Source organism: Butyrivibrio sp. WCD3002 (assembly GCF_000424265.1).
In the GTDB taxonomy this organism is placed as follows: Bacteria; Bacillota; Clostridia; order Lachnospirales; family Lachnospiraceae; genus Butyrivibrio.
In genome coordinates this window covers 173,014-230,684 of the sequence record NZ_AUJO01000001.1, presented here as the reverse complement: position 1 = coordinate 230,684, position 57,671 = coordinate 173,014, and the positions used below count along the sequence as shown (strand labels likewise).

The 57,671-nt window shown below is 37.2% G+C and carries 50 protein-coding genes (2 of these 50 only partly in view); 3 read left to right on the top strand and 47 right to left on the bottom strand.

The genetic code is table 11. The annotated features are described in order from the left end of the window. The 6 genes from G608_RS22070 to rpsU all read right to left on the bottom strand — a co-directional run. Positions 1–240: the beginning of an OadG family protein gene (locus G608_RS22070; RefSeq protein ID WP_051208672.1), read on the bottom strand. 603 nt of this gene lie to the left of the window's left edge; 240 of the gene's 843 nt are visible here — the first part of the coding sequence; the start codon lies at positions 238–240; its stop codon lies off the left edge, out of view. Between the two features lie 14 nt (positions 241–254). Beyond that, a complete protein-coding gene (locus tag G608_RS0100935) occupies positions 255–1,685 on the bottom strand; it encodes an acyl-CoA carboxylase subunit beta (RefSeq protein ID WP_026494418.1) in 1,431 nt (476 codons plus the stop codon). A gap of 141 nt (positions 1,686–1,826) precedes the next feature. Beyond that, positions 1,827–2,396 carry an SMC-Scp complex subunit ScpB gene (scpB, locus tag G608_RS0100925; RefSeq protein WP_026494417.1) on the bottom strand — a complete coding sequence of 190 codons (570 nt, stop codon included), beginning with the start codon at positions 2,394–2,396 and terminating at the stop codon, positions 1,827–1,829. Between the two features lie 28 nt (positions 2,397–2,424). Further along, on the bottom strand, positions 2,425–3,174 hold the full coding sequence (locus G608_RS0100920) for a segregation and condensation protein A (protein ID WP_026494416.1): 750 nt from the start codon (positions 3,172–3,174) through the stop codon (positions 2,425–2,427). 55 nt (positions 3,175–3,229) lie between these two features. Next, on the bottom strand, positions 3,230–4,105 hold the full coding sequence (locus tag G608_RS0100915) for a metallophosphoesterase (protein ID WP_051208670.1): 876 nt from the start codon (positions 4,103–4,105) through the stop codon (positions 3,230–3,232). Positions 4,106–4,158: 53 nt separating this feature from the next. Then, positions 4,159–4,335: a 30S ribosomal protein S21 gene (gene rpsU / locus G608_RS0100910; RefSeq protein WP_022755619.1), complete on the bottom strand. Its 177-nt coding sequence runs from the start codon at positions 4,333–4,335 to the stop codon at positions 4,159–4,161. Between the two features lie 249 nt (positions 4,336–4,584). Here rpsU and G608_RS0100905 point away from each other — a divergent pair, with 249 nt between their 5' ends. Genes G608_RS0100905 through G608_RS0100895 form a run of 3 tightly spaced genes read left to right on the top strand, consistent with a single transcriptional unit; the run spans position 4,585 to position 7,417 of the window. Continuing rightward, a complete protein-coding gene (locus G608_RS0100905; RefSeq protein WP_026494414.1) occupies positions 4,585–5,973 on the top strand; it encodes a CotH kinase family protein in 1,389 nt (462 codons plus the stop codon). A gap of 55 nt (positions 5,974–6,028) precedes the next feature. Beyond that, positions 6,029–6,724: a polyphosphate polymerase domain-containing protein gene (locus G608_RS0100900; protein WP_026494413.1), complete on the top strand. Its 696-nt coding sequence runs from the start codon at positions 6,029–6,031 to the stop codon at positions 6,722–6,724. A gap of 15 nt (positions 6,725–6,739) precedes the next feature. After that, entirely contained in the window at positions 6,740–7,417 is a 678-nt protein-coding gene (locus G608_RS0100895; RefSeq protein ID WP_026494412.1) for a DUF4956 domain-containing protein, read from the top strand. 13 nt (positions 7,418–7,430) lie between these two features. On the opposite strand, the gene G608_RS0100890 is transcribed toward G608_RS0100895, so the two are convergent. The 41 genes from G608_RS0100890 to G608_RS0100690 form a co-directional block, all read right to left on the bottom strand. Further along, complete coding sequence (locus G608_RS0100890; protein WP_026494411.1) at positions 7,431–8,900, bottom strand: glycosyltransferase family 39 protein; 1,470 nt, start codon at positions 8,898–8,900, stop codon at positions 7,431–7,433. Between the two features lie 54 nt (positions 8,901–8,954). Further along, positions 8,955–10,052: an MBOAT family O-acyltransferase gene (locus tag G608_RS0100885; protein WP_155833193.1), complete on the bottom strand. Its 1,098-nt coding sequence runs from the start codon at positions 10,050–10,052 to the stop codon at positions 8,955–8,957. 296 nt (positions 10,053–10,348) lie between these two features. Then, the gene (locus G608_RS0100880) at positions 10,349–11,356 is read right to left on the bottom strand and encodes a hypothetical protein (protein ID WP_155833192.1); all 1,008 of its coding nucleotides are present in this window, start codon (positions 11,354–11,356) and stop codon (positions 10,349–10,351) included. A 29-nt stretch (positions 11,357–11,385) separates the two neighbouring features. Then, a complete protein-coding gene (locus G608_RS0100875) occupies positions 11,386–12,942 on the bottom strand; it encodes a glucosyltransferase domain-containing protein (protein ID WP_026494408.1) in 1,557 nt (518 codons plus the stop codon). A gap of 34 nt (positions 12,943–12,976) precedes the next feature. Next, positions 12,977–14,080 carry a glycosyltransferase family 2 protein gene (locus G608_RS0100870; RefSeq protein ID WP_026494407.1) on the bottom strand — a complete coding sequence of 368 codons (1,104 nt, stop codon included), beginning with the start codon at positions 14,078–14,080 and terminating at the stop codon, positions 12,977–12,979. A gap of 62 nt (positions 14,081–14,142) precedes the next feature. After that, complete coding sequence (locus tag G608_RS22065; RefSeq protein ID WP_051208668.1) at positions 14,143–15,117, bottom strand: glycosyltransferase family 2 protein; 975 nt, start codon at positions 15,115–15,117, stop codon at positions 14,143–14,145. A gap of 27 nt (positions 15,118–15,144) precedes the next feature. After that, the gene (locus G608_RS0100860; protein ID WP_026494406.1) at positions 15,145–16,659 is read right to left on the bottom strand and encodes a hypothetical protein; all 1,515 of its coding nucleotides are present in this window, start codon (positions 16,657–16,659) and stop codon (positions 15,145–15,147) included. 32 nt (positions 16,660–16,691) lie between these two features. Then, entirely contained in the window at positions 16,692–17,459 is a 768-nt protein-coding gene (locus tag G608_RS0100855; RefSeq protein WP_026494405.1) for a WbqC family protein, read from the bottom strand. Between the two features lie 30 nt (positions 17,460–17,489). Then, a complete protein-coding gene (locus G608_RS0100850; protein WP_026494404.1) occupies positions 17,490–18,701 on the bottom strand; it encodes an ATP-grasp domain-containing protein in 1,212 nt (403 codons plus the stop codon). Further along, the gene (locus tag G608_RS22060) at positions 18,673–19,638 is read right to left on the bottom strand and encodes a glycosyltransferase family 2 protein (protein WP_051208666.1); all 966 of its coding nucleotides are present in this window, start codon (positions 19,636–19,638) and stop codon (positions 18,673–18,675) included. The genes G608_RS0100850 and G608_RS22060 overlap by 29 nt, the downstream gene beginning before the upstream one ends. A gap of 4 nt (positions 19,639–19,642) precedes the next feature. After that, positions 19,643–20,758, bottom strand: a complete 1,116-nt coding sequence (locus G608_RS0100840; RefSeq protein WP_026494403.1) for a DegT/DnrJ/EryC1/StrS family aminotransferase — start codon at positions 20,756–20,758, stop codon at positions 19,643–19,645. 44 nt (positions 20,759–20,802) lie between these two features. Beyond that, the gene (locus G608_RS0100835; protein WP_026494402.1) at positions 20,803–22,563 is read right to left on the bottom strand and encodes an ABC transporter ATP-binding protein; all 1,761 of its coding nucleotides are present in this window, start codon (positions 22,561–22,563) and stop codon (positions 20,803–20,805) included. A 3-nt stretch (positions 22,564–22,566) separates the two neighbouring features. Then, positions 22,567–23,505 carry a beta-1,6-N-acetylglucosaminyltransferase gene (locus G608_RS19435; protein ID WP_155833191.1) on the bottom strand — a complete coding sequence of 313 codons (939 nt, stop codon included), beginning with the start codon at positions 23,503–23,505 and terminating at the stop codon, positions 22,567–22,569. A gap of 4 nt (positions 23,506–23,509) precedes the next feature. Then, positions 23,510–24,598 carry a glycosyltransferase family 2 protein gene (locus tag G608_RS0100825; protein ID WP_026494401.1) on the bottom strand — a complete coding sequence of 363 codons (1,089 nt, stop codon included), beginning with the start codon at positions 24,596–24,598 and terminating at the stop codon, positions 23,510–23,512. Positions 24,599–24,649: 51 nt separating this feature from the next. Continuing rightward, complete coding sequence (locus G608_RS0100820) at positions 24,650–25,612, bottom strand: hypothetical protein (RefSeq protein WP_155833190.1); 963 nt, start codon at positions 25,610–25,612, stop codon at positions 24,650–24,652. Positions 25,613–25,614: 2 nt separating this feature from the next. Continuing rightward, complete coding sequence (locus G608_RS0100815; protein WP_026494399.1) at positions 25,615–26,334, bottom strand: CpsD/CapB family tyrosine-protein kinase; 720 nt, start codon at positions 26,332–26,334, stop codon at positions 25,615–25,617. Positions 26,335–26,348: 14 nt separating this feature from the next. After that, on the bottom strand, positions 26,349–27,059 hold the full coding sequence (locus G608_RS0100810; RefSeq protein WP_026494398.1) for a YveK family protein: 711 nt from the start codon (positions 27,057–27,059) through the stop codon (positions 26,349–26,351). Between the two features lie 15 nt (positions 27,060–27,074). Next, entirely contained in the window at positions 27,075–28,112 is a 1,038-nt protein-coding gene (locus G608_RS19430; protein WP_051208662.1) for a glycosyltransferase family 2 protein, read from the bottom strand. A 35-nt stretch (positions 28,113–28,147) separates the two neighbouring features. Beyond that, the gene (locus G608_RS24220) at positions 28,148–28,687 is read right to left on the bottom strand and encodes an acyltransferase (RefSeq protein WP_304412471.1); all 540 of its coding nucleotides are present in this window, start codon (positions 28,685–28,687) and stop codon (positions 28,148–28,150) included. Positions 28,688–28,725: 38 nt separating this feature from the next. Beyond that, positions 28,726–29,850 carry a glycosyltransferase family 2 protein gene (locus G608_RS0100795; RefSeq protein WP_026494397.1) on the bottom strand — a complete coding sequence of 375 codons (1,125 nt, stop codon included), beginning with the start codon at positions 29,848–29,850 and terminating at the stop codon, positions 28,726–28,728. Between the two features lie 33 nt (positions 29,851–29,883). Beyond that, on the bottom strand, positions 29,884–31,011 hold the full coding sequence (locus G608_RS0100790; protein ID WP_026494396.1) for a glycosyltransferase: 1,128 nt from the start codon (positions 31,009–31,011) through the stop codon (positions 29,884–29,886). A gap of 11 nt (positions 31,012–31,022) precedes the next feature. Then, entirely contained in the window at positions 31,023–32,567 is a 1,545-nt protein-coding gene (locus G608_RS19420) for a lipopolysaccharide biosynthesis protein (RefSeq protein WP_051208661.1), read from the bottom strand. A gap of 77 nt (positions 32,568–32,644) precedes the next feature. Beyond that, positions 32,645–34,498 (bottom strand): right-handed parallel beta-helix repeat-containing protein, encoded by a 1,854-nt coding sequence (locus G608_RS0100780; RefSeq protein WP_026494395.1) that lies wholly within the window; start codon positions 34,496–34,498, stop codon positions 32,645–32,647. Positions 34,499–34,502: 4 nt separating this feature from the next. Further along, on the bottom strand, positions 34,503–35,708 hold the full coding sequence (locus tag G608_RS0100775; protein ID WP_026494394.1) for an O-antigen ligase family protein: 1,206 nt from the start codon (positions 35,706–35,708) through the stop codon (positions 34,503–34,505). A 5-nt stretch (positions 35,709–35,713) separates the two neighbouring features. Then, positions 35,714–36,799: a glycosyltransferase family 4 protein gene (locus tag G608_RS0100770; protein WP_026494393.1), complete on the bottom strand. Its 1,086-nt coding sequence runs from the start codon at positions 36,797–36,799 to the stop codon at positions 35,714–35,716. Positions 36,800–36,847: 48 nt separating this feature from the next. Further along, positions 36,848–38,011, bottom strand: a complete 1,164-nt coding sequence (locus tag G608_RS0100765; RefSeq protein WP_026494392.1) for a glycosyltransferase — start codon at positions 38,009–38,011, stop codon at positions 36,848–36,850. 55 nt (positions 38,012–38,066) lie between these two features. Then, positions 38,067–39,242: a radical SAM protein gene (locus G608_RS0100760; protein ID WP_026494391.1), complete on the bottom strand. Its 1,176-nt coding sequence runs from the start codon at positions 39,240–39,242 to the stop codon at positions 38,067–38,069. Positions 39,243–39,256: 14 nt separating this feature from the next. Continuing rightward, the gene (locus G608_RS0100755; RefSeq protein ID WP_026494390.1) at positions 39,257–40,459 is read right to left on the bottom strand and encodes a glycosyltransferase; all 1,203 of its coding nucleotides are present in this window, start codon (positions 40,457–40,459) and stop codon (positions 39,257–39,259) included. Beyond that, positions 40,459–40,998, bottom strand: a complete 540-nt coding sequence (locus G608_RS0100750) for a VanZ family protein (protein ID WP_026494389.1) — start codon at positions 40,996–40,998, stop codon at positions 40,459–40,461. The genes G608_RS0100755 and G608_RS0100750 overlap by 1 nt, the downstream gene beginning before the upstream one ends. 53 nt (positions 40,999–41,051) lie before the next feature. Next, on the bottom strand, positions 41,052–42,203 hold the full coding sequence (locus G608_RS19415; protein WP_051208659.1) for a glycosyltransferase family 4 protein: 1,152 nt from the start codon (positions 42,201–42,203) through the stop codon (positions 41,052–41,054). Between the two features lie 21 nt (positions 42,204–42,224). Further along, positions 42,225–43,622 (bottom strand): sugar transferase, encoded by a 1,398-nt coding sequence (locus G608_RS0100740; RefSeq protein WP_026494388.1) that lies wholly within the window; start codon positions 43,620–43,622, stop codon positions 42,225–42,227. Between the two features lie 261 nt (positions 43,623–43,883). After that, entirely contained in the window at positions 43,884–46,538 is a 2,655-nt protein-coding gene (alaS, locus tag G608_RS0100735) for an alanine--tRNA ligase (protein WP_026494387.1), read from the bottom strand. A gap of 86 nt (positions 46,539–46,624) precedes the next feature. Beyond that, positions 46,625–48,034, bottom strand: a complete 1,410-nt coding sequence (locus G608_RS0100730; RefSeq protein ID WP_026494386.1) for a glycine--tRNA ligase — start codon at positions 48,032–48,034, stop codon at positions 46,625–46,627. Between the two features lie 62 nt (positions 48,035–48,096). Continuing rightward, complete coding sequence (locus G608_RS0100725; protein ID WP_026494385.1) at positions 48,097–48,711, bottom strand: hypothetical protein; 615 nt, start codon at positions 48,709–48,711, stop codon at positions 48,097–48,099. A 93-nt stretch (positions 48,712–48,804) separates the two neighbouring features. Next, positions 48,805–50,319: a carboxypeptidase M32 gene (locus G608_RS19410; protein ID WP_051208658.1), complete on the bottom strand. Its 1,515-nt coding sequence runs from the start codon at positions 50,317–50,319 to the stop codon at positions 48,805–48,807. Between the two features lie 24 nt (positions 50,320–50,343). Then, entirely contained in the window at positions 50,344–51,006 is a 663-nt protein-coding gene (recO, locus tag G608_RS0100715) for a DNA repair protein RecO (RefSeq protein WP_026494384.1), read from the bottom strand. A gap of 33 nt (positions 51,007–51,039) precedes the next feature. Beyond that, positions 51,040–52,137 (bottom strand): GTPase Era, encoded by a 1,098-nt coding sequence (era, locus tag G608_RS23775; protein WP_026494383.1) that lies wholly within the window; start codon positions 52,135–52,137, stop codon positions 51,040–51,042. Beyond that, a complete protein-coding gene (locus G608_RS0100705; protein WP_026494382.1) occupies positions 52,118–55,063 on the bottom strand; it encodes an insulinase family protein in 2,946 nt (981 codons plus the stop codon). Before G608_RS0100705 ends, era begins: the two co-directional genes overlap by 20 nt. 36 nt (positions 55,064–55,099) lie before the next feature. Continuing rightward, positions 55,100–56,737, bottom strand: coding sequence for a hypothetical protein (locus G608_RS0100700; RefSeq protein ID WP_026494381.1), 1,638 nt, complete (start codon positions 56,735–56,737; stop codon positions 55,100–55,102). 34 nt (positions 56,738–56,771) lie between these two features. Then, the gene (locus tag G608_RS0100695) at positions 56,772–57,512 is read right to left on the bottom strand and encodes a YebC/PmpR family DNA-binding transcriptional regulator (RefSeq protein WP_026494380.1); all 741 of its coding nucleotides are present in this window, start codon (positions 57,510–57,512) and stop codon (positions 56,772–56,774) included. A 19-nt stretch (positions 57,513–57,531) separates the two neighbouring features. Continuing rightward, positions 57,532–57,671, bottom strand: partial view of a hemolysin family protein gene (locus G608_RS0100690; RefSeq protein WP_026494379.1) — the final stretch only. The gene runs 1,270 nt beyond the window's last position; only the last 140 of its 1,410 coding nucleotides appear in the window; the start codon falls outside the window, past its right edge; its stop codon occupies positions 57,532–57,534.

Genomic DNA, 57,671 nt, shown 5'->3' with positions numbered 1-57,671 from the left:
GCTGGTTATATCATCAAACATTCTGTCTTCAAAATTATCAGGTGTTACACCATCCAGATACCATGACTCAAACCATCCATCCTCTATGGTGCTGGCGATACTTGACAGAGTATCCATTGAAAATGTCTCTGCGTCATATCTACTGCCGGCTACCGTATTTTTCTGAACAGTCTCGCCACATGCTGTAAGGCCAAGTATGCAGATCAGCGTTACACCTAAAGCAAATATCTTATGCTTCAAGATTCGCTACCTCCTTATACTGTCGTATGCTTCTTAGCAGGACGCTCATCGCGCTTACTGTAAAGCATGTCAAATGCTCCGATAACATACTTTCTTGTATCAGCAGCATTGATGATTGTATCAACATATCCTCTTGCTGCTGCACTCTCAGCATTGTTCTGAAGCTTCTCATAAGCTGCTGCTGTATCAGCAACAGTAGCTGCATCCTTACCATCAGCGATAATCTTAGCAGCAAGTGAAGCATCCATAGTACCGATCTCTGCATCTTCCCAGCAGAAAGTCATGTCTGCACCAACAGCCTTGGAGTTCATGATCACATAAGCACTGCCAAAAGCCTTACCTGTGATAACATTAACCTTCGGTACTGTAGCATTTGCAAGAGCTGCAACCAGCTTACCTGCATTCTTTGCAACATGTCTCTCATCACACTTTGTAGCGCCAAAGCCTGCTACGTTTGTGAATGAAAGTACAGGGATATCAAAAGCATCACAGAAATTAACAAGATCTGCAGCCTTGCCACATGCATGAGCTGTAAGAGATCCGTCAAACTTCTGAGCAGCTTCGCCCTTTTCATCATAAACAACACTTCTGTTAGCAAATACACCTACAGTAGCGCCGCCAAGCTTGATGAAGCCTGTAACCATATCCTTGGCATACTCTCGCTTTGTCTCGAAGAATACACCATTGTCAGCGATCTGGCTAAAGATAAGAGCAGGATCTTCTACTGAACCATCAAGGTTCTCGCATGCGCGGTTAAGATCATCTGCACACTCATCAATTGAATCATTATCTTCATTATTGGAAGGAAGGAGTGAAACGAGTTCGCGGATCTGAGCGAAAATTGTCTCCTCATCACCTGTTACATCAACACTACCAACCTCTTCGCTCTGCCACTTAGCAGAAGAAGTATCGCATTTTTCCTTGCTGTTGCCGGGAATGCTATTTGGTGAATTCACAAACAGCTTTGCTTTTTTCTCTTCCATGAATGTAAAGTCTGTTACTTCAGGGAAAAGAGCAAGGCCGCCGCCACATGAACCAAGAACGGCTGTGATCTGCGGAACCACACCTGATGCATCGATCTGTTTACGGTAGATCTCACCGAATGCGTTCAGCGCATCTGTTGCCTCCTGAAGACGAAGTCCGGCTGAATCGATAAGACCGATTACAGGTGCTCCCATCTTAAGAGCTAAATCGTAGAGACCAGCAATTTTCTTTGCATGCATCTCACCAACAGATCCACCGAGAACTGATGCGTCCTGTGCGTAAACATAGACGAGCTTACCGTCTACAAGACCATAGCCGGTAACTACACCATCTGAGGGTGTCTCTGACTGCTTCAGATTGAAATCAGTGTTTCTTGCTTTTACAAGAGCACCAATCTCAACGAAACTGTTTTCATCAAGCAGAGATACTATTCTCTGGCTTGCCTGAGAAGAACTACTCATTTCTTCACCTCCGTAATATATTTAAATAACTTAACGTAAATCAAAAACACGTCAGAATATAGTATAGCATAAAAAAAGGACTTGGAGAATACTCCAAATCCCGATTTTATGCTAATTTCACAGATTTTTGTTACTTTTTTGTCAGATATCAAGCTTTACACTTATCTCCTGCTCAGCTTCCTGTTTAAACTCCTCCACGCGAACCGCATCAAGGGTAGGAAGTTCATCAAGAGATTTAACACCAAAGCTCCTCAAAAACTGCTCTGTTGTGCCAAAAAGCAGCGGTCTTCCCGGTGCATCAAGACGTCCAAGTTCCTGAACAAGATTAAACTCCACAAGACGATTCACAGCATGATCGCTGTTAACGCCTCTTATCCTCTCAACATCAAGACGGGTGATGGGCTGCTTGTAAGCTATTATTGAAAGAGTCTCCATAAGAGCATCAGTGAGCACAACCTTCTTAGGTGTCTTTGCAACCTTTATAAGATATTCGTACATCTCGCTTTTTGTGCAAAGCTGAAAAGAATCCTCAAGCTCTATAAGCCCAATTCCGCTTTCTTCCCTGTCGTATTTTTCTTTAAGATATTTTATCTGCTCTCTGACATCGGACAGATCCTGGTCAGTGGCATTACACAACGCTGAAACGCTGACGGAATCACCCATTGTAAAAAGGATTGCCTCAATCGCAGCAGCTCCCTGTTCTTTTGTCATAACTTACTCCCTCAGATAAATTTGGCGGTTAGCCATATACATTTGACGATATCATTATCTCGCCAAAGGTCTCTTCCTGTTCTATTGTAAGTTCCCCTGTTTTCATGGCTTCAAGTATAACCATGAAGGTAACTATTATCTCAACCTTACTGTGCTGCTTTTCAAGAAGTGCTCTAAAGCTGAATCTGTTGTGCTCTCTGATGAAATTCTTAACATATTCAGTCTTCTGGTCAATATCCACAGCTTCCTTCTCAATCTTACCGAATTTACTTCTGATGGGATCGACCTTATCCTCCTGTCTCTTAAGGAGAGCCTGGAAGATACTGTTGAGCTTGGCAAGGTTTGCATCACCAATAAGCTGCTCATAATCAAGGGGTTCCTCATAGGACATAACTTCATCAGGAATGTTTCTTTTCCTGTAAAGATGGGTGTCAGCATCCATCTGTCTCTCCCTGAGCTCATCCGCCATGAACTTGTACATCTTGTATTCAAGGAGCTTCTCAACAAGTTCAGCTCTGGGATCCTCTTCTTCGCCCTCTTCATTGACCTCTTTGGGCAATAGCATCTTACATTTAATGTCCACAAGAGTTGCTGCCATAACAAGGAACTCACTGGTAACCTCCATGTCGTCCTTCTGCATGGCTCTGATGTATTCCATGTACTGCTCTGTGATAACCGCTATCGGTATATCATAGATGTCTATTTTGTTTTTATCTATTAGATGAAGCAGCAGGTCCAGTGGTCCTTCAAAGGCCTGCAGCTTTACTTCCAGTGCCATATTTTCCTCACAAAAATCGTATTCAAACGTAATGCATAAGCACAACTACGCGTTTTTACTTCTTTTTATCAGAATAAACCCTTATTACGCAAAGTTCTCCGGGATTATTGAATCTTATGGGAACTGTATGCATACCCAGGCCCCTGCTTAAAACCATGTACTTATCGCCATTTTTGAACAAACCGCCATCATACTTGGGAAAAAGCATCAGCGCCGGTGATAAAACGCCGCCAAGCAAAGGAACTCTTGCTATTCCTCCATGCACATGTCCGGAAACCGTAAGATCCGCACCCCATTCGCAATATTCTTCAAAATAAACGGGATTGTGGGCAATCAAAAGTTGGAATCTCTCACTACATGGCACACCAAAGAAATCTATTATATATGAAGGATCCATTTTAGCCTTAAAGAATTTTCTGTAGTATTCATAGCTGGTCTCAAGGCCGTGGATTTCCATATTGAATTCTTCAAGATAAGTCCCGATATTATGGAGCATATTAACTCCAAGATCCGTCAGTGCCTTATCATATTCCCGATAGAGCTCGCTGCCTCGTCCCTCAAGGATACTGGTCTTATATTCATGATTACCATTAGCTGCGTAAACAGGATATTTATCTATAATCTTACTGATAAGTTTCAGAGCCGGTCCGGCATTAAGGCTGTGGTGCTTATTATGACCGGTTATCATATCTCCTGACATAAGCACGATATCTGGATTAATTTCATTTATCGCTTCTACAAGTTTACTGTTTCCGTCGCCGTAGTCCTTTTCATGAAGATCGGAAAGCAGGCAGAAAACAGCATCCTTTGCAATCTTATCAGAATGAATCTCGTATTCTCTTACCACGAAATGCGTCATATCGTGGTAGATCACTGCTATACAGGCGATAATTATCACCGCAAGCAAAATCAGTATTATTTTTATTGTCATAAGAATCCGATAAAAAAGTCCTTGATTATAATAACCAAGGACTTTTATTTTGATTAATTATATTTACGTTTTCTTGCTGCTTCAGACTTCTTCTTACGCTTTACGCTTGGCTTCTCGTAATGTTCTCTTTTACGAATCTCCTGCTGGATACCAGCCTTTGCACAGCTTCTCTTAAAGCGACGAAGTGCGCTGTCTAAAGTCTCGTTTTCTTTAACTATTACTGTTGACATCTCTACTCTTACCCTCCCTTCAGACCCTTCCTTAACGGGGTTCAGGGTTATTTGCTATGTCTTTTTAGGCTTTTGCCCACATAACATTACAAATTATATCACATATTTCATTGGAGTCAATACAAATTTTAAAATAATAACTAATAGCACATTTGTTTATAGAAATTTTATAATTTCCCGACATCACGCAATAAAAATGGTACAATAAGGATACCATATATATTAGTTTCTGTGGAGGTCACTGAGACATTGTATAAAAAGAGGAAAGCAATCGTCATTATTTTTCTTACATCTGTCTTATTATCAATTGCGCTTTTTGTTTCGACCTTCGAAAGCACAGAAACGCAGGATCAAACTACCAATCTCATTCTTTCTGATAATATCACAATATCTCCATGGCATAATGAAGCAGACGATAACTATTACTACTTTTTACCTTCATATGCTGATGTTGAAGATTTGCATTTTTCTGCCGGTAATACATCAGGGCAAAAAACAAAGCTGCTAAAATCCGAGAATGTTTCAACAATATTTATAAATACTGCTACCGGCTCAATGAAATCAATACTAAAATCCAAAAAATATAGAGAAGCTGCAGAGATTACGGTTATAGATGAGAATGGTAACACTGTATTTTCAGAAAATAATTCTCGCATCAGCGGACGAGGCAATTATACCTGGGATAATGCCGAAAAAAAGCCCTTCGCACTGCTCTTCTCCGAACCCACATCCATTCTTGGAATGGCTCCAAGTTCTAAATGGGCATTGTTGTCAAACCCTTATGATAGAAGCGGAATCAGAAATGCCATAGCATTAGACACAGCAAAAAATGTCGGAATGGACCTGACTCCAGAATATAAATATGTAGATTTGTATTTAAACGGAAACTACAACGGTCTTTATATGCTATGCCAGTCACCGGAAACCTTTTACGAAAGATCAGATATTTCGCGTGATAATCTGTTTCTTTTCACCGCCGAACTCCCAATCAGAAAAAAAGATGCAGATTTTCCCATTATTTCGCCACTAAGTCAGTCGTTAATCGATGTAAGATTGCCTGAGGTTATTCGCAATGAAGAAAAGGAAACAGCAGAAAAAATAATCAGCAGGATAGATTATTCTGTAACAACAGAAAGAAATGATATTGGCGATATATTAGATCTTGATTCCTGGACTAAAAAATATTTAATAGATGAAGTTTTTGAAAACTATGATTCCGGACTTGCAAGTTCATATTTTTACGTTTCTGATCCGGATTCCGGCAGTAAAGTATATGCCGGTCCGATTTGGGACTATGACAATATAATAGGCAAAACCCTCGAAACCAATAATCCGGAAATAATGTATGCAATGAATGAATACCGGTCCAAGTCCGAGAAAATTCTATGGTACCATGATTTATATACTAATCCCATTTTCTACAATGAGATGGTAAACACCTTTGAAAATAGCTTTGTTCCTCAGCTTGAAGCTCTGATAGAGACTGATATAGAAACGCTTTTATCAAGCACACAGGAGGCAAGAAGAAACAATGATTTAAGATGGAATATAGATTCTTCTGACAGTTACGACTATTTAACAAACTACCTTTCCAAAAGGCTTGATTTTCTCAAAAGAACATGGCTTGAAAACGAGTAGTTTTGTGAAATAACTTTTATGGCCCTAATAGCGATTGCAGATACAAAAGGATATTATGGATAGATTAGAACCCAAATACAGACACGAATACAAATACCCTATCTCCGATCTCGAAGCCGCAGTATTAAAAGAGCGGATAAAGGTGGTAATGCCTTTAGATGCTCATGTAGGCTCCATAGGTAACTACCTTGTTTCGAGTTTATATTTTGATGACTACTACGATTCATGTCTATATGAAAACGAAAATGGCATAAATCCAAAGGAAAAATTCAGAATCAGGCTATATAATAATGACTGTAGCAGAATTTCGTTGGAATGTAAGAGAAAAGAAAACGGAAAAACGCTAAAGACATCATGCCCGATAACAGAAGATCAGGTTCGCTTGATAATAAATGGCGGAAAACCACCCGCAAATAACAGCATGCCAAAATTATTAAAAAGGTTTATCAGTCTCCAATATAGTCGTGAGCTGATTCCCAAAGTAATTGTTAACTATATAAGGGCGCCATATTCCTTCAGTTTAGGTAATGTCAGAATTACATTCGACAGTGATTTATCTTCTTCATCAGATGTGAAACACTTTTTGGATGGCAACTATCCTACTCGTCCGATTATGCCAATAGGGAAATTACTATTGGAAGTAAAATTCGATGAATTTTTACCGGATCATATTTACGAAATAATGCAATTAAACAACTTTACACAAACAGCTTTTTCCAAGTACTATCTGTGTAGAAAACAAAACTTATAATCAAAGAGGTGTTCAATGTATAGTATAAAAGACGTTATCAAAAAATCATTTTTGGAAGGCTTTACAGCTAATGACATTTCTGCCAAAAATGTTGTATTAGTTTTACTTGTTACAGCCATGATTGCTTCATATATTTTCATAGTATACAAAATCATGTGCCGAAAAACATTTTACTCTAAGAATTTCAACATAAGTCTGGTAGGCGTATCTCTGATCACAGCAGCAATAATCATAACTATCCAAACCAGCGTTGTTGTTTCACTTGGTATGGTAGGTGCCCTTTCAATTGTCAGATTCAGAACCGCCATCAAAGATCCTCTTGATCTGATGTTCCTGTTTTGGTCAATAAGTACCGGCATAATATGTGGTGCCGGTTATGCAGAATATGCTATTATTCTTGCAATAATCCTCACCATAGTAGTGCTTGTTCTCAATCATCTCCCGATTGCAAAAGCACCTATGATTCTGATAGTGAATGCCAATAGTATCGATTCAGAAGACACCATTTTGAATATTATAAAAGGACATTCAAAGAACTATACAGTCAAATCCCGGAGTGTAGTAAATTCCGCCCTTACATTGACAGTTGAAATTGCAACAAAGGATGTTTCTTCACTGGTAAAAGAATTGTCAAAAGGAAATGACGTGTCCGGTGTATCAGCACTTGCACATGATGGTGAAGTAACGTTTTAATTCTCAGACTATACTATAGTTTGGGAATCACATAGGTATCAACATTACGTCTGTTAATCCAATATTGCCCAATAAAATCCAGTTTATAGCCAGCTTCCTCTAAACTGGATTTTATTGTTCCATTTCTGTCCAAAACCAATATATTCTTACCACTGTACTGTTTAAGCTCGTCAGCACTATTTATCTTATTCAGCTTGCAATAGCTATATACCCTCAAAGTTGTTTCACTTAGTCTACCGTCAGGATCGTCCAAATCAATCTGCGGGCAAAAAAGTATGCTTTCGTTATTAGTGAAATAATGACCGGATGCACAAACTGTATTCTTATTATCTGTTAAAAAAACAGTATTATCATCGACCAGGTCATCAAAATCATTAAGAGTTCTGACTATTTCATTCCTCTCTTCTATCTCGTTCTTCACATATTGCATCGATATGGCAAGGCATATTATCGAAGCAGCTACAATAGCGCATGAGCATATTTTACTTTTCTTATTTCTTTTATACTCGGCAAGCCCTATTGAAACAGACAACCACATACAGGCAGCTGCGCCTAAGACATACCTGGGAATAAATATTGGCCTTATGACTATTGATAGTATTACGCCTAATAAAATGGTTCCGATCCAAACACCCAATCCGCAAAATGCAATTATTCTATTCTGTTTTTCGCATAAAAGAATTCCTATTGCGCCAATAGTAAAAAGAACAATAATCAGGACTTCCAAAACTTTGTTTGTGGAGAATAAAAAGAGAATACACCCAATAATACCTTTTATAGACAACGGTTCTATCCAATATCTCTCTCTTACTGCTGAGACCTGCCTGAAAAATACAAATAACCACGGAATATATGATGTGGCAACCACTAATCCAGACAGAATTACGCCTACCAGTTTCCTATGTTCTTTTTTTATAAAGCAAATTACTGAAAGTTCAAGGTAAATAACGATAGCTGACGCACATGCAAAATAATGTGTATATGCCGCTAATGCAGAAAACACTGAAAGCAACAGATAATTTAAAACCGGTGCTTTATCATTATTCAAAATATAAGGGATTTGAAAAAAGGCACACGTAACAAATAACATTCCCCAACCATACATACGAATTTCTGTTGAGTATGTTAACATTTGTGGCATTCCAATTATAAATAGATTAAAGAACAAAGCAGTCTCGCTTCCATACTTTTTCCTAATGTAAAATACCCCCATGAGTATAAGAATAAGATATGGAATAATTGAAAACAACTTCCCCAGATATGTGGGATCTATAGTCCTTCCGAATATCAGTAAGAAAAATCTCAAAATAATATAGTATAGCGGTGGATGAACATCCATTGCATCTGTCTGGATTAAATCAATCAATGAATGTTTCGCTAATTCCAAGCTATATATTTCATCACTCCATATAGCTTTACTAAAACAAGTCATTATGGCAACGAGCAAGAATCCCCATGGTAATAATTTGCCACATTTTTTCATACTAAATCTCCCAAGTAACATTTGCTAGCGTGTATTGATCCGGTGATAGCTTTATTAAAACTGAGCATATATAAAAGCTGAATTTCCACAATACATAAACAATACAATAGCCCAAACCCAAAATGCGATTATGAGCTTACTCTTAAACTTATCCAGATCAAGATTAATTGAAAGTACTCTCCCATTATTTTTCTTAATTTCATAAAAATGAATCGCTATAAAAAAGATAATATAAATTGCAACATAAATATTTATATACATCGCGCCTGTGGTATTAAAAAGACTCCTATAAATATCTGCTGCATCACGCAAACTATCAGCTCTAAACAGAACCCATGCCGCCGAAACAAATACAAATGTACATAAAATACTGATTATTTTGGATATAGTTGTTGGCTCACCTGATTTAACTTTTTTATCAAATATCGCATCCTTATATGCTTTATGAAAAGCCGATCCCAAGCCATGCACTGCTCCCCATACAATAAAGGTAATATTGGCGCCATGCCATAAACCACTAAGGACCATTGTAATAAATAAGTTAAAATATGTTCTAAGCTTACCTTTTCTATTTCCACCTAATGGAATGTATACATAATCTCTAAACCATGTTGATAAAGAAATATGCCACCTTCTCCAAAAATCCGAGGGATTCTTCGCGATGTATGGAGCATTGAAATTATCCCCAAGATCAAAATCCCATATTTTAGCAATACCTATTGCCATGTTAGAATAGCCGGAAAAATCACAATATATCTGTAATGAATATCCAATTACTGCAAATAGGACACTTATTCCATTATAAGCCGCAGGGGCAGCATATACTGCATCTACAGCAGACCCTATTCTGTCAGCAAAAACAATTTTCTTGGTCAGTCCAATAAGGAACAATTGCAGTCCTTCATAAACGTTTTCTTTCTTTATCTTATGTAAGGTGTTTAACTGTGGTAAAAAGTCTTTTGCTTTAACTATTGGTCCCGATGTGATCTGTGGAAAAAAAGAAATATAAGCAGCAACTTTTACAAAGTCTCTTTCCATCTCAATTCTGCCATATAGCACATCAAACAGGTAACTCATCATTTGAAATAGATAAAAAGAAATCCCCAATGGCAAAATAATATTCAAAGAAACATAGTCTTTTACGCCAAACATCCTTGTAAATGAACTTGTAAAAAAATTAAAATACTTAAATACTCCCAGCGTTATTAAACATATGAACACTGCGAAATATATTAGTACTTTGTTCCCATTCCTTGAATATAAATACGTGCTCACGTAGCAAATTAAGATTACTGCAAAAAGCAAAAACAGGAATCTGTAATCCCAATAAGCATAAAATGCTATATTAGCAGCCAGATACACATATCGCTGTTGCTCCACTGACTTTGTAACGCTTAAAATAATCGAAAAAACAATGAAGAATAAAATGAACTGTATGGAATAGAAGGTCAATTGTTTATTCCCTCCAGATATTCAATAATTTCATCAGCAATTATCTGATGACCTACCGCATTAAGATGTCCACTGCATAATGTAGTATTAGAAAAACCATAGGGTACTTCTTTCGTCTCATTAAAATGCAGGACAAAATCCTCCCCGGAATCAATAACATCAATATTGTTATTCACACATGCCTTCCTAAAAGACTCCCATGTTTTACTGTATTTAACAGTCATTGAACCATCCTTCTCCAGTTCAGTACGCGGATGATAAACCATAATTATCGGTTTATCAAATTCAGATCTGATAAGCTCCATGGATTCATTAATAACTTGTTCATACTCATCAATATCTACCTGATATTCTGTTTTCGATGACGATGCATTCTTTATTGCTTCTATATTTTTCTTAATTCTTGAAAGAATTGGCACACTGTTCTTAACCAAGCACTTAATCTTCCCCTTGAGAGACAAATCCTCAAATTTAGCTGCTGTATCATTAGAATCATATTTAATCTGCTCCATAGCTGACTTTATTTCATCTATTGAATAATCTGTATCATGTACTTCTAAAAATATGACCTCAGAATTCGGGAATGCTTCAACTGCAGATTTAAAATACTTAATCTGCCCAGGCAAAAAGCTACCATCACAGGCAATATTATATACATGAAGTAAATCATCCTTATAAAGATAATCATTTACTAAAACCGAATACTTTTTTTCCGGCGCTATCTCTTTTCCCTGAACATGAGACGCTCCCAACATTAAGATATACTTATCAGCCAGTTCTTTATCCGGATTAGTATATCCATTCTTATCAATTCTGGAAATGGAATATCCTTCAGAACCATGTACTAGTATTGAATAAGGTTCTCTCACAGATGGAGTTGCACCATTTGGAGTATCCATCCACGCCGGTTCTCTTTCATATGCAAAACATATCAAGTTAATTATCAAAAATCCAATGGCCAGACATATCAGCCATTCGAAGCCTTGTCTTATAACTTTACTCATATTATTTATTTCCAATCTTATGGTATACTTTAATGCTCCAACTCGCTCATTTTTACAATTACCTTCCCACTGAAATATTTACAATAACCTTCTGAAGGATAAGACGGCATATTATCAATTTGTGCAAAATCATCTATTTGGGAATCAAAATGCTCTATAACCATATTTCTACCCAGGATTCCTTTATAAAATAAAATTATGCAATCTTCATAAGTTATTGATGAACTGTCGGATCCTAATAATGCCTTTTTATATTTAGTCATTAGTGAGTTTTTATATGCTGCTTTCGATTCTTTAAACTCCCCCAAAAAAATTACGGGAGTCTCGCCTTCTACATATTCCTCTAAAGAATTAACATCCTCCCATACTTTCTGAGCATGAAGAAGAGTATTGTCATAAACAAGTTTCTTATTAGTATATACTTCATTAGCAAATACTGTATTATTAAAGCCAATAATAGAAAGACAAACAACAGTAACTACAAATAGTATTTTTGATAATTCTAAATTTTTATTTTTTCCAAAAACAATATGATATTTTTTTAATAGTTCGTCAAACACAAGTGGGGTCAAAAGGAATATACAATATGAAAATATCATGAGCTCATGTACCACTCCAAAAGAAATAACGTAAATCACATTTAACGCCACTGGCATAATAAAAAGACATGCAATAACTATACCCAGCGCCCCTGTTTTCCCTTTGACAATCCTTGCATACAATAGCAAATATAAAGCAATTAGCAATAATAATATAACAGTTGCAAAAACAGAAGAAAACGAGCCATGATTTTCTGTTAGTAATAGCCTTTTCAAAAAAGAGCCATACGCTCTCGGAAAAAGAGAAACCATATCTTTAATTCCTAAAGTAGCAAGTTTCCCCGGTCCATTGTAATCATTTGAAAAGTTAACACTATACATACCTGCAGCAATAATTGTTCCTACACCATAAATCAACGAGGAAACCATCAATATCAGGATCTCTTTTCCACCGGTCATAACTACTCTGTAAATCCTCTGATTGTCATTAGCTTCGTTTGATTCATATATGATAACAAAAAGAAAAAGGCCAATTGTCACACAAATATAAGCCTGATATAACGCCAAAGTACATACAATAAATAAGATAGACAAAATTATTTTTTTCTTTCCTTCATATCTGTCAAATGAATAAGCAGCTAAACATGATAATAATAACGCCAGACAATCTGCATCAGCATCGAAAGAATAAGTGCAAAAAAGAGCTATTAGCGTAATATTAGAAGCAAATAAAACAGAGACACAGATTCCCTTTAATTTGTCAAATCTTAGAAGTCTAACCACAAAAACTACAGCCAGTGATACATAAACTACGCTAAATACTCCCATCATCCAAGGCGTTGCTACTTCTCTGATATTTTGAACAAGTGGGTATAACCACCTCCCAAGATCTACTTTTGCTGCATAATACGTATAGAATGTGTTTAATGAATCATGCGAATACATTAGATTTGTAAAAGCAAAACCATGTATAGCTACCATCATTAAGGCTGTGACTATAAATATTCTTTTATCATCACTACTAAACTTTCTATCGATGTGTTCCATAGAACCTCCAGATTCGGCACCTCTATCAAAATTCTCATTCAAACATATGCATTTTATTCCACAATTTATATAAAGAAAAGTTGTGTTGTTTTATAGCCAATTCCAAATCACTATATAATGAGTTATTAGTCTTATAATCCTTGAAATCATTCATTTCAGCACAAAAACGATCAAATAGATCCATCTGATATTCATCCTTCAAGTGAATATTTCTTCTAAATGTGAGCTGAATAACCCTTAACATATATTCATAATATTGTTGATCGTTAACCAATCCCAGTTGTTTTCTATCTTTATTTATTTGATGAGTTATCCAAAACGAGTCTATGCTTTTATCGTTTCCCTGCATAACATAGGATAAACTCTTTCTATTTCTTCGATACGCATAGACAATATCAGATATTCCAACTATTTTATTTGCAATAGGCTTTAATATAGTTTCTGTTATAGAATCTTCAAAGCCATATAGAGGATACTCTATTCTATGGAAAAGCTCTCTTGAATAAACTTTCCCCCATGCGTATCCATAAAGCTCTTCCAAAATCCCGTTTTTATGATTATATGTATGTATTATTTTATCGTCCCAGGAAATATTATTGTATCCGCCCTCAACAATATCAGCATTCTCACTAACCGCTACACTCATCATGCGCTCGATGGAATTCTCATATAAGTAGTCATCCGAATCAACAAATGTAAAATATTTCCCCTTTGATCTTGCTATAGCATAATCTCTGGCCGCAGGTAATCCGCCATTCTTTGTATGAAAAATTTCAATTTTGTCATACTTTTCATATTCATCTAAAAACCTTATAGTATCGGGGTCAGTAGAACCATCATCTACAACAAGTATTCTGTATTGATACGATGTGGACTGTTCAAGAATAGAATCAAGACATTTTTTTAATAATATTCCCGTGTTATATACAGGAACAATAACATCTAAATCATATTCATATTTCAACCAATCATCAGGCCTATCTACTATACAACTGCTACCGGCATCACTCCTAAGTGTAGATACATCCATTGATTGTATATTATTACTTCCTTTGTTTACAGCATAATTTCTAGCACAAAAATATATAAGTTTATTAACCCTTGCTTTATGTAACACCTTATAAAATTGCTCATTCACAGACCTGGTTTCACCTCCCTTAATGGATATTCAAAATCATATTATCCAAACCAGTAATTCAATCAGCCATTTATCAAATGTGTTATATGCCATTCAATACGATTGGCTGTATAATACAGATATGGATGTATAACAGCAAGCCTTGCGAACCTTTTATCTGCAGCACTATACGCATCACAACGATAAAATATCTTTCTGAACTCGCAGAACTCCTTTTTTATATTTATCAGCATTTCTTTTGAATTCATTTTGAACTTATAATATATAACCATATATTTCAAACAGAGCTTACACAAAGAACTGTATGATATCTCCTCTACTCTTGGGTATTTATCATGAGCGATTTCGGCAATCTTTTTATATGTGAGTAACCCGCTGATTTTTCTTGGAGTAAGCGGTGTATCTCCCGATGTGACTCCTCCTGTATCAACACAATAATGGTATAGCGGTGTAGTATCATACGCAATCTTCTTGCAGTATTGAAAATACCTGACACAAAAATGCAGATCCTGAGCCATGCCAAGTTCTTCATTAAAACGAAGATTATTGTTTCTAATTACATCAAGATCAAAAAGCTTATTCCATGCAAAACCGCAATAGTATTCCGGCTTCATTAGCTTTTCAAGTGCAGCCTCCGTATCCATTACAAATACGCCTTTATATTCATCCAATGCTTTATTAATATGAAAGCGCTCGCAAATACTTAAATCAGCATCGTACTCCTTTCGTACTGCCAATAGTTTTTCCAGGTAATTCGGCTCCACAAAATCATCCGGATCAGGGAAAATAATAAACCTCCCTTTTGCATTCTCAATTCCACAATTCCTCGCAGATGACAGTCCTCCGTTTTGCTTATGAATTACTTTTATTCTCTTATCTTTTTTTACCCATTCATCACAAATCCCCGGGCAATTATCCGGTGATCCGTCATCTATCAGAATAAGCTCATAGTCATGATATGTCTGCTGAAGCAAACTGTTAATGCTTCTATCTATGAATTCTTCTACGTTATATATTGGTACTATTACAGAAATCATTACCTGTCCTCATAATAGAATACATAATCACCTATTAAACAAAAAAGGAAATTGTGTAAATGCTTCCATAAGACGTTCATTATCACCATAACCATTAATACCAAAATATTCATTCTTTTCTTCAGATGCAATATAATTGTTAACCGAAATAAATGATTTTGTAATTCCATGGTTATATAAGGTATTTGCTATTCTTTCACCTGCAAAATCAGAAAGAGGCCAATTACCTTCATCCTCATAGCTGGGAACTATAAGTGTCATTTCCGTCAAACCATTTTCTTCGGCAGATTTAAATTGATTGATAATATCATCTGCCAGATTTTCGCACTGTTCATAAGAAATATTCGAATAATTATTCGAAAGAAATACTTTCCCGGGATCAATAAACAATAGTAATACTGATCCTGCTAAAATCAAAACAAGTCGAAAATTTTGTTTATTTATCAATACCAGTTCTTTAAAGGCTAATATCAGTCCCAAAAGCAAATAAAAAGCTACGCTTATATTCACTTCCGGTCTTATAATATAGGTCGGCTCTGAGCTTGCCGATAAAAGAATAAGATAAGAAACAGTTAATGCGATATATAGCAATAGTTTTATTACTGCACTACTATTTTGTTGATGCTTTCTTAACCAAACTATACCTACAACAACAGCAAATATGGTAATGAATATATTTATAATAAAAACACTGCTTAATTCAAGTAAAATTGTCTTAATAAGGTTTGCTAATACACCTTTACCTATATCCCCGGCTCTTCCACCTGTAGTTTCCAATAAATTCGACGCAATCCAGCAGACTAAATAAATCAAGCTAAAGATATTTTTTCCGGCATATTCTTTTATATGAAAATTCCCATTACGAATCACCAAAAACAGTTCAATAATCAACTCTGTTCCAACATACGCTGCCAGTATTACAGATGAAAAAAGATTAGAATTAATGGCAAAATAAATGCAGATGACAGCCAATATTTTCTCAATAATTCCGGTATTATGGAAGAATGCGTTAACTCCACCATAAATCATAAAAACCATAACAAGAATTGCATTAATAACGGCTGATAAGATATAAAAATAAAAACAGGTAAGATTAATAGACCATAGCAAAAGAAGATTATTATTCCCTTTATGAATATACATAATAAAATGTAATACCACAAAAAGGATACCATATAAGATACTTAATGGTGCCGAAACCCTTTTTTTCTTATAAAGAAGCAATGAAAATACTACAAAATATAAAGCTATCAGTGCACTACTAAATAAGGCATGTGCAATAGTTAACGAGAAACAATAATTATGAATCAGAGGCATTATTATATAAACACCAAAATACGATACTAATGGCATGAATACTTCCGGGAAAACTCTGGTTGGATTCCATCCGCCTATTATAGGAATAGGTTTTCTAATTATACCAATGTAAGTCCAATCGTCAGCGTCATATACAACCAGGGGATTCAAAACCGTGAAAAAGAAAAACAGTCCACCAAAAATCAATCCACCATATATGATATATAAAAGTACGGTCTTTTTCATATCTGATACCATCCAAGCATATCTGCCATTTTTTATCCATTATTCTCTATGCATTTCTCGTAATCTTCAAATGATTCATAGCCATCAATCAAAGTAAATTGACCTAACAGATCCTTAATCTGCTCTGGTGAATTGAACATCATTACATCTAAAATAGATAGACTCGGAACAAAGTCATCCGTAAATTGCTTATATCTTAACTCTTCATTTGTTTTTACGAATTTAAGAGAAATGTCATTTTCCCTAAAGTAATTCTGAAAATATAACTTAGTTCCGCCTATTGCATTATAGTACTCGTCAGCATTTCTTTTCTTACAATACGCAACAACGAGTTTTTCTTTACGATATTCACCATCTAGTTTTACTTCAGTAGACGAACGCAAAATAGGAGTTTTAATGCCAAGCTTATCTGCCGTTACCCTTATTGAATATATAAGAAAATCAGCCAGATTCCTACCTTCCGGCGTTAATCCAAACTCTAAAATTCCTCTTACATGATTGTATGTTTCTTCAAAATATGGCGCTTTAGCATACGCAGTTCGCAATGTCTCCAGTAACTTATTAACTTCACTTTCAGTCATCCCATGAATATGCTCATTTATAAATTTGTTTTGCGACGCTTTTTTTACAGAAATACCAAATCTAAAAGGCTCCCCATTCATTATGATAAAGTTTCTATTAACAAATCCGTTTTTTATATAATTTAAATTATCAACCAAAACATATTCATCCACTGCATTTATCAATTGCCAATATCCTATATATGGCAAAAAATAGGGTTGCATTACTCCCAGTTTCATACACCGTACCCACCTTTTTTCAAAAACAAATCATTTATACTGATATTTATAGACCATGTCATTTCCATTTTCATCATATATATTCAGCGTTTTATTTATCATATCTACGCAGTCTGCAAATTCATCCTTATTTGCTTTAAATGATATATATGAAAAAATCCTTCTCATTCCGGAGCCGGCATCTATTTCATCTCCCACCTTTTTAAAAGGTTGAAACGAAACTATATCTAATTTTGTTCGAACTTCTTCAGCACCTTCTATTGTGCTAATTTTCCCGGGCTTCAACCATAATGCATAAGTGCAGATTGTATTATTTACTTTAGGCTCAAATTCCTGTTCATTACATGTTTTAATTCCCAACGCCCCATCAATCATATGTTTATGCAATATATGTTCATTTGCATTATGACCTCCCGGAAGTCTATAGTTCATTTCCATAACTACAGTTTCTTTTCCATCGCTAATTAATTGAACAATACCACATCCTACTTTACATTCAATAAAAGAAAAGAGTTTCTCCATTGGCTCTTTCCATGTAGATTCATAATCATCCAAAAAGTTGGACGGTTCTTGCGCGAAAACTATTGGATTTCCGTCTTCCTTAATTCCAATCGTATCAGTTGCGCGGAATAAATAGGGCTTTCCATCTGAAAATACATAGAAAACAGCCGTCTCTCTTCCTGTAAAATACTTTTCAACAACAACCTTCTTTATTGTTGAATGTTCATAAGCATCCTCATACCCCTGCCTCAATTCATTTTCATTATGACAAATATGCATACCAATGCTGGAACATCCATCTGAAGGTTTTACCACGACAGGATACTCAATTTTGTTTAAGTCATCTTCCAAAAATTCTATTGTCAGATCATATTCGGTTGCAACCGGCAATCCGCATTCTTTACATGCCGTTTTAAACTTTACTTTATCATTTGTATACTCCCATGCCTTGTCACTAATCCAAAATGGCAGGGATAATCTCTTGCACAATTCTCTGACAGCTCCCATGCATATCTCGCTGGCACCACATAAAACACCTGTAATACCACATTCTCTGCATTTGGTCTCAAGAGCGTCAATGTCTAAAACACTAATATCCCAATATTCGTCCGCAAGCAATTTTGTTTTCGATTCCTCTACAGACTTATTATCAGACAAAATTGTAAATATTCCTCTCGCTTTAGCAGCTAAAACCATCTTGTCACAATGTGTATTATCTCCTAAAAATAACAGTTTTTCCATGAACTACTTTCCCTCCTATTAAACTAATAATTATACTTAGTTTATTATTACTTTCAGAAATAATCAGTTTTCGAATATTTGCATATTCCTCTTTTGAAAACTTTATTCTGTTCGCAACCAATTTTCTTATTTCTATTTTTCTTCTATTGTCAAAGTTGAGTGGTAAACCTAGTTTTTTAGCTATTATTTCCAGGTTCTTCAAAAGTTTAAGATAATTCATTATTGAGTCAAAGCTATAAATATCATTCTTAGACGACCAAGAACCTGATCCGGCTGTTCGAACATATCTATATGCTGAAACTTCTTCGCCGAGCACATACATTTTGCCTATGGAGAGCATAAACAATACTAAATGCCTATCAATCAATCCTTTTACATCTATATTTAATTCTTTTATCTTTTTGGGAATCTCCCTATATCCACTGGTACGATACATAGATGTAGCAGTCTGCCCGGGGAGCAAATAAGTCTCAAAGTCCTCTATCGTGTACTCCCCACCGGTCTTTTTAAAGCCACTATATACTTCCAACTCTTTCAGACGAATCTCATTCTCATCAACCATCTGACACAATCCAAAACAGGCTGCATAGTCTTTATGTGCATCAAGAAAATCTACCTGCTTTTGGAGTTTATTCTCATCTATCCAATAATCATCGCCTTCTATCATAGCGATATATTCACCCTTTGCATGTCTTAACAGATCTGATGTGTTGCCTGACATTCCCATGTTTTTTTCTCTAATCAAAGGGACAATTATATCAGGGTATTTCTCAGCGTATTCCAGAACAATTTTGGCAGTATTATCAGATGAGCAATCCTCCCCTACAATGACCTCAAAAGCAAAATCTGTTTTTTGCAATACAACACTTTCAAGCGTATGCGCTATATATTTTTCATGATTATATGTAGCAATTATGACACTTACTTTTATATCCATCTTTCTATATACTCCGCCTAATTTGTTTTATTTCATTACAAATTCTATCAACATCACTTTCTGCTAAATCTGAATACAGAGGTAAAGTCAAGACCTGACCGGATAGCTTTTGTGCTATGGGAGTATTTCCTTTACTTAATCTGTTCTTGTAACAATTAAAATCACTTACTAACGGATAAAAATACTTTCTGGTATAAATATTCTTTTCTTTAAGCAGCTCCTGAACCTGATCTCTACCTATTCCAAACTTCTTTTCATCTATAAAAACAGGCAGATAACTATAGTTATAATCAACTGTTTCCTCTTTATAATTCAATATTGAAATACCATCAATTTCTGATAAATAATCCATATAAAGATCAAACAGCTTTTTTCTTTTGTTCTTATTATCTTCAAAATATCTAAGATTACATAATCCCATAGCTGCCTGAAGCTCGTTCATTTTGGCATTAGCCCCGACAAATTCCACGTTTTCTTCATCCATTATTCCGAAATTATGTAACTGATAAACTCGTAGCAGTAACTCATTATTAAGCGCTACACATCCACCCTCAATGCTATTGAAACATTTTGTTGCATGAAAACTGAACATTGAAGCATCGCCGAATGAAGCAATGCCCTTCCCCTTTATCTTCTCCCCAAATGCATGAGCGGCATCATAAATAACTTTTAGTCCATGCTTTTTGGCAATTCTGTCGATTTCTTCAACATCACAAGGCATTCCATATACATGAACCGGAACAATCGCCGCTGTTTTATCCGTAATAAGCTCCTCTATTCTTGCAGGATCGATAGTACAATCATCTTCTTTTACATCGCAAAATACAGGAGTAAGCCCATTTCTAACAATTGCATGTGTTGTAGATGCAAAAGTAAAGGGTGTGGTGATCACCTCTCCATCTAATTCAAATGCCTGTAATAAAAGTTCCAGTGACATATGACCATTACAGAGCGGAAGGCACTTTTCAACTCCCAAAAAATCAGAAAGTTCTGATCCAAACTCTCTCAGAAAGGTTCCCATATTTGTGAGATTTCTACTGTCCCAAATTTGCTTAAGATACTCAACATACTCATCTAAAGGCGGAAGACTTGGCCTTGTTACATAAATATTCTCGTTCATTAATGCTCCATTCGAAATGAAAATACTCAATCAGGTTGCAAAAATCAGAACTCATTCATTAGCTTTTGTATTTCAGTTTCTCCAATCACATCAACACTACCATCGCTTATTCTATACACCCTGTCACAGGTCGAAAGAACGCTGGGTCTGTGAGTTGTAAGAATACAGGTTCTTTTACTATCCTTTTTCATAATGTTATTTATAACTTTGCGCTCAGTTGCAACATCCAATGCAGATGTCGCTTCATCCATCAGAAGTATAGGTGTTTTTCTCAGAATAGCTCTGGCTATTGCCAGTCTTTGATTCTGTCCTTCAGAGAATCCAATACCGCTCTCACCAATATTATGATGTATTCCGTCCGGAAGCTTTTGAACAAAATCATAAGCGCAGGACTGTTTTAGAGCATCAATTATCTCTTCTTCAGTAGCATCGGGAGCTATAAGTCTCATGTTTTCTTCAATTGTTCCGGATAGCATCGTATTCCCCTGCGGAACATAAGCGATAAGCGGTCTCGTTTCTGTTGAAAGCGCAAGCCTGTTATCCATTTTTCCTTCAACGCAGGCAAATGCTTCACCATTTTGTATCTGTAAAATAGAAAGAAGTATCCGGAGCATTGTTGTCTTACCTTCACCTGAAGGTCCTACAAGAGCAATTATCTCTCCGGGATGTGCTTCCAGAGATACATTATTGAATATCTGTCTTCCTTTCTTATATGCAAATGACATATTTCTTACATAAACTGCTATTCCGCTATTTTTTCCATCCGCCGCAAGCTTGTCAAATGACGGACTTTTAATATCTTCTTCATCGCGAATATCCAGTATCTCCTGAATACGCTCCGTGGAAACAGCTATCTGAAGAGCTGTGGGAATCTGATTTAAAATAAGCTTTGCAGACATGGCTATCCTATACGACATAGCTACAACTACCGTAAGTGCACCGGCGGTCATAACTCCGGAATTTACCCTGTAATATGCCCATGATACCAGTATAATTGCCGAAATAATTCCGCTTAAGTAAGTCACCGCCCATGACAAAAGTGAAAACAGATTTGATTTCATGTCTGCACGATAACGATCTTTTTCAAATTTTTCAATTCTTGAATAGAAATCATCCGCAAGTCCAAAGGCTTTTACGGCCTGTATGTTATGAAAAGTCTCCTTATTGTAGGACATTTCACTACTCTCGATTCTTTTAATCGCAGCCTGACAATCATAAATTTTATTCATAAAGATTCTTGATGCAACCATAATAATTGGGCCAATAATAATGACTACCACAATCATACTTGCATCATTTATTAAAATAACTATAGTTGAAACAATCATTAAAAGAGCATTTGTGAGAATCGTTGTAAGAAAAGTCGTTGCATTATTTGACAGGATCTTGGCATCATTACTCATCCTGGTAATAATATCCCCGGAATGAAATTTCGTCAGATCTTCCCAATCTGCATGAACAACTTTATTATAGATTTTTTTTACCAGAAAAGCCTGCATAGAATTGTAATTCCATGCAGCGCATCTATTTGATGAAATACTAATAAGTGCATTAACCACAAAAAGGCCGACATACATCAATGCAAGCTTCAAAACCATGGCAAAATCGTCAGCCAACGCATAATCAACAACCGTTCCTATCTGGAATGTTATTGTAAAATCCACGGTCATATGAATAATTTCAATACCGGCATATAATAATATTCGTAAAAGATATCCCCTAAAGAAGCTATATATCCATTTAAGATCATGATAGAGTCTCAGGATAATCCCCTCTTTAAAATTCTTCACCTTGTTGACAAACATAATCTAGTATCTCTCCTCAGTAATAGCACTTACATAATCTATTGGTTTTATGTCAATGCTTTCCATAAGTGCCTTCACTAAACCTGGTGTTTTTTCATAGATAATTTTTCTTCCAAAAAAATCTCCTGAAGCTAACAATTCATCCAAGTCTGTATCTCTAAATTCATAAGGTCTGCCTCTGTTCCAGTCAATTTTTCTAAGGCTATAACCACTCAATCTCTCTCTAAATATGGAGTTATATGCAGCTGTCGCCAGAACAATCTCATCCGGACAATCTGTCATAAAAGCCATTTTCATAATCTGCTTCTTCCGGGTTATAAAATATCTGGCCAGGTCATCTGTGATGGAAAACCACTGATCCCCTTTTACTATTGTCATTCCTTCTGATTTCTTTAATCTGTTTACTCCAAGCTTTTCCTGCTTTTCGACACATGCTCTGTTAATATATCTAATTTTGCGAATCATTCTGTCCGATAAGCCGGTGCCCTTGGGATTGGCTTTTCCTTCAAACCTCATAAAAGGATAATAATACTTTATTCTTTTAATAAATGTTCGCCCCTGATCCCCATCTAAAAAAAAAGAAATATATTCATCACTACTGTTTCTCAAAGCATCATGTATCTCATTCTGGGATTTCAAAGGAAAATCCACACCTGAAATGAGATGATAGTAATGATAATTTTCTTTCTGAGTTGCCTGCTCCAGAAGCATCAGCTCACATTTTACAATGCTTGAATGTCCCCAACTGAGTGATAGTCTTGGCACAATAAATATGGCAGCCTCTTTTACCCATGTCTTGATCTCTTCAATTTGTACATTTGTTGCTTTCTTATCGATATGCAGATATATATCATTTCTCGCATCATCTATTGCACTTAGAAGACACCTCAATGAATCAAAATAACTATGAGCCATAATCAGATAAGCATGTTTATCAGACAAAGCTTTATCCTTCCCTCCATTGATCAATAGCACATTTTCCCGCCAGTTTTCTTAAAAAATTGTATCCAAAAAAATAGATTTTGCCTCTAATACTGTGATTTAACTGAGTCCAAATATAGTAACCAATATTCCAAAAGAACATCGCTGTACTTTTGGTGTAAAAATCATAAAAGTCTTTTTTGTGTGCAATAGCTTCTGACAGCATAGCATTGTAATATTTGTATTCTGTCGCTTTGCCCGCCATAACAGATATTTCCTTCGGAGTAAACTTTATTAGGGCAAGTACCATTAGTTTATAAAATATCTGATAATACTTTCTTTGATATTCTACAGGAAAGCTCTCACAAAACAGTAGCTGAAAATCCTTAACAATATGGAGTCTTTGCTCAAACAATGCTTTCAATGATGTAACCGAGTTCATGGCTGATTCGTTTCTAAACCTGTAGAAGTATAAACAATCTTCTATACAGGAAATATTGTTCGCTAACAAACTATATGACATACAGAACTTAAGATCTTCACCCATGAAACAGGACTGATCGAATCTTATACCATGCTTCATAATTAATTCAGTTTTAAAAAGCTTAAGACATACTTCATACCCTATTCTGTGTTCTGTTATACAATCGCGCAGAAAAACGAACTTATTATGACTATCTGAGATATTCTTAACGCCAGTCAAAAAATGGGAATTGCCTACTACATTTCCGCTACCATCCACTTTATGATATTGACAATTAACCCAATCCGTCCCATCAGTTTCAATTGCATTTACCATTTTTTCAACGGCTGTGTCTGCAATAAAGTCATCAGAATCAACGAACACACAATACTTGCCCTTAATTAATTCCAATGCGTAATTTCTGGCAGACGATACACCTTCATTTTTCTTTCTGTACACATTTATGCGCCTGTCATTTGAAGCATATTCACTGGCTACCTCGAAGGTTTTGTCCGTGGATCCGTCATCTACCACAATTACTTCAATATCTTTGTATGACTGATTAATAAGTGATGCAAGACATTCTCCTATGTACTTTTCACCATTATATGAAGGCACTATTATTGAAACCAACTTATCATCATTCTTCATATTACAGTAACTTCCCTGAATATATCACGAATTAGTGGACGTCCAAATTATTTAGTCGTGCTTTACTATATATATGCATAAAAGAATGCCGGCAACAGCAACAAAAAGAGCCGCCACCATTTTACCTACACTCTTGATTACAGGGTCAAATACATAATCATTTTCTGAAACTCCTGTATCCTGCTTAACTGAAACTACATAACTACCAATATTCTGTTCTGTAGTAATACCATTATAAGAATATACAAGCTTAACATCTATAGTCTGCTCACCGGATTCCGTAAAGGAAATCTGACCATCTTCAGAATGGCTCATAAGCGCACTCAATGTATCCAATTTTATATTTTTACTGTCTTCTGAAACATTTCCGGTTATAACAAGTCTTGCATCGCTAACATCTTTCTGCCCGTTATTATACATCGTTATGCTAAGCAATGATTTTTTGCCAATAATAGCGCTTTGGTTAACTTCAAGAGATCTGACACGTATTGTCGCCTCACCCCGCGCAGGAATTACGATTGAAAATGAATTATCATACTGCGAATCATTACTTACAAAGCTGACCGAAACTTTAAGACTTACCTTATCTTCTGAAAGCTCTGCACTAACCATAAGCGGGATCTGAACCGTCTGTTCAGCTTCAGGTTCGATTCTTCCAACATAAACCTGATTATCTGTACCATAGGCAGGATAAACCGCACCTGTATCATTGGAGATACTTATTGATACTCCTCTTGCAGCTGAAAGCTTGCTCAAATTCTTTATTTTTAAAGATAATACATTTTCCTCACCGGGACTTAAAAGACCATTTTCAATGGAGTACTCGCTAAGATCAATCCATGCCTGTTTAGGTGAAAAACCTTCCTCTGCCGCATCCCCCTGTTCAAGGCCTTCAGCTGTTGCCTCAGTCACAGTAGCAGTCGCTGTTAAACCATTACTACAAATCAAAAGTAATAAAACAGCAAATGATACCAGATTTTTAATAATTGATTTATATTTCCTTTTCATCATCATATTCAATCACTATTCTTTCTTTTGCTAATACGTTTCTTGTCTACATACTTTTCGTTACGGAAATAATCATAATTCTCATTATATGATGCATACTGCTTCATATCTAATTTATTTATAATTGTGCCTACCAGATTTGCCTTTATTTCTACTAATGCATTGGCAGCATCTACGACTCCTTTTTTTGAAGTCTTTCCCATGGATGATACCAGAACAACCGCATCCACACTGACAGCAACTACTTTGGCATCTGTCGCAGCATTTACAGCAGGCATATCATAAATTATAAAATCATAATCCATGGAAAGCTTATTTCGCACTTCATCCATCTTTGAAGAGCAAAGAAGTCTGGTTGGATTATCAATCAACTCTCCACATGGAATGTAATACAGGTTTTCTGTAGTGGTTTCATAAATAATATTGTCAATTGACGTTCTGTTTAAAAGATAATCCGAAAGACCAAAGGTAACAGACTCATTTAATCTCTTATAGCTGTTTTTCTTTCTCATATCGCCGTCAATCAAAACAGTCTTACAGCCTGAGCTTGCAAGAGCAGCTGCTAAATTAATAGCGACAGTAGTTGTTCCGTCACCGGCTTCACATCCACACATAAGAAAGGATTTGTAGCCATTTTGTCTTTTTAGAATATAAATATTCATTACTGCCTGATCAAATGCATCATTTAATACATAATTATCATTTTTATAAATCTCTAACCGGTTCAAAATCATCCCTCCAATCAATGCTTGTTTTCTGGAATAATTCCAAGCACAGGCAACTCATGTCTGATTGTAGCATCTCTGATACTACGAACTCTATTATCAAATATCTCAGTAATTACAATGACAAAGCATGCAAGAACAAAACCGGCAAACATCGCGAGGAGACGCTTTTTCCAGGCACTGCGAGACGCATTTCTGGTCATATCTGCTGAATCAGCATTATCAAGCAGCTTAACCGACTTATTTGAAAGTATTTCAGTCATTTCTATGGTGTATGATTTTGCCATTGCATCCGCAACCTGTATAGAAAGCTCCGGATCATTCGTCGTTGCCGCAAAGGTAATTATAGTCGCTGATGTAGCCATAAAGCTTATGATGGTATTTGATGTGCTTTTTGATGATGAAGTAACTCCAATTGCTTCCTGAATATCATTTGCATCAAAATCACTACGTCCAATAATAAGTGCTGCTCTCTGACATACCTTATAAGAACTTGCAACATCCAGATATGCATTCATGGCTGTAACAGCATTGGCTGCATCATTATATGTAGTTTCCGGGGCAGCATATACTGTTGCCCTCGCAGTATACTGATCTTCTCCTATGTCCAGCGTAAAGGCAAATCCTGCTACAAAAAACAAAACTGCTATCAGTAATATAAATTTCGCTTTTTTGTAAAGCACTTTACAGCATCGAATTATATCTATTTCGAATAAATTTTTATACATTCAACTAATTCCTTTCTAACTTGCTTTTTTGATCTTGCTTATCTTAGCACTGAGATTTTTATCTTTTCCTGCCAAAAGTCTCCGCCTTTCATATATAAGCGGGAAAAACTGGCAAATAAAAAACAAGCACTTTCTACTTTTTGGTATACTCCTATTTTCATCTCTATTGTATGCTTTTTTATACCTCTTTTTTAGCATTTTCAAGATTTCCGTATTATCATCAATCATATAATATACTTTATAATACGTTATCAACAGTTCTGATAAATAGTACTTATACTCCTTTAAAACTAACTCTTCTTCCCCTTTCTCTTCATAAAATGCAATTCTTTTTTCAAATCCCACTAATCTGTCAAGATTCTTTATACCATATCGTTTACCTGTAATACTATCTTTGCGTTTCCTATAAAAATACAATATATTATCTGAATAAGCAATTCTTTCAGCGCTATAGATATATTTAAAAGTCGTAGCCTCGTCCTCATATATAATACCTTCCTCAAATCTTACATCTTTGGCTACATCATAGCGTATCAGTTTATTCCACGGTACAACGATTGAAACATGAGACGTACCAAAATACTCACCCAGTAACGTTTTTCCACTATATATCTTCGCTAAAGAATCATTTTTTAATTCAGAATCTGCTTTGTTATCATATACCTCCAAATAATTACAGATTGCAATACTGCAATTATTCTTTTCACATAACGAATGAAGATATTCTACATACCTTGGATGAATATAATCATCAGAATCTATGAAGCATATATACTCTCCGGAAAAAATCTCTATTCCAGCATTTCTTGCACCCGATATTCCTTTATTTGTCTGGTGCCTTACAGTAATCCTTCTATCTTTTTCCGCGTATAAATCACATATTTCCGACGACCGGTCAGTTGATCCATCATCTATCAAAATAATTTCAAGATTAGAATATGTCTGAGCCAATATACTATCCAAACAATATTCTAAATAATCTTCAACGTTATAAATAGGAACAATAACTGAAATCAAACCTTTTTTGATGTCATCTCTCTTATTCTCACACATATCAATACCGTAAAAGAATTATTCACAGCAATAAATTAACGTAAATCCAATGCTGTATGTTTATAGCTCCAATCGAAATTTTCAAGGCATTTTCGCTTTTCTTCACTACTCATCTTTGACGTATGCAGAAATCTTTGTTTGTTCTTTTCAACATATTCATCTATAGTCTCGATAACGCGAGCCGGAATCCCGGCTGCAATGGTATTACTGGGAACACTTTTTGTAACTATAGCTCCAACCCCAATAATGCAATTATCTCCTATCTCCACGCCCGGCATAATAATAGCTCTTGTACCAATATGCACATTATTACCGATTTTAATCTTGCCAAACATATCAACATCATTGTAATCCTTATACATATGACGAAGTACCCAGGCCCCACCATCATGTGTATAAAGGATAACATTCTCATTAATTCTCACATCATTTCCTATGCTGATTAAATATGCTTCAGAGCCGAGATTAGCTGTAGGGTGGATAGAACATCTTTCCCCGATCATCACCCCTTTGTTTCTCCAATACAGAATGGGATTTTTATGAATTTTGGCTCGCTCAATATAATGTTTAAGCAATTCTATATCCTCCATGCAAGCAGATTTAAGCTTTTAACTTAGATAAAATATTTTTTCATTTTACAATATGATTTATATCCCCCATAATCACCCGAAACAATCAATTGTAAAGCCTTACAGTTACTTCTTAATACTTTATCATCCGTGTAATACTTCTTTAATAACGCCCCTGTAAGAACAAATATAGATTTTTGTATATTATCATCTAAGCAATCTATTCTGGTCTGATTTATTATTATCTGTCTTTCCAACATCAATAACAATTCATCATTAAAAGGTAAGCAAAGTTTACTTCTATCCTCCATAAGCATTTCCAGAATCCAGTAGGTATCTATATTCTTTATACTTTTAGATTTACCATGGGATAGGCTGTTATCCAAGACTCTATACATATACACAACATCATTTATAAGCAGAATCTTTTTGGCTTTCTCAAACATAATAAATCTGCATACAGTATCTTCATACCACAGCTTCTCAGGAAAACAGATATTATCAAGGATCTTGCTTTTAAATACTTTCGCCCAGGGCATACCTAATAATTCGGTAGGTCCTTTAGCCAATCTAACATAGTCAGTGGCAGCGATTTTAATATCTTTATCTGCAAGCTTTCTTATCTGCGCACCTTCTACAATATCAGCATCATTACTATATGCATTTTCAAGCAGAACCTGTATAGCGTTGTCAGGGAGATAATCGTCCGAATCCAAAAACATCACATAATCTGCATCTACTATCTTCAGGCCTTCATTTCTGGCACTGGCAACGCCGCCATTATCTTTATGAATAACTAATACATTAGAATAATCTTTATATTTTGATAATAAAGACAATGTATTATCAGTAGAACCATCATCGACTATATATATTTGATACTTATACTCTGTTTTTTGTTTCAAAACAGAATCAATACATTCTTCAATATAGTTTTCAACATTATAGGCAGGCACAACTATCCTCAAATTGTATTTACGAGTGTCTTCAATTTGATTATTAGTGATACAACTGCCATGAGTCCTGGGGTCACTTTGCTCAAGTATCTGATAGGCTTTACTTTCGTCCATTTCAACAACATCATGAACAAAATGTTTTTCAACATTATAAACAGCCTTAACCAAAACCCTTTTTAATGTATTTTTTATCCCCCTTAACTTATCTTTCAAAATTATTGTTTCCCCTCCACTAAATTCAGTTCTTTAAGCCTCCCACAAATTGCAAATACTCTCCATCCTGCCTTCATAAAGCTCACTTACTTCAAAGTTATTTACAATTGCCTTATGAAAATCCTGCAATACCTGCTGATTACTCATTATTTCTTTTAACGTACTCGCTAACTCTTCTTCCGAATTATCAATTAGCTTTCCAAATCGCATATCAAATACTTCTTCTATTCCCGAACATTTTACTGCGACTACGGGAACCCCAAGAATAAATGCTTCCTGTACTGCCAGTCCATAACTCTCACTGATAGAAGTACTCACAAAAAGGTCTGCCTGAGCCAAATATTTAAATGGATTTTGTTGATATCCAAGAAAATGTATATTATCCAGCTCATTATCAATGGCAAATTGTTTTAAAGACTGTTCTTCCGACCCACCACCAATCATCCAAACGTCAAATGGTACATCTCCCTTAAGCTTGCGACACGCTTCCAGTAAAATATTATAATTCTTTACCTTTCCCAAACTGCCAATTGTTACTATTAATGGTCTGGAGCTATCCTTTTCAACCGGGCAGGACTCTTTTGCTTTTTCTCTAATTTCACGCCAATCAATAGGATTGTAGCAAACACAAAGATTACCGGTATCTCCGACAGTTTCAATTACTCCTTCTTTGGCAGATTCTGAAACGCATACTATTTTATTGTAGCTTTTCATAACTCTGAATTCTTCATCTATTCCAGAATAATATTCCTGATAGAAAGGTTCATTATGATAGTATTTGCGCCAGTCACAGTGAACCCATGCAAATTTTCTATCTGCCTTAATTGCTACGCCTTCCTTCGTTATAGCGCCTTCCATGAACGCTATACCAACATCATATTTGTGTAATTTCAAATATGATACAGGGTACAGCCTATACACCTTTCGACAAAAGGTATCTATAAGCTTAAGAAGTGGATTTTCGCCCATATACCTTTTTGGTAATCTTGAACGAATGCATTTAACCTTGGGATCAAAGGCCATCTTAAATTCTTCTCTTTTACCGGGCGTTGCCATTATTGTGACATCGTAGCCTTTTTTCACCAGATAATCCGTCAGGGACCGTAAAATTGTCTCAGCCCCGCCCAGAAATACGTAAGAATGATATATTAGTACTTTCAAATCATTAACACCTATTTAGCAAAATGTAGTTTCTCTTCTACTTTGCTCTTTGTCTCTTTAAATACATGAATCAGATATTCCAATTCATCTTTATTATGATATACGACCCACACTACAACAGTCATAAGTGCTGTACAGCATATAAGTCTGAATCCAAGTTCTATGATCAAATTTGAAAACGAAATATGCATAAACAGAAACGACAGGATGATAAAGCAAACACTCATCTGCAGAATTCTTTTTAGCATTTCCATAAAATACATACTACTGGATCGCCTGAAAATGTGCCTATATATGATAATTGGCCGAATAATTAGCGGAAATAAACTACTAACCAAAGTTCCTATATATACACCTATAAGCCCCAAATACTTCGCGCCAACAATTGAAACAAGCAAATTAGTAAATGCCTGCAACAGCGGCACCCATTTGTCCTGTTCAAAAAGACCTGCAGCTCCTTTTACTATGCTTAATGGCACCCTTATACCTACAAAATAAAAGTTGATACAAATGAGAAAACAGGTCACTGAATCAATAGTTTTATCCTGTCCTATCCACAATGTGATAAACGGGGTAAGTAAAAAATACAAGCATAAAGTTGACCAACCGTATAATACATGGCCTAAAAAATCATATCTTTTAGAAACCTCATAGCTTCTGTTCTCCTCTGTTGAAATGATATTACCTATTGCAGCAGAAGCACTGTAAAAAAATGAAATAATAAACGAATTAATGAAGCTCATCAGCATAGAATAATTAGCTACAAGTCCTACTGATGTGATATTAATAAATGATGAAATTATTATATTATCAGTCTGATTTACAGCCTTATCGCCCACCTTATGAAGCATCAAAGCGCGAATCTTCGTAAATATTGAATTCTTTTCGCTATCAGAAAGATGTTCATTATTCTCCCCTTTAAGATATGGGTACCGTTTGTCACAAAAATAATTTATATATATATTCCCCACAAACTGTACAACCATACCAATTACAAGGTAAGCCAAAAAGTTTTTAAAGATTAAAAGCACGATTATTTGTGCAATTGTTGTTGCAGCCTTAATAACTGTATTAATATTATTTATCAGATATTTTTTCTGATCTGCTTCAACCAGAGTTGATTTATATACTAAAAGATACGAAGATACCGTATTAAAAAGAAAAACAAGATAATATAGTTCAAGATGATCAACGCCTTCAGCACCCTTTATCAGATATTTAAGAAAAGGGACCAAAACCATTCCCAATACAAATACAACCCCGGCAATTATTCTATATGCAACTCTATAGAAATTCATAATTGCGCAAATTCTTTTTGTATCATTTTCCGCAATGGGCTTATAAAGGTTAAAGCTAATAGCCTGGCCTACTCCAAGCTCTGCAAGGGCCAGCATTCCAAGAACATTTGTATATAAACCATTTACACCGTTATATAAAGTTCCCAGTGAATAAATAAATACCGTTCTTGAAACAAAGGTCAATATTGAATTAATTACGCTACCAAATGTTGCGGTAAGAAAATTTATCGCAGCATTTCTCTTTCTGTTTTCAGTCAAATCCTACTCCCGTTTAAAACTTTTTCTCCCTCTCTCTTACATCAAAAGGAATATAGCTATTTAAATTACTTAATCTATCATCTAATCACATATGATGTATCCCCGGATATCTTTGCAGCATTCGTCCATACCTTAACAGCTGAATTCTTATTAATATGATATTCCAGTGAATCATTATTTCCATCGCCGCCACTGACATAGACTGCCTTACTCATAACCGTACTCATATTTATAATATTTTGACTAACTTTATACTCACGTTTTGTACTGGCTGCTGATGAATTTAGCATCGTTATATTAATACCAAAACTGCCACTATTAATTGTATTCGCTGAAACATCTATAGCTGCTTTGCTATTGGAAGAAGCATATTTTCCTGACGCATGAACAAAAATACCAACTGAATTTTTGCCGCCTATATTGATAGTATTCTTCCTGATTGTAACATTTTTAACAGTACAAGGGGCATCAATGGCATACTGCCATAAACCATTAGGATTGTCGCTAATAATTGTATTATTCTCTATATAGGCATCACAACCACTTGGATATACATCTATAGCTGTCTTTATCGCATACGTACCGGCGATACTTCCGTTCAGATAATAATAGCCCGGATTACATTTTATAGTATTACCAGAAACTGTCAGTGTATTACTGTAATTTGAATTTTCCTCCTGAAAACAGGAAATTGCTGCCGGACAGTTATCTATCTGAATAGTATTATCAGATACTTCTCCCGGTCCATATAAGAATATACCTGAACCAAAATCTCCATAGAGTTTATTTCCGCTGATTATAGCATAGTCATCATGTTTTCCCTGTCCCTTACAGGTTATATATCCCTCTCCATATCCTCCATTTCGAATAGTATTATTGGTAATTGTAAGTTTGTTAACTTTGGTATACAAAGCTTCCCTATCATCGCCGAATCCATGCGTACCCGAAATTTTGTTATCATCTATAACCGCTTTAGCTGCACGAACAGCTATGAAGTTAGCATTAATTGCATGCTTGGTAAAATCGGGATCATCTGCTGTTATTAAGTCATTAAATTTATTACCGCTAATAGTCAAATCTGCCGACTGTGTATTAGTATTATTTGTTACATCACCTATCCATAAAGCCGAAACAGCTTCATTTTTTACAGCCGAATCCCCAATATTATAAAAAGTATTATTTTTATAAGTTGAATTTTCTGAATTTATACTATGTAAAATGGCAACTCTGCTTATATTATAGAAAGTACATCCTTCAGCGCTGTCTGAAACTATACTGCCAGTGCCATAAATAGATGATACATAGTCAGCATTACAAAATATTGCATTCTTATATGATATCTTGATTCCATCGTTCACATAAGGAATCACTACAAGTGCTTTTCTATCAATTCTAGCACCAACTTCAGAGCGGAGCGATGTTGTCACTCCTCCATCCATTGTCAAACCTTCTATGGAAATACCATAAGGTGCAATTATACAAAGATTCTTTAGTATAGTCTTATCAGACCCTGCTCCACTTATCGAAACATACTTATCCAAATAAACGATTTCATTATTTAAATCATATGTCCCTGCAGGAATTTTTATAGATGATCCATTTATATTGTCGAAACTAAACTCTTCAGCTTCCTGATCGGTTTCATTCGTAATATCAGTTTCCTGATCGGTTTCGCTCGTAATATCAGTTTCAGTACCCGGTGTTTCTGTTTCCGATATTTCAACACTACTAGGAGAGCCTTCGTCTTTATTTCCTTCACTTTTCCTAAGCACAAGGACAACGGATTCTCCACTTGAAAGAGGAACGGCTGCATCATCTATTTCTACAAGCGCAACATCATATACTTTGTTATCTGAGTCAGGCAATACAGAAACAATAAGTGTAAAAACTAATAAAACTAGAAATCTAAAAAAACGTCTGATTTTATCCATACGATCAAACTCCTTGAAACCTTGGCGTTAACACTTTTGCCGATGTAAGCGTAATCAAAACAGCATATGCACCGGCAGATATTGAATAATCTATCTGACCATACTCGATTAGTATAAGCGGAATAACAGTATAAAAAATAAATTTTGCTATTGGATCCTTCCTGTGTACCAATGCCTTCACAAGAGAAATAGCATAGTTAACATAATATAAGCTAAAACCAACAATACCATAGTTACATAATAGTTCGGTAAAGTTGCAATGCGAATATAATCGCAAACCGGTAATAAACTCGTTAATAAGCGGAAATGCTTCATATCCATATCCAAAAACAGGATGGTCCAGGAATGCGTAAAATGCCAATGTCCTATAAAGAGTTCTATAGTATTTGCTCGTATCCTCAATGGAATCGTCAAATATTGCCAGCATTCTCTCCCCAAAAGTATCTCTAAACCAAGGAATATAGATATATGCCAATATTACCATTCCTAAGGTTAATATTAGATAAAATATATACTTCACTTTCAGTTTTATTTTACCATGCACCAACAGAAAGATAGCAAACGCAAACAGAATCTGAATAATGCCTTTTCTTGATCCCGTTATCAAATTGGCCATAAACAAAACAAATGCAATTCCAATATAAGGTATTCTTTTTGTACTCTCGATAAAATATAGTGCAATACAAAAGGCAATTACATAAATTAAAGACGCTGTGTTTCTGTGAATATTGGTTATTCCGCCATATCCATTCTCATTTCCCCACAGAGAAACCGGTGTCGTGACTGTTATAACAACTGCTGTAATAGTCATGCTGACTAAATATAACTTAAGAAGTTCATCCATCCTTTTTCTGGATACAGTGAAAATATCCATGGCTAATACAGCCAATAAATTAAATTTGCATATATATTTCAACATATCCGGACTGCTTTCCACCATAACGCCATAACGTCTTGATAAGAATACATCTAGAGCAAAAAATGAATATATAATAGTGACTCTCGGAATTAATTCACGCGCGATATTCATTTCATTCTCAAGAACTATCTTTATGAAATACATAGCAATAGAAGCTAATAATATATACAGCGTCAGAGACTGAATCGATGGTATATAATCTCTAAATGCTGTATGTCCGAGAAAAAACATCATCCACACAGCTCTCATATATATATCAAAGACTTCTTCTACTGAATAATAAAAATCCATTATCTCTACCTAATACCCCTGCACTCATCCAAAAACTTTTTACATATATAATCAGCAGTATGTTTTTCCACAACTGATTTCCTGGCATTTTTGCCACATAAAATCGCCTTTTCGGGATTTTCAATAAACCACATAATTGATTCAGCAAGCGCCTTTTTATCTTTTAGTGGTACTAATATACCATTTTCTCCACTTTTTATTAGTTCAGAAGGTCCGGTTGGACAATCAGTGGATATACAAGGCATCCCGTATGTCATTGCCTCTAACAAAGAATTTGGCATACCTTCATAATCAGATGTCATAACAAACAGATCTGCATCTGCCATGGCGCCTTCAACGTCCTGCGTCCGTCCCTTTAAAAACATGCATTTTTCAAGACCTTCAGACTTTATTCTTTCTGAAAGCCTGTTGTGTTCAGTGCCAATTCCCCAAATATAAACCGATATATCCTTATATTTTTCATATACCAGCTTGATGGCATCAATTAAAAGATCGTAATTTTTCTGAGGGAAAAGTCTACCCATCGAAACTATTTTTTTTACATGTTCTGAATAGTTCTTACTGTGTTCAATAAATATCTCATTTACCGGATTAGAAACTACAAATGTCTTTCTTTGTATCTTCTTGCAATAATATGACTTCTGCGACTGGTTTTGCACAAAATGAGCATCGGCAAACCATGCTATGAAATCTGTTTTTATTCTCTCCGACCTGCTTAGTTCATAGGGGTTGTTTCTTAATGTAGAAATAAACTTAATATTCAACCCTCTTGTTGCTATAAATGTTTGTATAACTGCTCTCTCAAGAAAAGGAACTATGAATTCAAATCTATGTTTTTTTATATATTTCCTTACATACATTATTCTCTGAATTCTTCTTATAACAGACACTCTGCTATAGGTTTCATCACAAAGATAATATCTTTTTACCTTATCTGAAGTCTGATACTCATCGTTTTTTCTGTCATAAATAATTATAGAAACATCATGTCCTAATTCAGCCAGTTTTCCGGCAAGTACACTTACAACACGTTCTGCCCCGCCATACGAAAGCTGTGGAGTAGCAAAACATATTCTGATTTTATCTTCCATACAGTAATTACTCCAACATTCCTTTTATCATCACAGCAGCAAATAAGTTTAATTATCTATAAGCTGCATGTATTTCTCAATTTCATTTTGGTTTCCATAGTCATGAGACAGTAAATAATCCGTGTATCTTCTTCTCTCTTCCTCAGATTTAACCATTACTTCAATTCCATCTGCAATACTCTCAGGATCAATACTTACTATATAGCCCTCTTTTTTATTTTCTATCTGATCCTTAACAGTGGGATAATCTGTCACTACTATCGGGGTCCCCAGTATCTTTGCTTCATCAAGAACAACAGATTTTCCCTCATATCTGGAGCATTGCACGAAAAGATCACAATTTTTTATGTATGGATACGGATTTTCTCTAGCCCCTAAAAGCACAAAGTAATCCTCAACCTTTAACTCCGATATTTGCTTCTCAAGTTTGCTTTTAAGACTACCGTCTCCTATAACAAACCATTTTAACTTTATGCCTCTTTCCTTTAGCTTGGCAGCTGCTATAATTCCAAGGTCAAATCCCTTTTGATCACATAGTCTGCCAATAGAAAGTATATTAGCCCCCTGTTTTATAAACTCCTTGGGGATAAATTCATCAGCTCTCTGACGAGTAATCTTTGATGAAGTAATATTGGCAATTGTATGTACCTTCTTGTTCAATTCAGGAAATTCTTCTTCTACTATTCTGGCGCATTCATCAGAAATAGTAGCTATTTCCATATCTTTAAAATACTTATAATGGTATTCTATGGAATCCTTTTCGCTTCTAAAATCGTTGTGTATCCATACTATCTTTTTTCGGGCATTAACCTTGTCGCCAACATAGAACATAGGCTCTCCCGTAATGTATGCTATGGCTACATCATACTCAGATTTTAGACTTTCTATTTTAGGAGAATAAAAATGCTCCCATCTATATCCCTTTCTTTTGTTAGGCTGCCTTTCTAAAATTGCTGAAAGTAATGTTCCAAAAACCTTAGCAGGGAACATTTCCTGACACTTCATAACCGGAGAATACAGTAGTCTCAAATGTCTTGGAGTTTCAAGAACATTGACCCATGTCGGAACCTGATCCAGAAACATGCCTTCTTTTCTAAACAGAAGAATATCAACTTCATATTTATCCGCAGGCAATTCATTAAGCATGTTTACCAGGCTTTTCTCCGCCCCACCGTTATATAGCGAAAGCATAACAATAAGCACTTTTTTCATCAAATCACACCTCTTTATCAAAGCTTAATAACACCTTATACAAGGGCAATTTAAATTACTTATCACTATACTGTGCTGCGATGTCTGCATCAACAATTTCTTCTCCGGACCTGTCTTTTAACTGCTCCATGGAAGCCTCGGAAAGACCATTATTCACGACTGCGCACATGTCGCAGGTGCTACACTTATCAAGCTCTTCTTTAGTGACCTTTCCATCCCTTAAGTCACGAACTATTTTATTCTCATACATACTGTATTTTTTCTTGGTCCAGAACTTAAGCTTATGAGTGATTACCCACCAGGCAGGTACCCATATATACTTATGCATAGCAGGTGATACAGAACCGATCATCCAGCAATCTCTGTCACAGCAGCGAACCTTTTTTCTGACTTCTTCTGCTGCAGGTGAACTCCACAGCTCATCCCAGGTCTGCTCATTGAGGTTACCCATAACTTCCTTATCTTTTGTTCCGTTACAAGGCATAACATCGCCGTAAGGATCAATAAAAAATGTATCAAACGACATATCGCAAGGAAGCAGTCGCTTTTGTCCATAAATATAATTGATAAGTCCATGGTTAAAATATGCTCTAAACCATTTCTTGGGGCTCTTGCTTACAAGCAGTTCGTTTACCAGGTTCTCAAAATTCTGAGCAACCATAGGTCTGTCTTTTATAATATTCTTCGCTTCTACAAAATAGAAACTGTTGTGGAGAGATGCTGTTGCGAACTCCATTCCCATCTCATCCGATAGCTTATAAAGAGGCACAAGATCAGGAGCATTCTTATCCTGTACTGTCATTCCAAAGCCTACATCTGTCATTCCCATCTCGCGAAGCTTTTTAAGTGTCTGATATCCTCTCTGATAGCCATTTTCAAGGCCACGTATTTCATTATTGGTATTTTCAAGACCTTCGATTGAAATACGTATACCGATCTGAGGGAACTCCTTACACAAATCAACGATACGATCTGTAAAGAAACCATTTGTAGAAATAACAATTCTATCTGATTTCTTATAAAGCTCTCGAACAATATCCTTGATATCAGTCCTTATAAAAGGCTCTCCACCGGTGATGTTGGTAAAATACATCTTGGGAAGCTTTTTTATTGTCTCAATTGAAATTTCTTCCTCCGGTTTGCTTGGTGCTTTATATCTATTGCACATTGAACAGCGTGCGTTACACCTATATGTAACTATTACTGTTCCGTTTAATTTCTTCTCCGCCATTTCTTCTCCTTCATTCATCCGGCATAAATTTTCAATATTTTATCCAAATATTCCTCAATTGTATCAAAACTAAGTTCTTTACAATTATCGTGCATTTTCATAGCCTTGCTATCATCCTGCCACACTTCATGGATTGCATTACAAAGCGAATCTACATCTCCGCTCTTAAACAGTACTCCTGTCTCACCATTTCTAATAAGCTCAGGTATTCCTCCTATATCAGCACCTACCACTGGTGTTCCAAAAAGCTGTGATTCCATCACAGAAAACGGGCAGTTCTCATACCATTCTGAAGGATATACGGACATTTTTGCCTTTCTGATAATATCTGCCAGTTCCCTGCCAGACTTAAATCCTACGTTTTTGATGTTTTCTATTCCTTCAAGCAAATTCTCAAGAGGCCCCTTCCCTGCAAAAATAAAATCAATCTCCGGAAGCCTTTTTGCCGCTTCAATAAGTGTTCTAACACCCTTTTCATCGGAATATCTACCAAAATACAGGACATAATCTTCCTTTGGAATATCTATCCATGGTATTTCTTCTATGAAATTATGAATAGCTACTGTTTTTTTTACAAATAATGGATTAGTATCCAGCTTAGACTTCATGAACCTGCTACAGCAGATAAATGTATCTATATATTTATACGTTCCATTCATCTTCCAATATGAAGCTTCAAGAGTACCAATAAAGCTTTTAGCTGTGCTTCCATGTATGCATTTGTCCTTTGTACAATTCATAAAGCTGCCTGCCAGGCATTTCTCGCAATTCTCCCGGGTGACCGGATTGTTGCACATATGATTTGGACATACAAGCTGATAATCATGTGCCGTATAAACAATCCTGCATTTATGCCCGCTCTCTTTTCTCCATTTAACTATTTCAAGAATGATGGATGGAGTAAGCTGATAATTAAAATTGTTAAGATGCACTACATCAGGTTTAAAATCATCAAGAACCAGCCTTATTTTTTCCCTTGCTTCCTTAGAATAAATTGTTTTCAAAGGATATGTCAGTTTGACCAATTTACTGGCATTATGGAAATCCATATCAGATGTATAAGCATCTACCCTGTTAGCGACACACCTTCCTTCATGCTCCATGCCAAAATACTGGACTTCATGCCCTTTTCCCATAAGAGCATCGCCCAACTTGAATATATATGTTTCAGATCCTCCGTTTGGATAGAGGAATTTGTTGACCATAAGAACTTTCATCAGTTATCTCCGCCCAATTTATTTTTCAATAATATACTGATAAATACAGCTCCTATAAATGCTCCGGCTGTATTTGTAACCATATCTGTCAGTTCAAACATCCCTGTCCCTGTAATCAACTGCAGACATTCTATACCTACACTGGTAAGTGTTCCAATAAGAGTAGTTTTGAGAACCCCTGTAAGCCTTCGTCTTTTCTGTATAAATTGATATATTATCATTCCCCACGGGACGAATAATAAAATATTAAGTACGCTAAATGATGCACCTACTAAAGACGGAGTATTACCCCTTAAACCAAATCCAAGGTTTATATAGAGATTTACGATACCTGCTCTTGAACCTACAGGTCGCCTAAAAATTGTTATTGACAGCATTATGCCCAAATATACTACCATCAGATAAATATACAGTAATTTCTTAATAGTTATCTTGTTCTTTTTATATAAAATCATGCCGGGCACTAAAACAAGCACCGTCTCAACAAGTAACAGAATGAGCTGGCTATAAATATCAATCCCCTGCGTTTCTCGCAGCAATATGCTTCTTAAAAAATACAACACTATTTCCTTTCATGCTTAAGATTTGATATTTAAACCTTATTTAGTCTCTCTACATTAAGAATCGCATCAATATACAATCTCGCGCTCTCACCGGTAACCTGATCCCAATTAAAATGCTTATAACAGTAATCCATGATTTCTTTATCCGTATGGAATATCTCAGGATGCTTAATACATTCTTCAAGCTTTTTCGCAAGATCCTCAATGTCGGATTTTTCAAAATACTGAGCATATTCAAGGCAGGCCTCTGAATTCTCCGGAATATTGCTGGCAAGACACTTTCTGCCATAGCTAAGAGCCTCCAAAAGGCTTATTGGCATACCCTCAACGTCACTTGGAAGAACATACATATAACAATTACTGAAAAGCTCTGACAAAACATGTCCCTGGACAAAGCCTGTCATGATTATGCGCTTGTCCTTTTCTGCATATTCCATGATTTTCTTTACATAATCATCAGAATGGCTACCACCTCCGGCAATTACAAGCTTTAGATCCGTATCAACCTTTTCAAAGGCTTTCACCAGATATGATATTCCCTTCTCCGGAACCAGCCTTCCAAGGTACAATATGTATTTTTCTTTCTCAAGGCCATACTTTTTAGCAATCAGATCCGGTTCGCGGAACTCTGTCTTATTAACGCCGTTTGGTATATATATGGTCTCTCTGTGATATGTATCCAAAAAATACTGCTGAACATTAGCAGACAAAACTATTACTTCATCAGCATATTTTGCTGCAATAAGCTCTCCAAATTTAAGAAATTTAGTAGCAAAGCCTCCCCATTTGGATCGCTGCCAGTCAAGACCATGAATGGTCGCAATTGTTCGTATTCCGAAAAAATGCGGAATAATCAGCATGGCACAGGGTCCTTCGGCATGAAAATGAATAACATCGTATTTGCCAAATAACGCCAAAATAGTAGCAATAAAGGAATATACAACAGCGTTAAGTGCTTTGACATCAGGCGTAGGCACCTGAACTATACGTATTCCTTTATATTCCCTGAGCTTATGCGCATCCTTATCAGCATTTTTATCTGCGACATTTCTCCCTTTTCTGTTGTATGCCGTAACAGAGTGCCCCATCTGAACCAGGCGAGTTGATAGTTCTTCAACGACTATCTCTACTCCCCCTTCCCTCGACGGTATTCTCTTGTGCCCGATCATAGCAATCTTCATGTTAACGTTTACCCGAATATTTTAATAGGAATTATTGTATTTAAATAATTCCACCACTGTTTTAATGATTATTTTTATATCAAGCCAAATGCTCCATTTGTCTATGTAATCTGTATCAAGCTCCACAACCTTATTAAAATCAGTAACGCTGCTTCTTCCACTGACCTGCCACATTCCTGTGATTCCGGGCTTAATGCTTATTCTTCTCCAGTCATGCATGGAATATAGCTCAACTTCCCTGATGGTCGGGGGTCTTGTTCCAACCACGCTCATTGATCCAAAAAGCACATTGAAAAACTGCGGTAATTCATCAATACTGGTCTTTCTGATAAACTTACCGACTCTGGTAACCCTGGGATCTTCCTTCATTTTGAACATCATTCCGTCTTTTACATCATTATACTTTGCAAGTTCAGGAATCATTGACTCCGCATCCACCCGCATACTTCTAAACTTCCATATAAGAAAATGGCGTCCGTTTTTGCCAATCCTCACCTGTCTGAAAAACACCGGCCCCGGAGAATCTATTTTGATGGCAATGGCAGTAATAAGCATTATCGGTGACGTAATTATAATTACTAAAATGGAAAAGATTATATCAAACCATCTCTTAAATATTTCCGCATATCTGTTCATCGTCACAGTATGGTATGTAAGAATCGGATATGTTCCTATACTGCTAACAAAAGAAAATGCCTTACGTCGTCTAAAGGTATCTACAATAATGCGACAGGTAACGCCCATTTCAATGCAGATATCAACATACTGCTGCAACTGCTTTATATCCATATCACGCTTTTGCAGAATATACACCTCATCAATGTTATACTTGCGAATAATGGACTCCAAATCCTTTAGTTTTCCTATATATTCGATTGATTTATCATCATCATCAAAGCTTATATAGCCTATTTCATTTATCTGAACCGTGGTCTTCTCAAGGAAATATCTGAATTTATTATAGGAATCCTTGCTACCCACATATAGTGCTCTCGGAATGTGTCTTCGCATAATAAAGCGATCCACAATTCCTCTAAAAAACATGATTTCAATAATAATCATGACATATGTGATGATAGGAAGTGTCACCACCATCTTATTTTCGATATATAAATCAAAGGAATGATAAAGTAATCCGTACGCACATATTAGCGAAATTATGTACGCCAGACTCTCACGCCTTAGTATTCTATCCGGATAAAAAAACAATGTGGTATTGTAGACATTAAGCGATCTGTTGAATAAAATGAAAACCAATACTGAAACCAGATAAACCGGAATCAGCACTTTAAGGTCTCTATTATGAAATCCATCTTTTCCAAACATTGTATATGTTATAAAGAGAGCCACAGCAATTGAGCCTATATCCAAAAGAATATGAATAATGTCAAATGATGCTCCTGAATTTGATCGATTCATCTCACCAACAACTCCACAAAATATATACGAATAAAATACAAGCAGTCTTTTTTATAGTATGCAAAACTCTAAAAAACAATTAAAAACCAATAATACCATAATTATATAACCTTTGAAACTAAAAATCATTATTGGTCAGTCATTTTCGAAAATAATAATAATTATAATTTCAATATCAAATAAACATATTGTATACATTTATTAAAAAAGCAACTTGTTCTCTTTATTATAGAGAAACAAGCTGCTTTATTAAAACTCATCTTATTTAATCTGACCTTCAAGTGCTACAGAAACTTCTGCAATAGCATCCGGTATTCCTGCAGGATTCTTACCGCCTGCCTGAGCCATGTTGGGACGACCACCGCCGCCACCACCGACCTTACCGGCAATAGCCTTTACAAGGTTTCCTGCATGTGCACCTGCAGCAATAGCTGCATCAGTTGCCATAGCCATAAGGTTTACCTTGCCGTTGTTTTCAGAAACAAGAACAACTACACCTTCGCCAAGCTTAGCCTTGAGCTGATCTCCTAAATCTCTAAGGCCGTTCATATCAACACCCTTTACACTCTGAGCAATAAGCTTAACACCCTTGACTTCAATGACATTATCCATAACATCACCAAGAGCAGCCTGAGCTTCCTTACTCTTAAGAGACTCATTCTCGCTTCTAAGGGCCTTGAGCTCATCCTGAAGCTTCTTTATCTGAGCATTAAGATCTGCAGGTGTTGTCTTAAGTGCTTTAGCTGCTTCGCCAAGATTAGATTCTACATTCTTGTAGTATGCTCTTGCATTATTACCTGTAAGAGCTTCAATACGACGAACACCGGCTGCAACACCGCTCTCTGAAAGGATCTTGAAAAGTCCGATATGGCTGGTGTTGGCTACATGAGTACCACCGCAAAGCTCGATTGAGAAGTCACCCATGTTTACAACTCTTACAGTCTCGCCGTATTTCTCGCCAAACAGAGCCATAGCTCCAGTCTTCTTAGCTTCTTCAATAGACATTTCCTTGGTTACTACAGGAAGCGCCTCTAAAATCTTAGCATTAACAATCTCTTCAACCTTCTGAATCTCTTCAGCAGTCATAGCCTGATGATAGCTAAAGTCAAATCTGGTCTTATCAGGATCCTGATATGAACCTGCCTGCTCTACTCCGTCACCAAGAACCTCCTGAAGTGCTTTCTGAAGAAGGTGTGTTGCTGAATGGTTTCTGCAGGTCTTTGCTCTGTTCTCGGTATCAACCTTAAGTGATACCTTATCAGAGGTCTTGAAGCTTCCGCTTACAACCTTACCAACGTGGGCTGTTCTGCCACCGGCAACCTTAATTGCCTCGGAAACAACGAACTTCGCTCCGTCAGAACCGATGATTTCACCGATATCACCTACCTGACCACCCATTGTGCCATAAAATGTAGTCTTATCAGTAATGATAGTACCCTGCTGACCCTCTGAAAGTTCATCAGTAAGAGCCTCGGCACCTGCCATAGCTACTACTGCGCCTTCACAATCAAGAGCTTCATATCCAAGGAACTCTGTATTTACAGACTCATCAAGACTGTCGAATACACCTGCACCTGTAGTGAGATTAGCTGAGAAGTTCTGGTTCTCCCTTGCCTTCTGCTTCTGCTCTTCCATAGAAGCCTTGAAGCCATCCTCATCAACGCCAAAACCTTCCTCCTGTGCAAGCTCAACAGTAAGCTCTACAGGGAATCCGAATGTATCATAAAGGAAGAAAGCATCCTTTCCTTCGATTTCCTTTTTACCCTCAGAAGAGGTCTTATCAAGAATCTTCTTGAACTCCTTCATACCATTCTCAAGAGTTGACTCAAATCTTGTGATTTCCCTCTCAAGCTCTGTAAGAACGAACTTCTGGTTCTTGTTAAGATGCTCATAGCTCTCTTTATACTCGTCAATATAAAGCTTAGCTACGCCAAGGATCTGGTCTTTGTTAAGTCCAAGAGTTCTTGCGTGTCTTACAGCACGACGAATAAGTCTTCTAAGAATATAGCCTGCACCTGTGTTTGAAGGAAGAAGCTTTGCCTCATCTCCGATCAGCATTACAGAAGTACGGGTATGATCTGCAAGAATTCTCATGGATCTTGTAGTCTTCTCATCAGCTTCGTACTTAATGCCGCTCTCCTTCTCAATATATGCGATTACAGGAGCGTGAAGATCAATCTTATAAACATCATCAACGCCGTTAAGGAAAGCAAGAATACGCTCAAGTCCCCAACCTGTATCTACATTCTTCTGTGAAAGAGGTGTAAGGTGACCGTCATGATGCTTCTCATACTGCATGAAAACATCATTACCGATCTCTGTATATTTGCCGCAGTGGCATCCGGGGCCGCAATCAGGGCCGCAATCCGGAACATCCTTTACATAGAACATCTCACTGTCAGGACCACAGGGACCATATTCAAGTCCCCACCAGTTATCCTCGGCAGGAAGATAGAAAATATTCTCAGGCTTAAAACCTGACTCAATACGATATTTAGCGCCCTCTTCATCTCTGGGTGCATTCTCATCACCTGCAAAAACTGTAGCTGCGAGGTGATCGGCATCGAATCCGAAAAGCTCAGTCAAAAGTTCAAAGCTCCACTGGCAACGCTCTTTCTTGAAATAGTCGCCAAGAGACCAGCTTCCCATCATTTCAAAGAAAGTACCGTGGCTCTTATCACCTACTGAATCGATATCATTGGTACGAACACATCCCTGAACATTGCAAAGTCTTGTTCCCATAGGATGCTTCTTACCAAGAAGATAAGGCATAAGAGGCTGCATGCCTGCGACGTTGAACATAACACCTGTTGATCCGTCAGATACCAGTGAAACAGCGCCGCAATCCACATGTCCACGATCTATATAGAACTGCTTCCATGCTTTACGCAGTTCATTAGCTGTAAATTGTTTCATTTTAATACTCCTTTATAACCCTCATCCGCCCTTCGGGCACCTTCTCCCTTAAAAGGTAGAAGGCAGGGATTTAAAATCTTTCACAATTAGAAGTCAAACTTATCTGAGAAGAATGCCTCAAGCTCGTCGATAGCGATACGCTCCTGCTCCATACTGTCACGGAAACGTACTGTTACCTTGTTATCTGTCTCTGAATCAAAGTCATAGGTAATGCAGAAAGGAGTACCAATCTCATCCTGTCTGCGATAACGCTTACCAATGTTTCCTCTGTCATCGAATTCACAGTTATACTTCTTTGAAAGCATTGCGTAAATCTTTTCTGCGCCTTCATTAAGCTTCTTTGAAAGAGGAAGGATACCGATCTTAACAGGTGCAATTGCAGGATGGAAACGAAGAACTGTTCTCATATCGGGAGCCTCTTCTGTTCCAAGGTTCTCCTCGTCATAAGCCTCGCAAAGGAATGCAAGAGTTACACGGTCTGCACCAAGTGAAGGTTCAACAACATAAGGAATGTACTTCTCCTTGCTCTCATCATCAAAGTATTCCATAGGCTCACCGGATGTCTCCTGGTGTCTTGTAAGGTCATAGTCTGTTCTGGAAGCAATACCCCAGAGCTCGCCCCAATCTGTGAAGGGGAATGCATACTCGATATCTGTTGTATGATCACTGTAGAATGAAAGCTCTTCCGGATCATGGTCACGAAGTCTAAGGTTCTCTTCCTTAATACCAAGTGAAAGAAGCCACTCATAGCAGGTCTTTCTCCAGTACTCGAACCACTCTGTCTGTGTGCCGGGCTTGCAGAAGAACTCAAGCTCCATCTGCTCAAACTCTCTTGTTCGGAATGTGAAGTTACCTGGTGTAATCTCGTTACGGAAGCTCTTACCAATCTGGCAGATACCGAAAGGAATTTTCTTACGTGATGTACGCTGTACATTCTTGAAGTTTACGAAGATACCCTGAGCTGTCTCGGGACGAAGATATACTGTGTCCTTAGCATCCTCTGTAACACCCTGGAATGTCTTGAACATAAGGTTGAACTCTCTGATGCTTGTGAAATCGTGCTTACCGCATGACGGGCAGGGAACGTTGTGTTCCTTGATGAAGTTCTCCATCTCTTCGTGGGACCAGCCATCAACTGATGTCTCAAGTGTAATTCCGTTTTCTGAAGCAAAATCCTCGATGATCTTGTCTGCTCTGAATCTCTCATGACACTCTTTGCAGTCCATAAGAGGATCTGAAAAGCCGCCAAGGTGTCCTGATGCAACCCATGTCTGAGGGTTCATAAGAATTGCACAGTCAACACCTACGTTGTAGGGATTCTCCTGTACAAACTTCTGCCACCAGGCCTTCTTTACATTGTTCTTGAATTCAACACCAAGGTTTCCGTAATCCCATGTATTGGCAAGACCGCCATAGATCTCACTTCCGGGATAGATGAAGCCTCTGCCCTTGGCAAGGGCAACTATTTTGTCCATTGTCTTTTCATTTGCTTTCATAGATACTCCTCTTTCTGAGCAATACGCTCACATATTTTAATTAAGAGCATTATGCTCATTTATTACTTATTAAGAACGATACAGCTAAGACTACCATCTTCCGTTCCGGAAAGATCCGCAAGCTGCTTGTCCATAAGGCTTACGCCCTTTGTCATATACTGAACCTTATATGGAACAGCCACAACATATTTACTGTCGGTAATAACAACATGCTCATCGGAAAGCGCTGCTGCTTTCTCTGAATCGATTGGATTGCCATCCTTGTCTACAAGTGAATTCACATTGATCCGACCTGAAAGAATAGCCTCTGAAACGGTAATATATGAGAAGGTCTCGCTATTGAAAACGGCATAATCTCTTGAATTCGCAAAATCAATCACCATCTTCACCTTACCGTTATCACTCTCTAATGACTTAAGCTCTGCAGCCCCTTCTCCGTTAGAAACAACGAATGCGTTGACCTCGTTCTCAACCATGCTTTTAAGCTCATTCACATCGTAGTAGCTCTCGGTGAAATCCTCGATAACCGTGCTTTCCACCGTTCCATCTTTATTGACTAAGATAGATGACTTATCAAGCTTCGATACATCCGCACCTTTCCCGCAGCCTGCAAAAACAAAAGCTGCAGTCATAATAACAGATGTAACAACTGCTTTCCTTAAAACTTTATTACTCACTAAAACACCCTCTTAATATAAGTAACTATTTGGTCTGCGCATAAATACGCGCACACTTACATGATTATATACCGCCTTTTTACGTTTTTCAAATCAGATCTCATAGATTCCCTTAAACTTTTCTTCTATATAATTAAGGAAATCGTCGGCGGTAAAGTCTCTTCCCGTAATATCCTTTATCCATTCAGACGGAGCCAGGTGATTAGCCTTCACAAATACATTTTCCTTCATCCAATTGTTGATCGTCGCAAAATCGCCTTTCTCAACACAGCCGTCTATATCAATCTCATTTTTCATGCGATTGTAATACATTGCATTGTACATATTTCCAAGAGCATATGTAGGGAAATATCCAAATCCAAAAGTCCAGTGTACATCCTGAAGGACACCCTCTCTGTCTGTTTCAGGAGAAATGCCAAGGTACTCCTCATATTTTTCTTTCCATCTTCTTGGTACATCATCAATGGAAAGCTTGCCTTCAAAAATTTCCTTCTCTATCTCATATCTGATTATTATATGGAAGGTATAGGTGAACTCATCTGACTCTGTTCTTATAAGTGACGGGCAAACCACATTGAGCGCTTCATAAAGCTCTTCCTCTGAAACTCCCTCCATGACATTAGGGAAAATCTCACATACCTTAGGGTATATCAGCTTAACAAAAGCTCTGGATCTTCCAAGTCTGTTCTCATAGAATCTGGAAACTGATTCATGCATTCCAAGAGTCTTGTTATCGTTGATGAAATGCTCATAATCATCCTCTGGCTGAAGCATCTCAAAAAGTGCATGACCTCCCTCATGGATTATAGAGTACATACTTGCTGAGAAATCAAGTGGATAATAATGAGTTGTAATTCTGGTGTCATTTTTGCCGATCCAGTTGGTAAAGGGGTGTTCTGATGTGCTATAAGCACTTCTTGACCTGTCAAAGTTAAGGATTCCCAGCAGAGCTTCTGTCATGCGCCTTTGCTGCTCCTCAGTAACCTCGATATGCATAAAGTCTGTTCTTATCTTCTTGGGACTCTCCATAATCTTCTTAAGAAGAGGAATAAGTCTCTCTTTACATTCATCAAAGCACTCGTCCAGTATCTTTGATGTAATGCCTATTTCATAATCATCAAGAAGAGCATCATAGATAATTCCGCTCTCAGGCTTTTCATCCCTGAGCTCCACCATCTCTGTATTGATATCTTTTACCTTCTGCAAAGAATCCCTGAACATAGAAAAATCAGAATTCTGTCTTGCACCGGTCCAGTCTACAAAAGCCTTGTTATAAATTAGTGAATATTCCATATTCTTTTCAGGTGAAATATTCTTGGTCTTTGCATAGGATCTGTGCTGACTCTCTACGCATACTCTGTCAGGCTCAGAAAGCTCATCCCTGTGCTCATAGAGATATTCAGCATTTTCAATAAACTCAGGTGCTTTCATAAGCTTAAATGCCTGATTTCCAAGGAACGCGCTTACTTCTCCCTCATCCTGCATTCCCTTAGCAGGGCAGATTGTCTCCTGGTCAAAAGAAATCAATCTTGTTGCATGGGCATAGATTTCTGCCTCTTTAAGTACGTCCCTAAAAGCCTGTAATTTTTCTTCCAAAACCTTATCCATGTCTACCTCCATATCTTCCTTTATTTATTCCATGTCTTTTTCAATCATTCTAATCATCTCAAGACTGTTTAATTTTCTGTCAATCGAGCTTTTTCTGTAAACATCGCAGATATGATCAAGTTCTGTCAGAACATCTCTGCTGACCTTAAAGGTAAAAAGCTTCTCTATAGGTGTATTCCAGATAAATTCAAGTGTATATGTTGTTGATGCTTCGTAGCTTCGATCCCTTGGCACTCCGGGAAATTCCCCTTCAAGCATAAGAGTTTTTATCTCAAAAATAAATCGTACAAGCCTGTTATCTATAGAATCTTTTTCAAGAGCCCTGAATGACATGTATAAAAGCTTCAGAATATCTTTTTCGTCATTGTTCTCTCTTGTGTAGTAGTCTGCTATCTCCGCAAAATACGTGGCATAAATGGAGCAGTCAAAATCTTTCCTGAAGCCCTCAAAAAAATTCTTTATCTCAGCATCCCTGACAGTGTATGAATTTCTTCCAACAAAAATCTTAAAGCTTCCAAAACAAAAAGGCTCGACGACACCTGATAGCTGATTCCCCGGTCGTCTTGCCCCTTTTGCAAAAGCCGTAATCTTACCTTGTTCGGATGTAAGGATTGTCACAAGGAAATCATTCTCCCCAACAGGAGCTCTCTTTATTATCATTCCGTTTACAGTGGATAATTCTGTCATTACCTTGCTAAAGCCTCATCCTCCGGTAGTTAATCACTTTGGATTATTATATCCAAAATTTTTCATCTGAAGTGAGTCATTACGCCAGTCACGTCTAACCTTTACGAAAAGCTGCAGATTGACCCTGCAGCCAACCATTTTTTCGATATCTTCTCTGGCCTGACTACCTATTTTTTTAAGCATTGAACCGCCCTTACCTATGACGATTCCCTTATGTGAATCTCTCTCACAGATAATTGAAGCTTCAATATCCATAATGTTATCCGCAGCATCTACGTTTGCTGCATCCTCTGCTCCACCTGCAAGTGCTGCAAGCATAGCATCCAGATCCGGCGTACCGTCAGCATTTGAAACAGCTATAGTATTTGAAGCTCCGCCGTTTGCTGATTTCTTTGGCGGATGAACATGCTTTGATTTTTTCTTTTTAGTTACAGCTGCAGCCTTACGTGTCTTCATGGTCTCAACTGTTACAGCAATACCGTGAGGCACTTCGTCAGTTAAAAGCCTGAGTGCCTTCTCGCGGATAATTTCCGCAACAATCTCCCTTTCTGACTGATTTGTAAGAACCTCATCATCATAAAAAGGGTCACCGTAAGGAAGTCTGTCAAAAATGATCTGCATCAGATCATCTAAATTCTCACTCTTAAGTGCAGACACAGTGACTATGTCTGCATATTCCATTTCCTTTTTATAGGCATCAATAAACGTCTGGAGATCAGCAGCATCAACGGTATCAATCTTGTTTATTACAAGAATCACCTGCTTGCCGCATTCGCGGAGCTGATCAATAATCATGTGCTCTCCCTGACCGATAAAGGTTGAGGGTTCAACAAGCCAAAGAATAAGATCAACCTCTTCCATGGTCTTGGTGGCAACCTTAACCATATATTCACCCAGCTTGTTTTTAGACTCATGTATACCGGGAGTATCAAGGAACACAATCTGGCCCCTCTCATCGGTATAAACAGTCAGAATCTGGCCTCTTGTGGTCTGAGGCTTATGAGAAGTTATCGCTATCTTCTGACCGATTAAATGATTCATAAGTGTGGATTTACCCACATTTGGTCTGCCGATAAGAGTCACATATCCGCACCTTAAAGCTGCATTTTGATTATTCTGATTTTCCTGCATAAATAAGCTGCTCCACTTTTCCAAACAAATCTTTATTTTCTTCGAGCTTGTTGCCATCACCTACAACACAGATGCAGTCATCCTCCATGAAAGCATCAACGTAGGCTGCAAGACTTCTTATCTTTTCCTGATCTGTTGCAATAAGATCATCTCTGTCCTTCTGAATATCCTTCATATCAGCGTGGCAAAGGTAGGCTGTAAGGCCATATGCTCCCTTTGTTGCTGGAGTCTTGGGTGTATCAAGCTCGCTGATGGCACCAATGATGAACTGGGTAATTGTTCTCTCATCTGCTTCGAAATTCCTAAGATACTCAGATGCCTGCTCGAACACCTCTACACTTCTCTTAAGGTGTGGATCTCTGTAGGTTGCAAAATATGAATCACCATTCTTTGCAAAACCGCTCATACAACCGTATGCACCGCCCAATACTCTGATATTCTTCCAAAGATAATCATATGCAAACATCACCTTAAGCACTCGAAGTGACCCATCATACTTAAGTCCCTTTGACACATAATTGCCGGCTCTGCATACATACTGAATCTGTCCTGCTGTCTGGAAGCCCTCATTGAGCTTATTGGGAACTATAGTAAAGCCGCTTCCGTCAAATTCCTCAGTGTGAAGTCCTGCGGCAAATCCCTCTACTCTGGAAGCTGCTCCATCATATTCTTTCTCAGACGCAGTATAATCCACCATCAGATTTTCCGCTCTAAAGATGATTGTGGAAAGCTCCTTCATATATCCGATAATCTCATCAGCTGCCTTTTCATCAGATGCGAATTTCTCACGAATCTCCTCCATCATGCGATATCCGCCGATTCCGGAGGTCATATCTGAAAGCTTGGCCGCACTTGAAACATAGGACATTGCTCTCAGCGCAGCACTGTGATGTCCTGCTGCTGCAAGCTCTGATCGAAGTCTTGAGCAGTTCTCATCCAATATCTCAATAAGACGCTTTTTATCATCAAACTTTGTACGCATAAGAATCTCGGAAACGAGTCCAAATGCATGATCAAGCTGAGGATAAAGTGCTTTCACTGTGATTTCAAAGGTTGTCTTAAATTTGCTGACATCCCTTGCATCAGTATACGTACTTATAGATCCACTAATTCCGCCGGTCTGAAGATTTATCTCGTTATACAGATCACTGTAGGAATAATTCTCAGTATCCATAAGTCCAAGAAGAAGCTTTAAAAGCGGTGTGTAAGGAAGAAGTCTGTCCGGTACCTTGGTCATATCGAAAACAAAGTTCAGGTATCCTATTCCGTTTGTAAATACATTGTGGAATAGAAGCTTCTGCTTTCCGACAAATCTTTCCTCATATATAAACGCATCTGCTTCCTTTTTCATATCTTCTCTTGTAAGAAGCGGAATCTTGGCAAGATCTTCAGGGCTATCCGGTTCCTCCTGATAAGCCTTAAGCTCAGCGGTATTCTTAACAATAGCCTGAATCTCTTCTTTGCTTAAGGTCTCTTTATATGCCTTGAGTTTTTCCTTAAGCTGCTCCTCCTTCTCCTCTGTAAGTCCCTGTCTGGGATTTGCAACAAGAGTCGTACAATGATTATTATCAAGAAGATACTCCTGTATTAGCTTTTCAAAATACCCTGTCTCTACTTCTTTTTTAAGCTCGGCAAAGGTATCATTGGCCTCGATATTGATCCAGGGCTTCATGTCGTCATAAAGCCAGCTGTCCAGTACCTGCAGCCCGTAAAGAAGTCCCTTGGGGAATCTTCCAAAGTCAGCCTCTCTGTATTTGAACTCATCTGCATTGATACCCGCAAGCAGAGCCTTTTTATCTATTCCGTTCTTAACCTGTTCTCTAAGAACATCCTCAATGGTCTTAAGGAATTCATCCCTCTGTTCGGGATTTGCATTTTTTGCAACTATGGAGAAAACCGGCTGTCTTACACCATTATCGTATTCGCTTAAAATCTCACTACCAATACCCTTGTCAGTCAGTGCCTGCTTTATGGGAGCTCCGGGTGCAGAACAAAGTGCATAATCAAGAACGTCAAAAGCAATATAAAGCTTAGGATCAAGGCTGCTTCCCACTACATAATTAAGGGTGAGATATGTGTTGTCCTTAGTAGACTCATCCTTCATGATAGGAAACTGACTCTCAAGATATTTTCTGCCCTCAAAACTCTTTTGAAGCTCTATTTCGGAATCCACCTTAATCGCATCAAAAGCGCAAAGATAGTTCTTATCGATATAATCAAGCTTTTCTGCCATATCCATGTCACCATAGAGATAGATATAGCTGTTCGAAGGATGATAATACTTCCTGTGGAAATCAAGATAGTCATCATATTTAAGCTCATATATCTCATCAGGATCTCCGCCGGACTCTATGCCATAGGTGGTATCAGGGAAAAGTGACTTTCTGATATCTCTGGCAACAACCTCATCAGCAGATGAAAAGGCCCCCTTCATCTCGTTATAAACAACACCGTTGATGGTGAGGTCATCATCCTCATTTTCCATCTCGTAGTGCCAGCCTTCCTGCTCAAATATCTTTTTTGTCTGATAAATATTTGGATAAAAAACAGCATCAAGATAAACATGCATCAGATTCTGGAAATCAGTATCATTGCAGCTTGCCACGGGATAAACAGTCTTATCCGGATATGTCATGGCATTTAAAAATGTATTGAGTGAGCCCTTTACAAGCTCAACAAAAGGATCCTTTATAGGAAATTCACGGGAACCGCAAAGGACCGTGTGCTCAATTATATGCGCTACACCTGTGGAATCCTTTGGCGGAGTTCTGAATCCTATATAAAAAACCTTGTTATTATCATCATTTGAAAGGAGAGCTAATCTGGCACCGGCCTTTTTGTGTCTTACAATATAGCTCTCGGAATTAAGATCATCAATTCTTCTTTTCTCTAATACCTCGTATGCGGCAAGGTCTTCAATTCTCATTCGTGTTCCTCATTTTCTAAATCTTAGGTGGAAATATTAAATATCAAAATCATCATCGGGATCGATGGTGATGTCAAAGTCATCTTTTTTTATCTTCTCTTCAGGCTTACCTACAGAGAGAATTCCGATGTTTTCTGTTTCAGGTCGGTTCATATTGAAGTGAGGAACAAGATTTTCCTCATCCTCTTCACCTGTCGGAAGTACCATTCCCTCCGGCACGAAACGTGGCTTATTATCCTCAGGTGCATCTTCAGTGATCTTGTTTTCTACCGGCATAACAACCTCTCTGCTTTCCTTGTCCTCAGCCTCTTTTTCGGCATCCTCAGTCTCTGTTACGTCATCAACTGCCTTTACATCTTCCTGGGTATTTACATCTTCCTGGGTCTTTACATCTGATGCTTCAACAACGTCTTCTTTCGTTATTACTTCAGCCACCACTTCTTTCTCTTTGTATGCAAAGCATGATACAGCACAGCCTGTAAGAATAGCCAGCATCAGGAAAAGATACATATCATAGTTGATAACGGTTCTTCCGCAAACTACTGACAACACACAGGAAAGCACTGTGAATAACAGCCATGGAACTATTCTCTCGTTTCTTTTTGAGAATATAAAGCTAAATATAACTGCAATGGCACCTCCAAGCATTCCAAGAGAAATCACGAGATTCCACCAGGATGCACTAACCGAAGCAAACCATGCGCTTTTATTTATTCCATAAAATCTGTTTGCATATTCAAAGAAGCTTACGTAAAAAGGTCTCATGCCTCCAAGGAAGTAAACCGAACATCCAAAGGCTAATAACCCTGCAACTATGAATACAATAAAATCGATAAACGCTGCTCTGAATGAAAAAGCCTCATCATCACTAAAAAGTGCTGCAATCATGAAAACAATTACTGTTATTGCTGCTATGTCGATATAAACCGCAAAGCCGGTAAGTGCACCTATTATGATTCCCAAAATCACATGGCCGGGTTTAATTCTATCTGTTCCGCTTATACCTTTTGCATAAAGCACAACAAGCATAAGGACAAGCATTAAACAAGCAAAAAACAGATTCCCGGCATAAACATGCTTTATTGAAAAGCCAAACAGCGGTATTGCAACTGTTGCAATGCTTCCGGCAAGCGCTCCTAAAATGCCAATGGTGTTTCTAAGTGCAAAATAAAGTGATATGAGCATTATCATCCTAAAAACAAGCTGATAAGCAAGAACTGCCCTAAGCTCATTACCAAGAAAGCTCATCAAAAAATTAAGTCCCATGATATATAGACAGTCAATAAAACTTCCGCCTGCAGGCACTACCCTGTCCTTTGTCACAAGAGCACTCTCAAACAGCTGCATATTCCCTGTCACAGGAATAATTCCGTTGATAAATCTTATATACACAAATGCTGCGGCTACAAAGAGAATGACAGGAAGTATTATCTCCGGCACCCACTTTATTTCATCACTGACATTTTTATTTATAGCTTTTCCAATGGTAACACCCACTGCTGACACAACAAGAGCCGCTACAGCAAGAGCCAGCACTATAAGCGCCGTCACCATTCTTTTGTCATAGACAGGAAAAAGCCCTGAAATAAAGCCTGTAACTCCTGTAGCAAAGATTATTCCTACTGTATAGATTACGAAGACACAAATCCCCATCCATGTCTTTTTAAGCTTCATCTCAAGGCCTCCCCACGTCCCATTAAATTTTTATTTATTCTGCTGCACTGTCATCCCAGTTGTGATAAACAGCCTGAACATCATCATCCTCTTCAAGAATGTCAAGGATTCTCTGAATGCACTTAACGTTGTTCTCATCAGCAACCTCAACGTAGTTCTGAGGAATCATTGTGATCTCAGCAGAAGCAGAAACGATTTTCTCCTTATCAAGTGCCTCAACAACGCCCTGGAATGCTTCGGGAGTAGTAAGGATCTCGTAGCTGTCGTCTTCTTCGTTGAAATCATCAGCACCTGCGTCGAGAACAAGCATCATAAGGTCATCTGAACCCATAGAGCACTCTTCCTTATCGATGAGGATCTGACCCTTCTTATCGAACATGTAAGATACGCAGCCGGGTGTTCCTACGTTACCGTTACCCTTTGAAAAAGCAGCTCTTACGTTAGCAGCTGTACGGTTGATATTGTCTGTAAGTGTATCAACGATGATAGCTGTACCGCCGGGGCCATATCCTTCATATGTAAGTGTCTGATAGTTAACACTTCCGTCTGCACCTGCAGCCTTCTTAATACCACGCTCAATAGTATCGTTAGGCATGTTGTTTGCCTTAGCCTTTGCAATTACCTGTGCAAGCTTGAAGTTATTGGACGGATCAGGGCCGCCCTCCTTAACTGCTACTGCGATCTCACGTCCGATTACTGTGAAAATCTTACCCTTAGCAGCGTCATTTTTCTCCTTCTTATGCTTAATGTTCGCAAATTTTGAATGTCCTGACATAGTGTCCTCCTAAATAATACTAAATTGCTTTATATTCCTGATCGTCTGATTCTTCCTCGGATTCTTCATCCTTTAATCTTTTAACCAGAACGCTTTGGATCATATGATTTTTTACCGAAAGAATCTTAAAAGAATATCCGCTTATCTCAGCAGTAAAAT

What these genes read in the sequence shown, in the direction of transcription:
- G608_RS0100880 (WP_155833192.1), bottom strand. Translation starts at nt 11,356, where the DNA reads ATGAGTAAAGTTATAAGACAAGGCTTCGAATGGCTGATATGTCTGGCC.
- G608_RS0100820 (WP_155833190.1), bottom strand. Translation starts at nt 25,612, where the DNA reads ATGATGATGAAAAGGAAATATAAATCAATTATTAAAAATCTGGTATCA.
- G608_RS0100810 (WP_026494398.1), bottom strand. Translation starts at nt 27,059, where the DNA reads ATGTATAAAAATTTATTCGAAATAGATATAATTCGATGCTGTAAAGTG.
- G608_RS0100770 (WP_026494393.1), bottom strand. Translation starts at nt 36,799, where the DNA reads ATGGAAGATAAAATCAGAATATGTTTTGCTACTCCACAGCTTTCGTAT.
- G608_RS0100915 (WP_051208670.1), bottom strand. Translation starts at nt 4,105, where the DNA reads ATGACAATAAAAATAATACTGATTTTGCTTGCGGTGATAATTATCGCC.
- G608_RS0100885 (WP_155833193.1), bottom strand. Translation starts at nt 10,052, where the DNA reads ATGTTTGGCGTAAAAGACTATGTTTCTTTGAATATTATTTTGCCATTG.
- G608_RS0100780 (WP_026494395.1), bottom strand. Translation starts at nt 34,498, where the DNA reads ATGGATAAAATCAGACGTTTTTTTAGATTTCTAGTTTTATTAGTTTTT.
- G608_RS0100730 (WP_026494386.1), bottom strand. Translation starts at nt 48,034, where the DNA reads ATGAAAGCAAATGAAAAGACAATGGACAAAATAGTTGCCCTTGCCAAG.
- G608_RS0100695 (WP_026494380.1), bottom strand. Translation starts at nt 57,512, where the DNA reads ATGTCAGGACATTCAAAATTTGCGAACATTAAGCATAAGAAGGAGAAA.
- G608_RS0100700 (WP_026494381.1), bottom strand. Translation starts at nt 56,737, where the DNA reads ATGAAGCTTAAAAAGACATGGATGGGGATTTGTGTCTTCGTAATCTAT.
- G608_RS19415 (WP_051208659.1), bottom strand. Translation starts at nt 42,203, where the DNA reads ATGAAGATTGCTATGATCGGGCACAAGAGAATACCGTCGAGGGAAGGG.
- G608_RS0100825 (WP_026494401.1), bottom strand. Translation starts at nt 24,598, where the DNA reads ATGAAGAATGATGATAAGTTGGTTTCAATAATAGTGCCTTCATATAAT.
- G608_RS0100920 (WP_026494416.1), bottom strand. Translation starts at nt 3,174, where the DNA reads ATGGCACTGGAAGTAAAGCTGCAGGCCTTTGAAGGACCACTGGACCTG.
- G608_RS0100775 (WP_026494394.1), bottom strand. Translation starts at nt 35,708, where the DNA reads ATGGATTTTTATTATTCAGTAGAAGAAGTCTTTGATATATATATGAGA.
- G608_RS19410 (WP_051208658.1), bottom strand. Translation starts at nt 50,319, where the DNA reads ATGGATAAGGTTTTGGAAGAAAAATTACAGGCTTTTAGGGACGTACTT.
- alaS (WP_026494387.1), bottom strand. Translation starts at nt 46,538, where the DNA reads ATGAAACAATTTACAGCTAATGAACTGCGTAAAGCATGGAAGCAGTTC.
- G608_RS0100835 (WP_026494402.1), bottom strand. Translation starts at nt 22,563, where the DNA reads ATGTTTGTCAACAAGGTGAAGAATTTTAAAGAGGGGATTATCCTGAGA.
- G608_RS0100890 (WP_026494411.1), bottom strand. Translation starts at nt 8,900, where the DNA reads ATGAAAAAATGTGGCAAATTATTACCATGGGGATTCTTGCTCGTTGCC.
- G608_RS0100740 (WP_026494388.1), bottom strand. Translation starts at nt 43,622, where the DNA reads ATGAATCGATCAAATTCAGGAGCATCATTTGACATTATTCATATTCTT.
- G608_RS22060 (WP_051208666.1), bottom strand. Translation starts at nt 19,638, where the DNA reads ATGGATATAAAAGTAAGTGTCATAATTGCTACATATAATCATGAAAAA.
- G608_RS0100860 (WP_026494406.1), bottom strand. Translation starts at nt 16,659, where the DNA reads ATGAAAAAGACCGTACTTTTATATATCATATATGGTGGATTGATTTTT.
- G608_RS0100850 (WP_026494404.1), bottom strand. Translation starts at nt 18,701, where the DNA reads ATGGAAAAACTGTTATTTTTAGGAGATAATACACATTGTGACAAGATG.
- G608_RS0100840 (WP_026494403.1), bottom strand. Translation starts at nt 20,758, where the DNA reads ATGAACGAGAATATTTATGTAACAAGGCCAAGTCTTCCGCCTTTAGAT.
- rpsU (WP_022755619.1), bottom strand. Translation starts at nt 4,335, where the DNA reads ATGTCAACAGTAATAGTTAAAGAAAACGAGACTTTAGACAGCGCACTT.
- recO (WP_026494384.1), bottom strand. Translation starts at nt 51,006, where the DNA reads ATGACAGAATTATCCACTGTAAACGGAATGATAATAAAGAGAGCTCCT.
- G608_RS0100895 (WP_026494412.1), top strand. Translation starts at nt 6,740, where the DNA reads ATGTATAGTATAAAAGACGTTATCAAAAAATCATTTTTGGAAGGCTTT.
- G608_RS0100875 (WP_026494408.1), bottom strand. Translation starts at nt 12,942, where the DNA reads ATGGAACACATCGATAGAAAGTTTAGTAGTGATGATAAAAGAATATTT.
- G608_RS0100705 (WP_026494382.1), bottom strand. Translation starts at nt 55,063, where the DNA reads ATGAGAATTGAAGACCTTGCCGCATACGAGGTATTAGAGAAAAGAAGA.
- G608_RS0100900 (WP_026494413.1), top strand. Translation starts at nt 6,029, where the DNA reads ATGGATAGATTAGAACCCAAATACAGACACGAATACAAATACCCTATC.
- G608_RS0100755 (WP_026494390.1), bottom strand. Translation starts at nt 40,459, where the DNA reads ATGAAAGTTCTTATGGTCAACAAATTCCTCTATCCAAACGGAGGATCT.
- era (WP_026494383.1), bottom strand. Translation starts at nt 52,137, where the DNA reads ATGCAGGAAAATCAGAATAATCAAAATGCAGCTTTAAGGTGCGGATAT.
- G608_RS0100765 (WP_026494392.1), bottom strand. Translation starts at nt 38,011, where the DNA reads ATGAAAAAAGTGCTTATTGTTATGCTTTCGCTATATAACGGTGGGGCG.
- G608_RS0100855 (WP_026494405.1), bottom strand. Translation starts at nt 17,459, where the DNA reads ATGAAACTGGGAGTAATGCAACCCTATTTTTTGCCATATATAGGATAT.
- G608_RS19430 (WP_051208662.1), bottom strand. Translation starts at nt 28,112, where the DNA reads ATGTGTGAGAATAAGAGAGATGACATCAAAAAAGGTTTGATTTCAGTT.
- G608_RS22065 (WP_051208668.1), bottom strand. Translation starts at nt 15,117, where the DNA reads ATGATTTCTGTAATAGTACCAATATATAACGTAGAAGAATTCATAGAT.
- G608_RS0100935 (WP_026494418.1), bottom strand. Translation starts at nt 1,685, where the DNA reads ATGAGTAGTTCTTCTCAGGCAAGCCAGAGAATAGTATCTCTGCTTGAT.
- scpB (WP_026494417.1), bottom strand. Translation starts at nt 2,396, where the DNA reads ATGACAAAAGAACAGGGAGCTGCTGCGATTGAGGCAATCCTTTTTACA.
- G608_RS0100760 (WP_026494391.1), bottom strand. Translation starts at nt 39,242, where the DNA reads ATGGCGGAGAAGAAATTAAACGGAACAGTAATAGTTACATATAGGTGT.